Source organism: Ruegeria sp. BC2 (assembly GCF_056539245.1).
The window spans coordinates 447,234-503,954 of the sequence record NZ_JBQFUQ010000002.1; the positions used below are offsets into that span (position 1 = coordinate 447,234).

General features: G+C 62.6%; 55 protein-coding genes and 1 riboswitch (2 of these 56 running past the window's edge). Of the genes, 18 read left to right on the forward strand and 37 right to left on the reverse strand.

Annotated features, from left to right (window positions below; all coding sequences use genetic code 11):
* The 7 genes from ACR0CU_RS12525 to ACR0CU_RS12555 form a co-directional block, all read right to left on the reverse strand.
* Positions 1–668: the 5' portion of an ABC transporter ATP-binding protein gene (locus ACR0CU_RS12525; RefSeq protein ID WP_170342738.1), read on the reverse strand. 166 nt of this gene lie to the left of the window's left edge; only the first 668 of its 834 coding nucleotides appear in the window; its start codon is at positions 666–668; the stop codon falls past the left edge of the window.
* Between the two features lie 83 nt (positions 669–751).
* Complete coding sequence (locus ACR0CU_RS12530) at positions 752–2,035, reverse strand: ABC transporter substrate-binding protein (protein WP_170342736.1); 1,284 nt, start codon at positions 2,033–2,035, stop codon at positions 752–754.
* Between the two features lie 71 nt (positions 2,036–2,106).
* Positions 2,107–3,183, reverse strand: a complete 1,077-nt coding sequence (locus ACR0CU_RS12535) for a branched-chain amino acid ABC transporter permease (protein ID WP_005979938.1) — start codon at positions 3,181–3,183, stop codon at positions 2,107–2,109.
* A gap of 3 nt (positions 3,184–3,186) precedes the next feature.
* Entirely contained in the window at positions 3,187–3,444 is a 258-nt protein-coding gene (locus ACR0CU_RS12540; protein ID WP_170340767.1) for a hypothetical protein, read from the reverse strand.
* 3 nt (positions 3,445–3,447) lie between these two features.
* A complete protein-coding gene (locus tag ACR0CU_RS12545) occupies positions 3,448–4,434 on the reverse strand; it encodes a branched-chain amino acid ABC transporter permease (RefSeq protein ID WP_170340766.1) in 987 nt (328 codons plus the stop codon).
* A 29-nt stretch (positions 4,435–4,463) separates the two neighbouring features.
* Positions 4,464–5,285, reverse strand: coding sequence for an ABC transporter ATP-binding protein (locus tag ACR0CU_RS12550; RefSeq protein WP_170447281.1), 822 nt, complete (start codon positions 5,283–5,285; stop codon positions 4,464–4,466).
* A gap of 77 nt (positions 5,286–5,362) precedes the next feature.
* A complete protein-coding gene (locus ACR0CU_RS12555; RefSeq protein ID WP_170447825.1) occupies positions 5,363–7,306 on the reverse strand; it encodes an AMP-binding protein in 1,944 nt (647 codons plus the stop codon).
* A 499-nt stretch (positions 7,307–7,805) separates the two neighbouring features.
* Between ACR0CU_RS12555 and ACR0CU_RS12560 the strand changes: the two genes are divergently transcribed.
* Positions 7,806–9,149 carry a metal-dependent hydrolase family protein gene (locus tag ACR0CU_RS12560; RefSeq protein WP_170343546.1) on the forward strand — a complete coding sequence of 448 codons (1,344 nt, stop codon included), beginning with the start codon at positions 7,806–7,808 and terminating at the stop codon, positions 9,147–9,149.
* 108 nt (positions 9,150–9,257) lie between these two features.
* Here ACR0CU_RS12560 and mutT read toward each other — a convergent pair whose 3' ends face one another.
* Genes mutT through ACR0CU_RS12575 form a run of 3 tightly spaced genes read right to left on the reverse strand, consistent with a single transcriptional unit; the run spans position 9,258 to position 11,793 of the window.
* Positions 9,258–9,656 (reverse strand): 8-oxo-dGTP diphosphatase MutT, encoded by a 399-nt coding sequence (gene mutT, locus ACR0CU_RS12565; protein WP_170340762.1) that lies wholly within the window; start codon positions 9,654–9,656, stop codon positions 9,258–9,260.
* Positions 9,657–9,711: 55 nt separating this feature from the next.
* Positions 9,712–10,938 carry a bifunctional glutamate N-acetyltransferase/amino-acid acetyltransferase ArgJ gene (gene argJ, locus ACR0CU_RS12570; RefSeq protein WP_480643144.1) on the reverse strand — a complete coding sequence of 409 codons (1,227 nt, stop codon included), beginning with the start codon at positions 10,936–10,938 and terminating at the stop codon, positions 9,712–9,714.
* 6 nt (positions 10,939–10,944) lie between these two features.
* A complete protein-coding gene (locus ACR0CU_RS12575; protein ID WP_170447277.1) occupies positions 10,945–11,793 on the reverse strand; it encodes a peptidylprolyl isomerase in 849 nt (282 codons plus the stop codon).
* A 176-nt stretch (positions 11,794–11,969) separates the two neighbouring features.
* Here ACR0CU_RS12575 and secA point away from each other — a divergent pair, with 176 nt between their 5' ends.
* From secA to ACR0CU_RS12590, 3 genes are all read left to right on the forward strand, one after another.
* Positions 11,970–14,675: a preprotein translocase subunit SecA gene (gene secA / locus ACR0CU_RS12580; RefSeq protein ID WP_170447275.1), complete on the forward strand. Its 2,706-nt coding sequence runs from the start codon at positions 11,970–11,972 to the stop codon at positions 14,673–14,675.
* Between the two features lie 100 nt (positions 14,676–14,775).
* Positions 14,776–15,693, forward strand: a complete 918-nt coding sequence (locus ACR0CU_RS12585; protein WP_170447273.1) for a hypothetical protein — start codon at positions 14,776–14,778, stop codon at positions 15,691–15,693.
* 24 nt (positions 15,694–15,717) lie between these two features.
* Positions 15,718–17,274, forward strand: coding sequence for a phosphate ABC transporter substrate-binding/OmpA family protein (locus ACR0CU_RS12590; protein ID WP_170447271.1), 1,557 nt, complete (start codon positions 15,718–15,720; stop codon positions 17,272–17,274).
* A 3-nt stretch (positions 17,275–17,277) separates the two neighbouring features.
* Here ACR0CU_RS12590 and radC read toward each other — a convergent pair whose 3' ends face one another.
* From radC to dnaK, 13 genes are all read right to left on the reverse strand, one after another.
* A complete protein-coding gene (gene radC / locus ACR0CU_RS12595) occupies positions 17,278–18,033 on the reverse strand; it encodes a RadC family protein (RefSeq protein WP_170370367.1) in 756 nt (251 codons plus the stop codon).
* A gap of 36 nt (positions 18,034–18,069) precedes the next feature.
* A complete protein-coding gene (locus tag ACR0CU_RS12600; protein WP_170447269.1) occupies positions 18,070–18,804 on the reverse strand; it encodes an ABC transporter permease in 735 nt (244 codons plus the stop codon).
* The gene (locus ACR0CU_RS12605) at positions 18,801–19,529 is read right to left on the reverse strand and encodes an ABC transporter ATP-binding protein (protein ID WP_170361166.1); all 729 of its coding nucleotides are present in this window, start codon (positions 19,527–19,529) and stop codon (positions 18,801–18,803) included. The genes ACR0CU_RS12600 and ACR0CU_RS12605 overlap by 4 nt, the downstream gene beginning before the upstream one ends.
* Complete coding sequence (tenA, locus tag ACR0CU_RS12610) at positions 19,526–20,200, reverse strand: thiaminase II (RefSeq protein WP_170447267.1); 675 nt, start codon at positions 20,198–20,200, stop codon at positions 19,526–19,528. The genes ACR0CU_RS12605 and tenA overlap by 4 nt, the downstream gene beginning before the upstream one ends.
* Positions 20,197–21,132 carry an ABC transporter substrate-binding protein gene (locus ACR0CU_RS12615; protein WP_170447265.1) on the reverse strand — a complete coding sequence of 312 codons (936 nt, stop codon included), beginning with the start codon at positions 21,130–21,132 and terminating at the stop codon, positions 20,197–20,199. Before ACR0CU_RS12615 ends, tenA begins: the two co-directional genes overlap by 4 nt.
* A gap of 20 nt (positions 21,133–21,152) precedes the next feature.
* Positions 21,153–22,115: a ThiF family adenylyltransferase gene (locus ACR0CU_RS12620; protein ID WP_170447263.1), complete on the reverse strand. Its 963-nt coding sequence runs from the start codon at positions 22,113–22,115 to the stop codon at positions 21,153–21,155.
* Positions 22,112–22,708, reverse strand: coding sequence for a thiamine phosphate synthase (locus tag ACR0CU_RS12625; protein WP_170447261.1), 597 nt, complete (start codon positions 22,706–22,708; stop codon positions 22,112–22,114). The genes ACR0CU_RS12620 and ACR0CU_RS12625 overlap by 4 nt, the downstream gene beginning before the upstream one ends.
* Positions 22,705–23,475 (reverse strand): thiazole synthase, encoded by a 771-nt coding sequence (locus ACR0CU_RS12630; protein WP_170447259.1) that lies wholly within the window; start codon positions 23,473–23,475, stop codon positions 22,705–22,707. Before ACR0CU_RS12630 ends, ACR0CU_RS12625 begins: the two co-directional genes overlap by 4 nt.
* Positions 23,476–23,477: 2 nt before the next feature.
* The gene (thiS, locus tag ACR0CU_RS12635) at positions 23,478–23,672 is read right to left on the reverse strand and encodes a sulfur carrier protein ThiS (RefSeq protein WP_170364407.1); all 195 of its coding nucleotides are present in this window, start codon (positions 23,670–23,672) and stop codon (positions 23,478–23,480) included.
* Positions 23,656–24,633, reverse strand: coding sequence for an FAD-dependent oxidoreductase (locus ACR0CU_RS12640; RefSeq protein ID WP_170447823.1), 978 nt, complete (start codon positions 24,631–24,633; stop codon positions 23,656–23,658). Before ACR0CU_RS12640 ends, thiS begins: the two co-directional genes overlap by 17 nt.
* Positions 24,630–25,433, reverse strand: coding sequence for a bifunctional hydroxymethylpyrimidine kinase/phosphomethylpyrimidine kinase (gene thiD / locus ACR0CU_RS12645; protein ID WP_170447257.1), 804 nt, complete (start codon positions 25,431–25,433; stop codon positions 24,630–24,632). Before thiD ends, ACR0CU_RS12640 begins: the two co-directional genes overlap by 4 nt.
* A gap of 46 nt (positions 25,434–25,479) precedes the next feature.
* Positions 25,480–25,582, reverse strand: a riboswitch (TPP riboswitch).
* A 126-nt stretch (positions 25,583–25,708) separates the two neighbouring features.
* Positions 25,709–26,851 (reverse strand): molecular chaperone DnaJ, encoded by a 1,143-nt coding sequence (dnaJ, locus tag ACR0CU_RS12650; RefSeq protein WP_170361153.1) that lies wholly within the window; start codon positions 26,849–26,851, stop codon positions 25,709–25,711.
* Positions 26,852–26,925: 74 nt separating this feature from the next.
* Positions 26,926–28,833: a molecular chaperone DnaK gene (dnaK, locus tag ACR0CU_RS12655; RefSeq protein WP_170447255.1), complete on the reverse strand. Its 1,908-nt coding sequence runs from the start codon at positions 28,831–28,833 to the stop codon at positions 26,926–26,928.
* Positions 28,834–29,046: 213 nt separating this feature from the next.
* Between dnaK and ACR0CU_RS12660 the strand changes: the two genes are divergently transcribed.
* On the forward strand, positions 29,047–29,649 hold the full coding sequence (locus ACR0CU_RS12660) for an alpha-ketoglutarate-dependent dioxygenase AlkB family protein (RefSeq protein WP_170447253.1): 603 nt from the start codon (positions 29,047–29,049) through the stop codon (positions 29,647–29,649).
* Here the strand turns inward: ACR0CU_RS12660 and ACR0CU_RS12665 are convergent.
* Complete coding sequence (locus ACR0CU_RS12665) at positions 29,646–30,467, reverse strand: ABC transporter permease (RefSeq protein ID WP_093963926.1); 822 nt, start codon at positions 30,465–30,467, stop codon at positions 29,646–29,648. The genes ACR0CU_RS12660 and ACR0CU_RS12665 overlap by 4 nt on opposite strands.
* Before the next feature lie 122 nt (positions 30,468–30,589).
* Between ACR0CU_RS12665 and cysQ the strand changes: the two genes are divergently transcribed.
* The 7 genes from cysQ to ACR0CU_RS12700 all read left to right on the forward strand — a co-directional run bounded on the left by cysQ (position 30,590) and on the right by ACR0CU_RS12700 (position 38,610).
* The gene (gene cysQ / locus ACR0CU_RS12670) at positions 30,590–31,387 is read left to right on the forward strand and encodes a 3'(2'),5'-bisphosphate nucleotidase CysQ (protein ID WP_170361150.1); all 798 of its coding nucleotides are present in this window, start codon (positions 30,590–30,592) and stop codon (positions 31,385–31,387) included.
* Positions 31,387–32,187: a 3-deoxy-manno-octulosonate cytidylyltransferase family protein gene (locus tag ACR0CU_RS12675; RefSeq protein WP_170361148.1), complete on the forward strand. Its 801-nt coding sequence runs from the start codon at positions 31,387–31,389 to the stop codon at positions 32,185–32,187. Before cysQ ends, ACR0CU_RS12675 begins: the two co-directional genes overlap by 1 nt.
* Before the next feature lie 73 nt (positions 32,188–32,260).
* Complete coding sequence (gene galE, locus ACR0CU_RS12680) at positions 32,261–33,244, forward strand: UDP-glucose 4-epimerase GalE (RefSeq protein WP_170447251.1); 984 nt, start codon at positions 32,261–32,263, stop codon at positions 33,242–33,244.
* A 7-nt stretch (positions 33,245–33,251) separates the two neighbouring features.
* Positions 33,252–34,295 carry a glycosyltransferase family 2 protein gene (locus ACR0CU_RS12685; protein ID WP_170447821.1) on the forward strand — a complete coding sequence of 348 codons (1,044 nt, stop codon included), beginning with the start codon at positions 33,252–33,254 and terminating at the stop codon, positions 34,293–34,295.
* Between the two features lie 185 nt (positions 34,296–34,480).
* Positions 34,481–35,467 (forward strand): glycosyltransferase family 2 protein, encoded by a 987-nt coding sequence (locus tag ACR0CU_RS12690; RefSeq protein ID WP_093963921.1) that lies wholly within the window; start codon positions 34,481–34,483, stop codon positions 35,465–35,467.
* Entirely contained in the window at positions 35,464–37,167 is a 1,704-nt protein-coding gene (locus ACR0CU_RS12695; protein WP_170447249.1) for a DUF5927 domain-containing protein, read from the forward strand. Before ACR0CU_RS12690 ends, ACR0CU_RS12695 begins: the two co-directional genes overlap by 4 nt.
* A gap of 6 nt (positions 37,168–37,173) precedes the next feature.
* Complete coding sequence (locus tag ACR0CU_RS12700) at positions 37,174–38,610, forward strand: nodulation protein NodH (RefSeq protein ID WP_170447247.1); 1,437 nt, start codon at positions 37,174–37,176, stop codon at positions 38,608–38,610.
* On the opposite strand, the gene ACR0CU_RS12705 is transcribed toward ACR0CU_RS12700, so the two are convergent.
* The 8 genes from ACR0CU_RS12705 to hslO form a co-directional block, all read right to left on the reverse strand.
* Positions 38,594–39,112 carry a L,D-transpeptidase family protein gene (locus tag ACR0CU_RS12705; RefSeq protein WP_093963918.1) on the reverse strand — a complete coding sequence of 173 codons (519 nt, stop codon included), beginning with the start codon at positions 39,110–39,112 and terminating at the stop codon, positions 38,594–38,596. The two genes, ACR0CU_RS12700 and ACR0CU_RS12705, sit on opposite strands and share 17 nt — an antisense overlap.
* A 56-nt stretch (positions 39,113–39,168) precedes the next feature.
* Positions 39,169–39,954, reverse strand: a complete 786-nt coding sequence (locus ACR0CU_RS12710) for an ion transporter (protein ID WP_170370378.1) — start codon at positions 39,952–39,954, stop codon at positions 39,169–39,171.
* A gap of 20 nt (positions 39,955–39,974) precedes the next feature.
* Positions 39,975–41,204, reverse strand: a complete 1,230-nt coding sequence (locus ACR0CU_RS12715; RefSeq protein WP_170447245.1) for a class I SAM-dependent RNA methyltransferase — start codon at positions 41,202–41,204, stop codon at positions 39,975–39,977.
* 39 nt (positions 41,205–41,243) lie between these two features.
* Positions 41,244–43,076 (reverse strand): ABC transporter ATP-binding protein, encoded by a 1,833-nt coding sequence (locus tag ACR0CU_RS12720; protein ID WP_170447243.1) that lies wholly within the window; start codon positions 43,074–43,076, stop codon positions 41,244–41,246.
* Positions 43,073–44,923 (reverse strand): ABC transporter ATP-binding protein, encoded by a 1,851-nt coding sequence (locus tag ACR0CU_RS12725; protein ID WP_170447240.1) that lies wholly within the window; start codon positions 44,921–44,923, stop codon positions 43,073–43,075. The genes ACR0CU_RS12720 and ACR0CU_RS12725 overlap by 4 nt, the downstream gene beginning before the upstream one ends.
* 191 nt (positions 44,924–45,114) lie before the next feature.
* Positions 45,115–46,266, reverse strand: a complete 1,152-nt coding sequence (locus tag ACR0CU_RS12730; protein ID WP_170447819.1) for a CCA tRNA nucleotidyltransferase — start codon at positions 46,264–46,266, stop codon at positions 45,115–45,117.
* Positions 46,266–46,865, reverse strand: coding sequence for a CoA pyrophosphatase (locus ACR0CU_RS12735; RefSeq protein WP_170364380.1), 600 nt, complete (start codon positions 46,863–46,865; stop codon positions 46,266–46,268). Before ACR0CU_RS12735 ends, ACR0CU_RS12730 begins: the two co-directional genes overlap by 1 nt.
* On the reverse strand, positions 46,855–47,841 hold the full coding sequence (gene hslO / locus ACR0CU_RS12740) for an Hsp33 family molecular chaperone HslO (protein ID WP_093963913.1): 987 nt from the start codon (positions 47,839–47,841) through the stop codon (positions 46,855–46,857). Before hslO ends, ACR0CU_RS12735 begins: the two co-directional genes overlap by 11 nt.
* Before the next feature lie 76 nt (positions 47,842–47,917).
* Here hslO and ACR0CU_RS12745 point away from each other — a divergent pair, with 76 nt between their 5' ends.
* Positions 47,918–48,355, forward strand: a complete 438-nt coding sequence (locus tag ACR0CU_RS12745; protein ID WP_170447238.1) for an NUDIX hydrolase — start codon at positions 47,918–47,920, stop codon at positions 48,353–48,355.
* Here the strand turns inward: ACR0CU_RS12745 and ACR0CU_RS12750 are convergent.
* Positions 48,352–49,617 carry a PP2C family protein-serine/threonine phosphatase gene (locus tag ACR0CU_RS12750; RefSeq protein WP_170447236.1) on the reverse strand — a complete coding sequence of 422 codons (1,266 nt, stop codon included), beginning with the start codon at positions 49,615–49,617 and terminating at the stop codon, positions 48,352–48,354. The two genes, ACR0CU_RS12745 and ACR0CU_RS12750, sit on opposite strands and share 4 nt — an antisense overlap.
* Positions 49,618–49,774: 157 nt before the next feature.
* On the opposite strand from ACR0CU_RS12750, the gene ACR0CU_RS12755 reads away from it, so the two are divergent.
* Positions 49,775–50,101, forward strand: a complete 327-nt coding sequence (locus ACR0CU_RS12755) for an Hpt domain-containing protein (protein ID WP_170370385.1) — start codon at positions 49,775–49,777, stop codon at positions 50,099–50,101.
* A gap of 4 nt (positions 50,102–50,105) precedes the next feature.
* On the opposite strand, the gene ilvA is transcribed toward ACR0CU_RS12755, so the two are convergent.
* Positions 50,106–51,332 (reverse strand): threonine ammonia-lyase IlvA, encoded by a 1,227-nt coding sequence (gene ilvA, locus ACR0CU_RS12760; RefSeq protein WP_170447234.1) that lies wholly within the window; start codon positions 51,330–51,332, stop codon positions 50,106–50,108.
* A 59-nt stretch (positions 51,333–51,391) separates the two neighbouring features.
* Positions 51,392–52,159, reverse strand: coding sequence for a hypothetical protein (locus ACR0CU_RS12765; RefSeq protein WP_170447232.1), 768 nt, complete (start codon positions 52,157–52,159; stop codon positions 51,392–51,394).
* A gap of 134 nt (positions 52,160–52,293) precedes the next feature.
* On the opposite strand from ACR0CU_RS12765, the gene ACR0CU_RS12770 reads away from it, so the two are divergent.
* From ACR0CU_RS12770 to msrA, 4 genes are all read left to right on the forward strand, one after another.
* A complete protein-coding gene (locus tag ACR0CU_RS12770) occupies positions 52,294–53,520 on the forward strand; it encodes an argininosuccinate synthase (RefSeq protein ID WP_093963907.1) in 1,227 nt (408 codons plus the stop codon).
* Positions 53,521–53,552: 32 nt separating this feature from the next.
* Positions 53,553–53,951, forward strand: a complete 399-nt coding sequence (locus ACR0CU_RS12775; RefSeq protein WP_170447817.1) for a DUF1810 domain-containing protein — start codon at positions 53,553–53,555, stop codon at positions 53,949–53,951.
* An 80-nt stretch (positions 53,952–54,031) separates the two neighbouring features.
* Complete coding sequence (locus tag ACR0CU_RS12780; RefSeq protein WP_170342657.1) at positions 54,032–54,313, forward strand: SCP2 sterol-binding domain-containing protein; 282 nt, start codon at positions 54,032–54,034, stop codon at positions 54,311–54,313.
* A 95-nt stretch (positions 54,314–54,408) separates the two neighbouring features.
* The gene (gene msrA, locus ACR0CU_RS12785) at positions 54,409–55,074 is read left to right on the forward strand and encodes a peptide-methionine (S)-S-oxide reductase MsrA (RefSeq protein WP_170447230.1); all 666 of its coding nucleotides are present in this window, start codon (positions 54,409–54,411) and stop codon (positions 55,072–55,074) included.
* Here the strand turns inward: msrA and ACR0CU_RS12790 are convergent.
* Both ACR0CU_RS12790 and ACR0CU_RS12795 read right to left on the reverse strand, forming a co-directional pair.
* Entirely contained in the window at positions 55,071–55,943 is an 873-nt protein-coding gene (locus tag ACR0CU_RS12790) for a ribokinase (RefSeq protein ID WP_170447228.1), read from the reverse strand. The genes msrA and ACR0CU_RS12790 overlap by 4 nt on opposite strands.
* A gap of 4 nt (positions 55,944–55,947) precedes the next feature.
* A protein-coding gene (locus ACR0CU_RS12795) for an NADP-dependent malic enzyme (protein ID WP_170447226.1) crosses the window boundary here: on the reverse strand, positions 55,948–56,721 show its 3' end. It continues 1,482 nt past the right edge of the window; only the last 774 of its 2,256 coding nucleotides appear in the window; the start codon falls outside the window, past its right edge; the stop codon is at positions 55,948–55,950.

The window sequence follows — 56,721 nt, forward strand, 5'->3', positions numbered from 1 at the left end:
GCAAAGCGCAGCGCCACGTTGGTGTTCTGTTCGGCCAGCAGGAAAGACACGCCTTCCTGTTCGTTCAGGTCCTTCACGATGGTGAAGATCTCCTCGACCAGCTGCGGCGCAAGGCCCATCGAGGGCTCGTCCAGCAGGATCGTCTCGGGGCGGCTCATCAGCGCGCGGCCCATGGCGACCATCTGCTGTTCCCCGCCCGAGGTATAGCCTGCCTGGCTTCGGCGGCGCTCTTTCAAGCGGGGGAAATAGTTGTAGACCAGTTCAAGGTCCTGCTGGATGGCGGCCTTGCCGTCCTTGCGGGTATAGGCCCCGGTCAGCAGGTTTTCCTCGACGGTCAGATGTTCGAAACAGTGGCGGCCTTCCATCACCTGGATGACGCCCTTCTGCACCAGGTCGGCCGGATCGCTCTCGTGCACGTTCTGGCCGCGATACTTGATCGAGCCCTTGGTGACCTCGCCGCGTTCGGAATGCAGCAGGTTCGACACCGCCTTGAGCGTCGTCGTCTTGCCGGCCCCGTTGCCGCCCAGCAGCGCGGTGATCCCGCCCTTGGGCACGGTCAGGCTGACGCCCTTCAGCACGAGGATCACGTGGTTGTAGATCACCTCGATATTGTTGACCTCAAGCAGGGTTTCCGCCTGCACGTCAGTGGTTTGTGCCGCATCCAGCATCAGCGCGTGTCCTCATGCCTGCCCCGTTCGGGGCTTGTCCGGTTCGGGACGGCGGTTAGCCGCCGCCCCGGTGTTCGTGCCGCTTAGTTGCAGCCCTGTTCGATGTTGTTCTCAGCCGCGTATGCGCTCGAGTCTTCCTCGATCAGCGGGCCGATCACGTCCGTATCGGTAGCCTTGAACTCCGAAATCAGAGTCCAGGTCTTGCTGTCTGCATCCCACTGGGTCACGCCCACAAGGGCATCCCCGCCGTGGTTTTCACAGCTGACCGAGAAGGTCGGACCAAAGTTCGGCAGGCCCAGTTCGGCCATCTTCGCTTCGGTCATCTCAAGTGCTTCCATACCGTCGCGCATGTCGCCCGAGGTGATGTCAGCCTTGCCCGAGATTTCCTGTGCCTTCTTGGCGGCTTCGGCTGCCAGCATCGCAGCATAGAGGCCGCGGTTGTACAGGACCGTACCGACCTGATCACCGGCACCGGCGGCCTTGCCAGCGTCGATGACGTATTTCTGCAGGTCGTCATACAGCGGATAGTCCGAGCCGACGTTGTGGAAGGTCAGCGCCTTGTAGCCATTCGCGGCCGCACCGGCGGGCATCACGTCATGTTCAGCGCCCGACCACCAGATGCCGATGAAGTTCTCCATCGGGAACCGGATGTTCGCGGCTTCCTGGATGGCCACCTGGTTCATCACGCCCCAGCCCCACATCAGGACATAATCGGGACGATCGCGGCGGATCTGCAGCCACTGTGATTTCTGCTCCTGGCCGGGGTGGTCGACCGGCAGGGCCACCAGCTCGAAGCCGTGCTTCTTGGACAGCTCTTCCAGCGTGCGGATCGGCTCCTTGCCATAGGCCGAGTTGTGATAGACCAGCGCGATCTTCTTGCCGCTCAGATCACCGCCGTTTTCCTCGAGCAGATAGTTGATCGCACCCGAGGCACCGTCCCAGTAGTTGGCCGGGTAGTTGAACGTGTGGCTGAACACCTTGCCGTTCTTGGCCGAGGTGCGGCCATATCCCATGGTGTGCATCGGGATGTCGTCAGCGGTGGTTTTCGGGATCAGCTGATAGGTGATGCCGGTCGACAGCGGCTGATACACAAGCGCACCTTCGCCTTTGGTCGATTCATAGCATTCCACACCCTTCTCGGTGTTGTAGCCGGTTTCGCACTCGATGACTTTGGCCGGAACACCACCGATGCCGCCGTCCCGCTCGTTGAGCAGAGTGAAATAGTCCGCGTAGCCATCCGCGAAGGGGATGCCGCCCGCGGCGTAAGGCCCGGTGCGGTAGCTGAGCGACGGGAACACGAGGTCGGCCATTGCCGGACCTGCGGCCATCAGCGCACCCAGCGCCATTGTTGCCAGTTTCTTGTTCATCGGGTGTCTCCTCCCTTGGTTTGTCCGATGTTGGTTCGGGCTTTGCGCCCCTTTCTTGATTGGGCCGGTCCCTAGTGCGGGAAAGGCCAGAGTCTCAGTTTCTCCTTGGCGACGCGCCACAGCTGCGCCAGACCGTGCGGTTCGAGGATCAGGAACAGGATGATCAGCCCGCCCACGATCACCAGCTGCAGATGCGCGACGATATCGGTGGGCCAGCCCAGCATGTCCGCGCCCACGACCTTGAGCACCACCGGCAGCAGGACCAGGAAGGCCGCGCCGGCAAAGGATCCGAAGATCGAGCCCAGCCCGCCGATGATGACCATGAACAGCACCAGGAAGGATTTCTGGATGCCGAAGGCCTCGCCCACCTCGACCGCGCCCAGGTAGATGGCGAAGAACAGCGCGCCCGACACGCCCACGAAGAACGAGCTGACGGCAAAGGCGCTGAGCTTGGCGCGCAGCGGGTTCACACCGATGATTTCCGCTGCGATATCCATGTCGCGGATCGCCATCCAGGTGCGCCCGGTGGTGCCGCGGGTCAGGTTGCGGGCGATGATCGCGCAGGCGGTCAGGAAGATCAGGCAGAACAGATAGGTCGCCCAGGCCGGCGCGTTGGGGCCTGTGATGATGATGCCGAACACGTCACGTTCCGGCGCGTTGATCTGCCCCGAGGCCGAATAGTTGTAGAACCACGGCACCCGGTTGAACAGCCACACCAGGAAGAACTGTGCCGCCAGTGTCGCCACCGCCAGATAGAACCCCTTGATTCGCAGGCTGGGCAGGCCGAACAGCACGCCCACAATGGCGGTGATGCCGCCGGCCAGGATCACATGGATGAACATCGACACGTCGGGAAAGGCGGTCATCAGCTTGTAGCAGGCATAGGCGCCCACGGCCATGAACCCGCCGGTACCCAGGGAAACCTGCCCGCAATAGCCCACAAGAATGTTCAGCCCGATCGCCGCAATCGCATAGATCAGGAAGGGCAGTAGCAGCGCGTTGGCCCAATAGTCGTTGATGATGAACGGGATGATCCCGAACGCCACCGCCAGCACCACATAGTACCGATACCGGTCGAACTTGATCGGGAAAGTCTGGTTGTCGTCCCTGTAGGAGGTCTTGAAGTCTCCGGCCTCACGATAGAACATGTCTTACTTTCCCCATTGTTCCTGCGCCCGGTTGCGAGCTTCGGCGTCCAGTTGGTTGGACCGTTTGGCATATCCGCTCGCCTCCGAGGCGCGCACCAGTTTCATGTAGGCCAGAACACCCATCACCAGCCCGGCAAAGGCCAAAAGCGCGGCCACGGTCAGCTGATTGGCGGTCAGATCGTTCGAGGTCAGGGCGATGTACCCAAAGGCCCAGAACCCCGCCCACGCGATCACGTTGATGATGGCGATCAGCTTGGTCATGGCCTACACCCTCTCGATGATCTTCTCGCCGAACAGGCCCTGCGGCCGGAACACAAGGAAGATCAGCGCCAGAACATAGGCAAACCAGTTCTCGGTCGCGCCACCCACCAGCGGGCCCACGGCGAACTCGAACAGCTTCTCGCCCACGCCGATGATCAGCCCGCCGACGATGGCACCGGGGATCGAGGTAAACCCGCCCAGCATCAGCACCGGCAGCGCCTTGAGCGCGATCAGCGACAGCGAGAACTGCACGCCCGATTTGGTGCCCCACATGATGCCCGCGACCAGCGCCACGAACCCCGCCACCGACCAGACCATGATCCAGATGAAGTTCAGCGAGATGCCCACCGACAGCGCGGCCTGGTGGTCGTCGGCCACGGCCCGCATGGCGCGGCCCTGTTTGGTGTACTGGCTGAACGCGACCAATGCCGCCACCAGAAGCGCCGCGATGACCGTCGCCACGATGTCCAGGTTGTCGATGAAGAAGCCGTAGCCGAAGATGTTGTAGGTGGTCTCGTCGATCCACAGGTTGATGCCCTGCGGAAGACCCACGTCCAGCGTCTTGATCTCGGATCCCCACATCAGGTCGGCCACGCCTTCCAGGAAGTAGGCCAGACCGATGGTGGCCATGAACAGGATGATGGGCTCCTGCCCCACAAGGTGGCGCATGACAAAGCGCTGCACCGCCCAGGCAAGCAGGACCATCACGCCCATCGTCAGCAGAATGGCCAGCAGCGCCGGCACGTTCCAGCCGAAGTAGTGAATATGCGTGCCGAAGATCGCGTTGATCAGATGGGAGAACGGAACTTGCCCGTTCATGATCCCCACCAGCGTCATCGCCGCAAACAGGGCCATAACCCCCTGAGCATAATTGAAGATCCCCGACGCCTTGTAGATCAGCACAAAGCCCAGCGCGACCAGCGCATACAGCACCCCGGCCATGAGGCCGTTCAGAAAGACCTCCATCGCGAAAATCAACTGATCAGGCATCTGCGCCTCCCCTCAATTCTGTGCGGTGCTCAGTCATGGCTGACCCCCAGATAGGCGTCGATGACTTCCTGGTTGTTGCGCACCTCGTCGGGCGTGCCGTCCCCGATCTTCTTGCCGTAATCCATCACGACCACGCGGTCGCTCAGGTCCATCACCACGCCCATGTCATGCTCGATCAGGGCGATGGTCGTGCCGAACTCGTCGTTCACGTCCAGGATGAATCGGCTCATGTCCTCTTTTTCCTCGACGTTCATGCCGGCCATCGGCTCGTCCAGCAGCAGCAGCTTGGGTTCGGCGGCCAGCGCGCGGGCCAGTTCGACGCGTTTCTTCAGACCATAGGGCAGCCGCGCCACCGGCGTCTTGCGGATGTGCTGGATTTCCAGAAAGTCGATGATCTTTTCCACAGCCTCGCGGTTTTCAACCTCTTCCGCCTCGGCCTTGCCGCGCCATATCGCCTGCTGCAGGATGTTTGTCCTCATGAAGTTCAGGCGGCCGGTCATCACGTTGTCCAGAACGCTCATGCCTTCGAACAGGGCGATGTTCTGAAAGGTCCGCGCGATGCCGTGGCGGGCCACCTCATAGGGTTTCATCTGCGGGCGCTTTGCCCCGTGGAACCAGACCTCGCCCTCCTGCGGAATGTAGAAACCGGAAATCACGTTCAGCATCGAGGACTTGCCCGCGCCGTTCGGACCGATGATCGCGCGGATCTCGCCCTGGCGAATGTCGAACGAGATGTCCTTAATCGCCACCACGCCGCCGAACCGCAGGGTGATGTTCTTCATCTCCATCACCACGCCGCCGATCTTGCGGCCATCCTCGGTGACATATCCGTCGTCGGATGCATCCAGCATCGTCTACTCCTCAAACTGCGGGTGAACGGGACGGCGGGCGGGGCGATGGCCGCAGGCCGAGCGGCGCACGACCGGCCTCATTCCGCGGCCACCTTCTGATGCGACACCGGCACGACCGGCACGTCGACGATCTGCAGCGTGGCGCTGATCGACCCCTTGCGTCCGTCTTCATAGGTCACCTCGGTCGTGGTCGAGACCGTCTCGGACCCGTCATAGAGCGCGGCGATAATGTCGGCGTATTTGTCCTCGACGAACTTGCGGCGCACCTTTCGGGTGCGGGTGATCTCGCCATCGTCGGGGTCCAGTTCCTTGTGCAGCACCACGAACCGGTGCACTTGGCAGCCCGAAAGCATCTCGTCGGCGGCAACCGATTTGTTGACCTCTTCCACATGGCTGCGGATCGTCTCGAGCACCCGCGGATGGCCCGCCAGTTCCTGGTACGAGGCATAGGCGATGTTGTTGCGCTCGGCCCAGTTGCCCACCGCCGTCAGGTCGATGTTGATGAAGGCCACGCAGCGGTCACGTCCATTGCCGAACAGCACCGCCTCCAGGATGTCGGGATAAAACTTCAGCTTGTTCTCGACATATTTCGGCGCGAACATCGAACCGTCGGCCATCTTGCCCACGTCCTTGGCGCGGTCGATGATCCGCAGATGGCCGCTGCTTTCCTCGATGAACCCCGCGTCGCCCGTGGCCACCCAGCCCTCGGGGTCTTTGGTCGAGGCGGTGGATTCGGGGTTCTTGAAGTATTCAACGAACACGCCGGGCGAGCGATAGAAGATCTCGCCATTCTCGGCGATCTTGATCTCGACATCGGGGGCCGGAACGCCCACCGTGTCGGCGCGCACCTCGCCGTCGGGCTGGACGGTGATGAACACCGTCGCCTCGGTCTGACCATAAAGCTGCTTCAGGTTGATCCCCAGCGAGCGGTAGAAATCAAAAATCTCGGGCCCGATCGCCTCGCCCGCGGTGTATCCGACACGGAACCGGCCATAGCCCAGCGTATCTTTGAGCGGTCCGTAAACCAGGACATTTCCGATCGCGTATTTCAGGCGATCCATGAAACCGACCGGGTTGCCGTCCAGGATGCGCCCGCCGACCTTTTTGGCGTGATCCATGAAATAGCGGAACATCCGCTGCTTCATCGGGCTGGCATCCTCCATCCGGATCATCACGTTGGTCAGCTGGGTCTCAAACACGCGCGGCGGCGCGAAGAAGTAGGTCGGGCCGATCTCGCGCAGGTCGGTCATCATCGTGTCGGCGCTTTCGGGACAGTTCACGCAGAACCCGCACCAATAGGCCTGACCGACCGAAAAGATGAAATCGCCCACCCAAGCCATCGGCAGATAGGACAGGATATCCTCGTTCCGGGTCAGGTGGTCAAACTCGGCCGAGTTCTTTGCGCTCTCGATCACGTTGCGGTTCGACAGAACCACGCCCTTGGGCTTGCCCGTGGTGCCCGAGGTATAGAGCATCACGCAGGTGTCGTCATATGTGATCTCGGCGATGCGGCGGTCCAGTTCGGCATCGAACCGGTGATGCCCGGCGCGCCCCTCGGCCATGATGTCGCTCAGCGCGTTCATCTGGCTGTGGTCGTATTTCCGCATGCCGCGCTTGTCGGTGTAGAGGATGTGCTTGACCTGGTGCAGGTCCTGCTGGATCTCGATGACCTTGTCGACCTGCTCCTGATCGCCGCAGACCACGTATTTCGCGCCGCAGTGCTCCAGCACATAGGCCATCTCCTCGGCGACCGAGTCCTGATACAGCGGCACCGGCACCGCGCCCACCATCTGGGCCGCGACCATCGACCAGTAATGCGCCGGACGGTTGCGCCCGATCACGGCGATATGGTCGCCCTTTTCAACGCCGAGCTCCAGGAATCCCAGTGCCAGCGCACGGATCTCGGCGGCTGTTTCCGCCCAGGTCCAGCACTGCCAGATCCCGAATTCCTTTTCGCGGTAGGCCGGGGCATCCCCGAACTGCGTCGCATTGCGGTGTAGCAGCGCCGGAAGGGAGTGCATCCCTTCGGCGCCCGACTGCGTCTGAGCCAATTCTATCTCTCCTCCCCATCCGGCCCCGGTTTGGGCCGGAACGACGTCGCCGGGTCAGACCCGCGCGTCGCTGCCCCGATTAAGGACAAGGAGGACGATCAGCGTCAACTTTTTCGTGATGTTTTCCGGAATCTTACGAATTGTAACAGGGATGCCGGGGTGATGTTCCGATTTGTACGTCTTGTACAAACTGCGAAACAGCACGCTTCAAAAAAGAGCGGCGTGGGTTTGCATTCTGCTTCTACGCCGAAACGCTGAAGAGAATATGACAACGGTCGTATGTGCAGAGCGTAGTAAATGGCAGCTTCGAGCCCAAACCGGGTGTTCTTGCTACGTAGGATTACCTTCAGTTCAACGCTCTAAAAACTCTATACCCTGCGTCACCCTCTTCATCAGGTTTACCAGATGGTTTTACAGGCGATCCTGAGATAACCTTCAATAACTTCTTCGGCATCTTGAGGGTTAAGTTATGATCTCCAAACGCGTATTTTTGTCCAGCCTTGCATCGACCGCTGCGCTGGCGCTGGTGCCGGCGCGAGCCCGAGCTCAAGCTCCAGATGCAACGCTCTTCACGAACGTGCGTGTTTTTGACGGGATGTCTGATGAATTGACCGAACTCACGAACGTTCTTGTCGAAGGGGAAATGATCAAGGATGTCTCGCCCGTAGCTGATGCCGCGCCAGAGGTGCCGCGCTTCGATGGAGCTGGACGGACCTTGATGCCGGGGCTCCTCGACATGCATGTGCACCTCCAGTGGAACCAAGATCCTGCTGGCTTCCTGACAGCACGTCCAGATTACATTGCTGCATTGGCATTGAGCGAAAGTGAAGCCACCCTGATGCGTGGCTTTACCAGTGTCCGTGATACTGGTGGCGGCATTCTCGGTTTGGCGCGCGCCATAGACGAGGGCCTTCACCCCGGTCCGCGCATTCAGGCGTCAAACGCTGCGATTTCAATGACCGCCGGTCATGGCGACCTTCGGCCGCGATCCGTGCGTCCGAGAGCCTTCGGCGGGCCGCCGTTCACAGAAGCGGAGCGACTTGGGATCACACTTTTCGCAGACGGGGTACCTGAAGTTCTGGCGGCTGCACGCGAGCAGTTCCGGCAGGGTGCGCACTTCATCAAAGTCTTTTCAGGCGGCGCCGTGACTGGCCTCTACGACCCATTGGATATCAACGAGTATTCGCCGGCAGAACTCGAAGCGGCAGTAGAGGAGGCCAAACGTTGGAACACATACGCGACCTCGCACGCATACATGGACACATCGGTTCGGGCTGCCATTGAGGCAGGTTACCAATGTATTGAACACTGCAACCTCATGACGCCTGAGTCGATGGAGTTGGCCGTGGAAAAAGGGGTCTGGCTTTCAACCCAGGTTGGCTTTTTTGCAGCAGACATTCCAGCAGGGTTCACGCCAGCCCAGGCAGAGCGACAAAAGATGGCGTTTGATGGTCTCGACGCCATGCTTCGATTAGCGCGAGAATCTGGCGCTAAGATTGCACTCGGAACAGACTTCGTCGGATCGAGGCAAACGAAAGCAACGCAGTTGGAGGAATTGCAGCTCAGGACGCCATGGTTCAGCAACGCCGAGATTTTGCGGCAGGCAACAGGTCTGAATGGTCAGCTTTGGGACTTGACCGGCCCGCGTAATCCCTACCAGGCTGGTCCAGTCGGTGTCATTCAACCCGGAGCCTACGCCGATATTCTGCTCGTGGACGGAGACCCGATTGCTGACCTTACGGTCATGGCCTCTGCGGACAACTTCGATGTGATTATGAAGAACGGCAAAGCGCACAAAAACAATCTGGCCTGAGAAATTTTCTAAGGGTCAAGATAGGCACTGGGGTTGCATGCGAATGACCGAAGAGTCCGCATACAAGACATCCAGACCTATCAACTCGAACGTCCCTGGCTTTGCGCTCTACAACCAATCCCGCAAAATCGGGATCAGTGGCACATCTGCCGCCGGCATCGGATAGTTGCGCAGCTCGTTCGCGCGCACCCATTTCAGCGCCTGACCCTCTTTCGACTGCGGGATGCCCTGCCACTTGCGACAGGCAAACAACGGCATCAGCAGGTGGAAATCGTCATAGCTGTGGCTGGCAAAGGTCAGCGGCGCCAGACACGAGGCCCAGGTGTCGATGCCAAGTTCCTCGTGCAATTCGCGGATCAGGGCGGCCTCGGGGGTTTCGCCCGGCTCGATCTTGCCGCCGGGGAATTCCCACAGCCCGGCCATGGCCTTGCCTTCCGGGCGCTGCGCCAGCAACACCCGCCCATCCACGTCGATCAAGGCGACGGCAGAGACGAGCACCGTTTTCATGGTCGCAATCCCGGACGCAAAACCGGGCTCCACTTCTGCTGGAATTGCTCTGATGTCACGACCGGTAATCCGCGTTGATCTCGATGTATCGGTGGGTCAGATCGCAGGTCCAGACAGTGGCCTTGCCCTCGCCCAGCCCCAGATCGACCGCGATCACCAGTTCCTGGCCCATCATGTAGGCGGCGGCGTCTTCCTCGCGATAGGTCGGGCTGACCCAGCCTTTTTCGGCCACGAGGATATCGCCGAAGGAAATGCTGAGCGTGTCGCGATCGGCCGCCGCGCCGGATTTGCCGATAGCCATGACGACCCGGCCCCAGTTCGGATCCTCGCCCGCGATGGCGGTCTTGACCAGCGGTGAATTGGCGATGGCTATGCCGTGGACTTTGGCATCGGCGTCCGAGGCGGCGCCGGTCACGCGGATCTCGACGAATTTGGTGGCGCCTTCGCCGTCCTTCACCACCTGATGCGCCAGATCCAGCATCACCGATTCCAGCGCCCGCGCGAAATCGGCATTGCCGGTGGCATCCGCGCCCGACGCGCCGGTCGCGCACAGCAGCAGGCTGTCCGAGGTCGAGGTGTCGCTGTCCACGGTGATGCAGTTGAAGGTCCGGTCGGTCTGCTCGGACAGCATCCGTTGCAGCGCTGATTGGTCAACCTTCGCATCGGTGAAGATATAGACCAGCATCGTCGCCATGTCGGGTGCGATCATGCCCGACCCTTTGGCAATCCCCGCAATAGAGACTGTTTTGCCGTCAATCTCGACCTGCGCGCTGGCGCCTTTGGGGAAGGTGTCGGTGGTCATGATCGCCCGCGCGGCCTCTTCCAACGCGTCGGCGCGCAGGCCGGCGGTCAGTTCGTCCAGCCGGGCCACGATCCGGTCATGCGGCAGCGGCTCGCCGATCACCCCGGTGGACGAGGTGAACACGCGGTTCTGCGCCACCCCGGTCGCCTGCGCCACGGCTGCGGTGATCTGCTCGACCGAGGCCCGCCCGTACTGCCCGGTAAAGGCATTGGCATTGCCCGAGTTCACCAGGATCGCCGCCGGCCCGTCGCTGGGCCCGCCGATCTTGTCCTGGCAATCCAGCACCGGCGCCGCACGGGTGGCCGAGCGGGTGAACACACCGGCCACCGCGGTGCCCGGATCGAGCACCGCCAGCATCACGTCGGTGCGGCCGTGATACCGCACCCCGGCGGCGACGGTGGCAAATCGCACACCGTCGATGACCGGCAGATCAGGAAAGGCCGCAGGGGCCAGCGGAGACACCTTTGTGATCTTGGCCACTGGGGTTTACTCCTGAACCAGGTCCAGCTTGCGGACCACGTCCGGGGTCAGGCCCTCGACCTCGGGGCGCTCGACGTTGCCCGCCTGGGTCAGCTCGTCGATCTTGGCCTGAATGGCCTCCTGACGAACGGACTGGGCCAGTTCATCCCGCACCGCCGCAAACTCGGGCGCTTCGGATTTGCGTTTGTCGTTCAGGACCACGACATGCCAACCGAACTGGGTCTGCACCGGGTCCGAGACCTGACCTTTTTCCAGCCCGATCACGGCCTGTTCGAATTCGGGCACCATCTGGCCCTTGCCGAACCAGCCCAGCGCGCCGCCATTGGGACCGGACGGGCCGGTTGATTTCTCTTTGGCCAGCTCGGCAAAATCGGCCCCGTCATCCAGTTGCGCCTTGATCTCCTTGGCCTCGTCCTCGGTCGCAACAAGGATGTGGCTGGCGTTGAACTCGTCCTCGCCCTGGAAGTCCGCGAACTGCGCGTCATAGGCGGCCTGGATCGCGTCGTCGGTCACCTGGGCATCGGTGATCTGGTTCACCGTCTGCACCGCCTTCAGCGAGCGCTCTTCGTTGGTCAGCATCAGCGCGTTCAGGCGGGTCAGCTCGTCCTGCTCCTGGCTGAGCAATTGTTGCTGGATCAGCTGCTCGACGATGAACTGGTACAGGACCTCGTCTTCCAACTGCTGATATTGCGGCGGCAGGCCAGCCGCAGTGGCAATCACGTGACCCAAAGTGATCTCGTCGCCGTTGACGCGCGCCACAACCGTATCGGCAGAGGGTTCGGTTTCAGCGGCGACAGGCAGGGCCATCATGGCCGCAAGAGCCAGCGATGGCAGAAAAGTGAGACCTTTGGGCATGAATTCATCCTATATTCTGGCCGCGACAGGGCGTGGCGTTGACACTCTGGAACCTGCCGCTTACATCGCTTGCAGCCTTTGACAGGACCATCTTTTCCTCCCAGCTATCTATGGGTTGCGCGCAAGGTGGGCAAGCCTGTCGCAACCAAGACAAGAAAAGATCCGCTGGAGTGAACATGCTGGGACTCGGTACGCTTGCCAAAAAGGTGTTCGGAACACCGAACGACCGCAAGATCAAGGCAACCCGCCCGCTGGTCGAAAAGATCAACGCGCTGGAGCCGGAGTTCGAAAAACTCTCGGATGACGATCTGAAAGCCAAGACCGAAGAGCTGCGCAAGCGGGCCAACGAGGGCGAGGGCCTGGATGACCTGCTGCCCGAGGCTTTCGCCAACGTTCGTGAGGGCGCCAAGCGCGCGCTGGGTCTGCGGGCCTTTGACGTGCAGCTCATGGGCGGCATCTTCCTGCATCAGGGCAACATTGCCGAGATGAAGACCGGCGAAGGCAAGACCCTGGTCGCCACTTTCCCCGCCTATCTGAACGCACTGACCGGAAAGGGCGTGCATGTCGTCACGGTCAACGAGTATCTGGCAAAGCGTGACGCCGAATGGATGAGCAACGTGTTCGGCGCGTTGGGTATGACCACCGGCGTGATCTGGTCGGGCCAGCCCGATGCCGAGAAAAAAGCGGCCTATGACTGTGACATCACCTATGCCACCAACAACGAGCTGGGCTTCGACTATCTGCGCGACAACATGAAGGCGGATCTGAACGAGGTCTACCAGAAGCACCACAATTTCGCGATCGTGGACGAGGTCGACTCGATTCTGATCGACGAGGCGCGCACGCCGCTGATCATCTCGGGTCCATCTCAGGACCGGTCCGATCTGTACACGGCCATTGACGGTCTGATCCCGTCCCTGCAGGACGATCACTATACGATCGACGAGAAGTCCCGCAGCGTGACCTTCACCGATGAAGGCAACGAGTTCCTTGAAGAGCAGCTGCACGCCAGTGGCCTGCTGCCCGAGGGCCAGTCGCTGTACGACCCTGAAAGCACCACGGTGGTGCACCACGTCAACCAGGGCCTGCGTGCGCACAAGCTGTTCCAGCGGGACAAGGACTACATCGTACGCGACGGCAACGTGGTTCTGATCGACGAATTCACCGGGCGCATGATGCCGGGCCGCCGTCTGTCCGAAGGCCTGCACCAAGCGATCGAAGCCAAGGAAGGCGCGCCGATCCAGCCCGAAAACGTGACTTTGGCCAGCGTGACTTTCCAGAACTATTTCCGCCTCTATGACAAGCTGGCCGGCATGACCGGTACCGCCCTGACCGAGGCCGAGGAATTCGCCGAAATCTACGGCCTCGGCGTGGTTGAAGTGCCGACCAACAAGCCGATCGCCCGTGTCGATGAGGATGATCAGGTCTATCGCACCGCGGCCGAGAAATACGCGGCCATGATCGAAGAGATCAAGAAGGCCAACGCCAAGGGCCAGCCGGTTCTGGTGGGCACCACCTCGATCGAGAAGTCCGAGATGCTCAGCGAGATGCTGACCAAGGAAGGCATCAAGCACAACGTCCTGAACGCCCGCCAGCACGAGCAGGAGGCCCAGATCGTGGCCGAGGCCGGACGTCTGGGCGCGGTAACCATCGCCACCAACATGGCCGGCCGCGGCACCGACATCCAGCTGGGCGGCAACGTTGAAATGAGCGTCATGCAGGCGCTGGCCGAAAACCCCGACGCCGACCCGGCAGAACTGCGCGCCCGGGAAGAGGCGCGTCATGCCGAAGAAAAGCAAAAGGTGCTGGAGGCCGGCGGTCTGTTCGTTCTGGCCTCGGAACGCCACGAAAGCCGCCGCATCGACAACCAGCTGCGCGGCCGCTCGGGCCGTCAGGGCGACCCGGGCCGCACCGTGTTCTTCCTCAGCCTGGAAGACGACCTGATGCGCATCTTCGGCTCGGAACGGCTGGACAAGGTTCTGACCACCCTGGGCATGAAAGAAGGCGAAGCGATCGTCCACCCTTGGGTGAACAAGTCGCTGGAACGCGCGCAGGCCAAGGTCGAAGGCCGCAACTTCGACATGCGCAAGAACGTTCTCAAGTTCGACGACGTGATGAACGATCAGCGCAAGGTGATCTTCAACCAGCGACGCGAAATCATGTCGACCGACGATCTGTCCGAAATCGTTTCGGACATGCGCGAACAGGTCATCGACGATCTGATCGACCAGTACATGCCGCCCAAAACCTATGCCGATCAGTGGGACACCGACGGGCTGCACGCGGCCCTCAAGGAAAAGCTGAACATTGATGTTCCGGTGCAAGAGTGGGCAGCCGAGGATGGGGTCGACGACGACGTGGTTCGCGAGCGCCTGATCAAGGCCACCGACGAGATGATGGCCCAGAAGGCCGCCGCCTTCGGCCCCGAGAACATGCGCAACATCGAAAAGCAGGTGCTGCTGCAGACCATCGACAGCAAGTGGCGCGAGCACTTGCTGACCCTGGAACATCTGCGCTCGGTCGTGGGCTTCCGCGGCTACGCCCAGCGCGATCCGCTGAACGAATACAAGACCGAAAGCTTCCAGCTGTTCGAGAACATGCTCGACAGCCTGCGCGAAACGGTTACCCAGCAACTGGCCCGCGTCCGCCCGCTGACTGAAGAAGAGCAGCGCGAGATGCTGGCACAGATGCAGGCGCAGCAGGCCCAGATCAAGAAAGCCGCCGAACAGGCCGAAGCGGTGGCCGAGGCGCAGGCCTCGGGCGATGCGCGGCCCGGCTTTGTCGAGGACGACCCGTCAACCTGGGGTAATCCGTCGCGCAACGATCCCTGCCCCTGCGGGTCCGGCAAGAAGTTCAAGCACTGCCATGGTCGGCTTGCCTGATCCGGTCAGATTCCCGACATAATGAGTCCGCGTCGCGGCCACATATTGGCCGCGATTGTTAAGCACTCTCCGACTCGCTCCTTCAACTGGGGAGGGTGTCTTGTTTGTAATACGGAACTACGTGACCACAGGTGGCACGGTCGCATGCGCCTTGGCCATCGGCTACCTGATGCAGAACGGACCGGCCTCGCAGCCGGACGTGCAGGAAACACGTCAAGCGATGATCCAGCCGTCTGGAGAAGGCACCGTGATTGCCGGGTTGGAAGGTATCGTTCTGACTTCGGCGACGCCGAATGCGTCCACGGCCCCCGAACCCTCGGCCAAGGTTCCGCCCCGGGCTGAGCCTGCCGTTCCTCAGGCGCAGGTCAACTGCGATCTCCGGGCCCGCGCAATGGCGGCTCCCAACGCGACAGCACGTTTGACCCTGAAGGCCCCCTGCAACCCCGATGAAACCGTCGAGCTGCACCACAGCGGCATGACGTTCAGCGCCCGAACCGACAAGGACGGCCGACTGGACCTGTCCATTCCCGCCCTGTCGGAATATGCCATTTTCCTGATCTCGTTCAAAAACCAGCGCGGCACTGTCGCCACCACTCACATTCCTGATTTTTCAGACTATGACCGGGTTGCGCTGCAATGGATGGGGGACACCGAATTGCAACTGCACGCGTTGGAGTTCGGTGCATCCTATGGCGAGGCCGGGCATGTCTGGTCGAACGCCGGCAGCTCCGGCACCGGGCAGGTTGTCCACTTCGGCATGGCCGGCGAGCGCAATGTCGAGATCTATTCGATCCCCCGCAACCTGGCCGAGGCAAATGGCACCGTCGCCCTGAGCGTCGAAGCCGAAGTGACGCCCCGAAATTGTGGGCAGGACCTGGATCTGCAAGCGCTCAAGTTGCTGGACGATCAAGGGCTGCGGTCGCGAGAGCTGTCGATCACCCTGCCGGCCTGCGACAGCGGACAGGACTTTCTGGTGTTGAATAATCTGTTCCAAGACCTGACAATCGCCGCAAAGTAACGGCAGGCAGGTCTACAGGTCTTTATGAAGTATCTTCACGCGACGATGACGGTGTTGTCGTTGATGGCTGGCGCTTCAGGCGCCCTCGCTCAGGACATCACGCTGACCTCGCATGACGGCAAGGTCGAGATCACCGGGAACCTGTTGGGGTTTGATGGTGAGTTCTACCGTGTGGACACCCAGTTCGGCGAACTGACGGTGGATGGATCCGGCGTTACCTGCGACGGTCCGGCTTGCCCAAGCCTGATCGACTTTGTGGCCGAAGTGCACTTCTCTGGCGCATCGGTGATGGCCGAATCCCTACTTCCGGCGTTGATCGAAGGCTTTGCGCAACGAGAACACCTGAACGTGCTAAGCGAAGGCACAGACCCTGCGCAGCTTGTCTTTGCCCTGACGCAGCCGGATCGGACCGCACCTTTGGCGCGGTTTTTCCTGCGCGTTTCGGACACCGACCGCGGTCTTGCCGATCTGACCGCCGATCAGGCAGACATCGCTTTGGCGATGCGCGAAATCCGCCCGCAGGAGTCGGCGGCGGCGCAAGAAAACGGTCTGGGCGACCTGTCCCGACCGCGCCGGTCGCGGGTGGTGGCGCTTGGCGCACTGGTGCCAGTGGTCTCATTGGACAATCCGATCCGGCAGATCTCGGTTTCGGACCTGGCGCGGGTCCTAAATGGCGAGGTCGCCAACTGGGCACAGCTCGGTGGCCCGGATGCCCCCATCGCCGTTCATCTGCCGGATGTGACAACCGGTGTTGGTCAGGCCGTGCAAGACCAGGTGATGCAGCCAGCCGGTGTGCAGGCGCATGAGGACGTGATCCGCCACACCCGCAGCGCGGAACTGGCAGCAGCGGTTGCGCGCGATCCGTTCGCACTTGGTATCGTCAGCCACGCTGACCCGCAAAACGTGCGCAGTCTGCCGCTGGCCGGCGGATGCGGTCACGCATTGCGCGCCACGCGCGACGCCATCAAGACCGAGGACTATCCGCTGACCCTGCCGATGTTCCTGTATCTTCCGCAGCGGCGCCTGCCGAAGATCGCCCGCCAGTTTCTGGCCTATGTCCAAAGCCCCGAGGCACAGATGGTCATCCGCGAAGCCGGTTTCGTCGACCAGTCCCACGAACTGGTACGTCTTGGGCTTCAGGGCGACCGGTTGGCCAACGCCATCACCTCGGGTGGGTCCGAGGTGGGTCTGGAAGAACTGCAACGGATGATCGAAACTTTGCGCCCGCTGTCGCGCCTGTCAGTGTCTTTCCGGTTCGAGCCGGGATCGTCGCGGCCAGACGCGCAGTCGCGATCGAACATCCTGCAAATGGCGCAGGCGCTTGAATCGGGCCAGTATGACGGGCGCAAACTGGTCTTCGTCGGTTTCAGTGACGGGGACGGTGCCGCGGAAACCAATGCCCGCATCGCCTTGCGGCGCGCACAAACCGTGCGCAACGCGATCCTAGCCGCGATCGAGACCGCAGTCCCCGAAACCGTCGAGATCGCCGTCGAAGGTTTTGGTGAAGCCATGCCAATGGCCTGCGACGACACGGAATGGGGCCGCAAGGCCAACCGCCGGGTCGAAGTCTGGGTGCGCTAGCGGTCAGAGATAACCTTCCGAGCGGAAGCTCAGTTCGGTCGATTTTCCGATGATCAGGTGGTCGTGCAAGGTCAGCCCCAGTGCGGCGCAGGCATCGTTGATGCGGTTGGTCATGTCGATATCCGATTGCGACGGGGTTGGATCACCCGACGGATGATTGTGCACCAGAATCAGCGCCGAAGCGTTCAACTCCAGCGCGCGTTTGGCAACCTCACGCGGGTAGACTGGCACGTGATCGACGGTGCCCTTGGCCTGCTCCTCATCCGCGATCAGCACGTTCTTGCGGTCCAGGAAGAACACGCGGAACTGCTCGATCTCGCGATGCGCCATGGTAGTGTGGCAATAATCCAGCAACGCGTCCCAGCTGGAGATCACGTGCCGCTGCATCACCCGGGCGCGGGCCATGCGATGGGCGCAGGCCTCGAGGATCTTGAGGTCGGTGATGACCGTATCGCCCACGCCCTTGATCTGACGCAGGCGTTCCACCGGGGCGGTCAGCACCCGGTTGAAATCGCCGAACGCGTCCAGCAGCCGCCGCGCCAGCGGCTTCACGTCCTGCCGGGGGATCGAGCGGAACAGCACCAGTTCCAGCAGCTCGTAGTCCGGCATCGCCCCGGCGCCGCCCGACATGAACCGTTCACGCAGGCGCTTGCGGTGGTCCTTGATATACGAGGGCAGCCGACCCGTGGGCAGCGGCGTCACCGGCGCTTCGTCACTTTCGAACAGCGATGGGGCTTCGGCAAAAGCGTCCTTGGTCATGCGCCCATGATTGCCCCAGAATCGGTTTCCGAATGGTTAACGCGCCTCACCGGCCATGCGGGCCGTGGCGCGGCGCACGGCCAGATGCAGCAGGATCGAGAACACCCCCAGCGTCAGCATCGCAGCGAACATCAGGTCGGTCTTGGCGCGACCATTGGCCAGCAGCATCAGGTATCCCAGCCCCTGCGACGAGCCGACCCATTCGCCGATCACCGCCCCGATCGGGGCATAGACCGCCGCCAGCCGCATCCCCGAAGCCAGCGAGGGTAGCGCCGCCGGGATGCAGATATGCCACAACACGCTGCGCGGGCTGGCCTGCATGGTGCGGGCCAAGTCCAGATAGCCGGACGGCGTGCGCATCAGCCCGTCGAAAAACGACGAGGTGATGGGGAAATAGATGATCAGCACCGCCATCGCGACCTTGGACCACAGCCCATAGCCCAGCCACAGGGTCAGCAACGGTGCCAACGCAAAGACCGGCAGCGCCTGGGTGAACACCAGCATCGGCTGCACCAGCACTCGCGCAGCGCGGGAATTGGCTAGCTGCAGCGCGGTGACGACGCCCAGCACGGTGCCGCAGGCCAAACCGATCAGCACCTCGATGGCGGTGATCCAGGTGTGTTCGGCGATCAGCCAGCGGTTCTGCCACCAGGTCTCGGCCACCAATGCCGGGCCGGGCAGGATGAATTTCGGCAGGCCGGTCAGGGTGACGATCGCTTGCCAGAGGACCAGCGCAAACAGCGTCGCGGCAAGGGCCGAGAGCGTCTTCATGCCACCTCCTCGCGCAGCAGTTTCAGCAGCGCGCCCTGCGTCTCCAGCGTTTCCAGATCGTCCACCTTCCGCGGCACCGGCGCGTGAGGCGGTTGGCATGGGGTCAGGCCGTGTCGCGTCATCACCATGATCGACTGGCCCAGACGCGCGGCCTCGGCCGGGTCATGGGTAACCAGCAGGACGGTCCGCCCCTGCAAAGCCTCGGCAGCCAGATCCTGCATGTCGGCGCGGGTGCGCGCATCCAGCGCCGAGAACGGCTCGTCCAGCAGGATGATCGGCTTGTCTTCCATCAGGGTCCGGGCCAATGCCACCCGCTGACGCTGCCCGCCCGACAGTTCCGAGGGCTTCTTGGCCATGTGATCCTGCAGCCGCATCCGTTCGATCAACCGGGCGCGGCGGTCCTGATCGACCCGTTCGCCGCGCAGGCGCGCGCCCAGCGCCACGTTCTGCGCGACCGTGGCCCAGGGCAGCAGCAGATCGTCCTGCGCCATGTAGGCCACGCGCTCGGCCACCGGCAGCCCGTCGCTGGCGCGGATCTCGCCGGTGAACTCGGCCCCCGTCGCCAACCCGGCGATCAGGCGCAGAACCGTGGTTTTCCCTACCCCCGATCCGCCCAGCAGGCAGGTCCATTGCCCGGCCTTCAGCGACAGGGTCAGCGGCGCGAACAGAGGCGCGCCGTCGATACTAGCCTGTCCGCTGATGGTCAGATCGGGGGGCGGGGTCATGGGGTCAGACCCATCTGCCAGAAATTGACCTCGAGCTCGGTCGCGGTGCGGAAGGTCTGGCACAGGCGATCCCAACGCGGTGTGGTACGAAAATCCGCCCCAAGTCGCCTTGTTAGAGCCGAATCCAGCAGTTCACCCACAGCCTGACAGGCTTCCTGATATTCACTGCTGGAATAGGCGTCGATCCAGTCGCGATAGGTGTCCGAGGCGGCCTCGGCCGCCAGCCGGGTGCCGATTTCCCCGTATCCCATCACGCAGGGCGCCAGCGCCGCCAGCAGGTCCAGCAGATCACCGCTGTAACCGGCCTCGAGCACATAGCGGGTATAGGCCAGGTTCTCGGGGCGTTCGGGCGTGGCGAACAGCTCGTCCTGGCTGATGCCCTCGGCCTCGCAAATGCCGATATGCAACTTCATCTCTTCGCTGATCAGCCCGTTCACCGTACGCGACGCGGCCAGCATCTCGGCATGAGTTTCCGATTTCACCACCGCCAGCGCCCAAGCGCGCGAGAAATGGATCAGGAACACGTAATCCTGCCGCAGGTAATGCAGAAACGCCGCGCGCGGCAGGGTGCCGTCCTTCAGCCCCTCGACAAAGGCGTGGCGGGTATAGTCCCGCCACGGCCCCTGCGCCGCATCGCGCATCAGTGCGAAGGCTTTGCCATAGTCGCTCATTGCGCGGTCACGTCGATGGTGATGTCGCTGACCGGGTTGATGCTGTCGATCATGCCGGAGTCTTTCAGAAAGGCCTCGAACCGGGCATAGCGGCCGGCATCAAAGCCCGCCGGGCGCAGCGCGAAACGCGGCAGCGTGTCGACCCAGGCGCGGGCGTTCAGCTCGTCCTGCAGCTCGGGCGAGGTGGCGGCGAAGATCTCCCAGCTTTTTTCCGGGTTGTTCACGATATACTGCGTGGCCTTCTCGGTTGCGGCCAGAAAGCGGGCAATCATGTCCTTGTCCATCGTTTCGGGGTTGGCCACATAGATCAGCTCGTCATAGGGCGGCACGCCTTCTTCCTCGATGTAGAAGCAGCGGCCCGGAACGCCTTCGATGTCCATCTGGTTCAGCTCGAAATTGCGGAAGGCGCCGATCACGGCGTCCACCTGCCCCGTCATCAGCGATGGCGACAGCGAGAAGTTGACGTTGATCATCTCGATATCGTCCAGCGACACGCCATGCGCATTCAGCATAGCGGTCAGGATCGCCTCTTCGACGCCGGCGACCGAAAAGCCGATCTTCTTGCCCTTGAGGTCGGCCAGCGTTTTGATCGGGCCGTCCTCCAGCACCAACAGGCAGTTCAGCGGTGTGGCGACCAGCGTGCCGACCCGCTTCAGCGGCAGGCCTTCGTGGATCTGGAGATGCAGCTGCGGCTGGTAGGACACGGCCAGATCGGCCTGACCGGCGGCCACGAGGCGCGGTGGGGCCGACGGGTCGGCGGGCGGGACGATTTCGACCTCAAGCCCCTGTTCGGCGAAATAGCCTTTTTCCTGCGCCACGATGATCGGCCCGTGGTCGGGGTTCACGAACCAGTCCAGCAGGACGGTCATCTTGTCCTGCGCCCAGGCGGGCGCGGCGGCCAGCAGGGCAATGGCGGTGATCAGCTTCTTCATGGTTTGCGTTTCCTTTTGCTTCACGACGTTGCGGCGGCGACCAGAACGATCCGGCCGGGCCAATGGGGGCGGAGTTCCTCGGCCGCGCGCCAGGCGCGTAGCCCGGTGGCACAGCAGAGAGCCAGCGTTTTGTCTTTGTTAGGGTCTGTTTTCAGCGCGTCGACCGTCAGGCGGCGGACGTTGGGGTGGATCGGCTGAGGGGCTTCATCGACGCTACGCAGATCGACGATCAGGTCGTCCGGGGTCAGCTGCGCGGGCGCGACAAAGTGGAAATGGCTGTCGGGCTCCGGCGCGGTGTCAAAGCGGAATCCGCTGCTGGAGCAGGTACGGCCATCCACCTGCACCATCTGGCCCAATGGCGAGGGATCGAGGCCCAGGATCACGCCCAGCGCCATCTGCGCCTGCATCGCACCGATCATGCTCACGACCGGGCCCAGAACGCCTGCGGTGGCGCAACTGGCGCCACTGTCTGGCGCGTCGGGGAACACCGCCCGCAGCGACGGCGCGCCCCCGCAGAACCCGCCGACATAACCCGACAAGCCCAGAGCCGAGGCGCTGATCAGCGGTTTGCCTTGCGCCAGGCAGACATCCGACAGTGTATAGCTGGCCGCATAGCTGTCGGCGCAGTCCAGAACCAGATCGGCTTCGGCCACCAGATCAGCGGCATTGGCAGGTGTCAGAGAATGTTTCTGCGGCTCGACAGCGATCTCACTGTTCAGCGCCCGGCAGCGTTCGGCGGCGGCTTCGGCCTTGGGGCGGCCGCAATCGGATTCGGTGAACAGCGTCTGGCGGTGCAGATTCGACAGATCCACCGTATCGGGATCGACGATGGTCAGATGCCCCACCCCGGCCCCGGCCAGCAGCGGCAGTGCGGGCGCGGCCAGCCCCCCGGCGCCCACCACCAGAACCCGCGCGCGGGCAAGGCGGTTCTGCCCTTCGGCCCCGACCTCGGGCAGGATCATCTGGCGGGCGTAGCGGCTCATCGCGTGACCTCGATCCACTGCCGCACCCGCGCTTCGGGGTTGGGGTTAAGGGTAATGTCGGTGACGGCCGAGACGATGTCGGCGCCGGCCTGAAACACTCCCGGTGCGCGCTCGACGCTCATGCCACCAATGCCGACCAGAGGGATGTCGCCCACGCGCCGTTTCCACTCGGTCACGCGCGGCAGGCCCTGTTGGTGCCATTTCATCTTTTTCAGAATGGTCGGATAGACCGGCCCCAGTGCCACATAGTTCGGGTCCATCGACAGCACGCGCTCAAGCTCGTCATCGTCGTGGGTGGACACGCCCAGCTTCAGCCCAGCCTTGCGGATGGCGGGCAGGTCGGCGTCGTCCAGATCCTCCTGCCCCAGATGAATCCAGTCACATCCCGCGTCGATGGCGGCCTGCCAATAGTCGTTCACCACCAGCACCGCGCCATGGTCGCGGCACAGCGCCTGCGCGGTGGCGATTTCCGCGCGCACCACCGGGTCGGGCTGGTCCTTGATGCGCAGCTGCACCAGTTTCACGCCCAGAGGCAGCATCCGCCGCAGCCAGTCGGTATGATCGAAGATCGGATAGAAGCGGTCTAGCGTCATGACAGAAAGGCCTTTCCGATCACCGGGGTCGAGGGTTCGGCCATGTCGCGCGGCTCGATCGGGTCGGCCTGATGCGCCAGTTGCCCGGCCTGCACCGCCAGCGCCATGGCCTGCGCCATCGCCACCGGATCGCCCGCGCGGGCGACCGCGGTGTTCAGCAGAACCGCGTCATAGCCCAGCTCCATCGCGTGGGCGGCGTGGCTGGGCAGGCCGATGCCCGCATCCACCACCAGCGGCACGTCGGGAAACTCGGCCCGCATCGCGCGCAGGGCGTATTCGTTGTTCAGGCCCCGCCCCGACCCGATCGGCGCGCCCCAGGGCATCAGCACCTGGCACCCGGCGGCCAGCAGGCGTTCGGCCACGATCAGGTCTTCGGTGGTGTAGGGGAACACCTGAAACCCTTCGTCGGTCAGAATGCGCGCGGCCTCGACCAGTTGGAACACGTCGGGCTGCAGGCTGTCGGTGTGGCCGATCAGTTCCAGCTTGATCCACGGCGTGTCGAACACCTCGCGCGCCATGTGGGCGGTGGTGACGGCTTCTTTGACCGTGTGGCAGCCGGCGGTATTGGGCAGGATCAGCACGCCCAGATCGCGGATCATCGACCAGAAGGCCTGACCGGCCCCGCCCGCGCCCTCGCGCCGCAGCGAGACGGTGGCCACGCCTGCGCCGCTGGCCCGGAACGCCTGTTCCAGGATCGCCGGGCTGGGATATTGCGCGGTGCCCAGCATCAGCGGGTTAGGCAGTTCGGTGCCGTAAAACGTCTTCATCTTCATCCCCCCTGCATCGGTGCGACGACCTCGACCCGGTCGCCCTCGGCCAGTTTGTGCGCAATGCGCAGGCTGGAGGGCACGAATTCCTCGTTCACCGCTGTGGCGACGCGGCCGGAAAAGCCACATTCCGCCAGCAGCTCGCCAAGGGTTTCGGCGCGCACCTCGCGCGGCGCGCCGTTAAGCACGATCTTCATCGACCATCTCCGAATGTGTGTTGTTCAGCGCCAGATCGGCCACGCCCCGGGCCAGCGCCGGGGCCAGCAGGTAGCCGTGGCGATACAACCCGTTGGCATAGATCGTCCGCCCCAGCCGGCGGATCCGCGGCAGGTTGTCGGGAAAGGCCGGGCGCAGATCGACCCCGATTTCCAGCACCTCGGCCTCGCCGAAGGCCGGGTTCAGCGCATAGGCCGCGCTGAGCAGTTCCAGCATCGAGCGCGCGGTGATCCGGCTGCTGTCCTCGGATTCGATCATCGTGGCGCCCAGCATGTAGATGCCCTCGCCCCGCGGTACGACATAGAGCGGCATCCGGGGATGCAACAGCCGCACGGGCCGGGTCAGCGTCACGTCGGGGCAGCGGATCACCAGCATTTCCCCCTTCACGCCGCGCAGGTCGTGCAGGATGTCGCGTGCGTGCAAGCCCCGGCAATCGATGGCGTTGTCCAGCCGCGACGGGGCCAGCTTGCGGTGGAATTCGACCCCTTTGTCCTGCAGGCCGCGATAGAGGTCCTGCAATGCCCGGCGAGGGTCCAGATGGGCCTCGTCGGCGAAGAACAGGCCTTGGGAAAACCCGTGCAGATCAGGCTCTAATTTGGCGATTTTCGCTTGATCGACCTGCGTGAATCCCTCGGTCCGGCGGGCAAAGCGGCGCAGGTCGGGCAGGTCGCGCGTGTTGGCCACGACCAGCGTTCCCTGCCGCGCGACCGGGGTGCGGGCCGCCCACCAGTCGATCGCCTGCTGCCCCAGCCTCAGCACCGGTTCCTCGGCATTTTCATATTCGCACCACGGCGCCAGCATGCCGCCGGCCCACCAGGAACACCCATGCGCACCGGGCGGCCCGCCCGGATCGAACACCTGTACCTGCGCGCCCCGCGCCACCAGTTCCGAGGCCACGGCCAAGCCGGCGACGCCGGCACCTATGACCGACCAGACCGTCACGCCGGCCATACCCGGTGGAAGTGATGTACCGGCCCGTGGCCCGAGCCGACCTGCAGCTCGTCCGCGCGGGTGATCGCGCCTTGCAGGTAGTCATGCGCCTGCGCCACCGCATCGACCAGAGGCAGCCCCTTGGCCAGACCGGCCGCGACGGCCGAGGACAGGGTGCATCCGGTGCCGTGGGTGTTGCGCGTGTCCTGACGGGGCGCGGTAAATTCACCGATGACGCCGTTCTGATCGATCAGCAGATCATGGCAGGTATCGCCCTTGCCGTGTCCGCCTTTCATCAGGACGGCCCCAGCCCCCAGGGTGCACAGGTCATGGCCCTGCGCGACCATCTCCTCGGGCGTTTCGGCGACCAGCCGGTCCAGCAGAGAGGCGGCCTCGGGCAGGTTCGGGGTCAGGACGGTGGCGCGGGGCAGCAGCACCTCGCGCAACGTTTGCACCGCCTCGCGCGCCAGCAGGGCATCGCCCGATTTGGCGATCATCACCGGGTCCAGCACGATGGGCCCGGCAAAGCCGGACAGGGCGTCGGCGACAGTCTGGATGATCTCGGGCGTGGCCAACATGCCGATCTTGACCGCGCGCACGTCCAGATCGGACAGAACCGCGTCGATCTGCGCGGCGATCACGTCCAGCGGGATACCATGCACAGCGGTGACCGCCTGCGTGTTCTGGGCGGTGACCGCGGTGATGACACTGGCACCGAACACACCCAGCGCCGACATCGCTTTGAGATCGGCCTGAATACCGGCCCCTCCGCCGCTGTCGGATCCTGCGATGGTCAAAGCGATATGCGCCATGTCGCTCCCTTCTTGCATGTGGGGCAACGCGGGCATGGAAAACGTCTGAGTGTTTTAGACCGTTCCCTCCGCCGGTATTGCCCGGATCAGGTTCGATGGGTTGGCTCGCGCCTCTCAGCCCCGGCTCCGGGGCACCCCAACGGTTGGCGCGGACATTCTCAAGGCTGAGGCCGAGAATCAAGGGCCAATTCCGCGCAGTTTCCGGCCAAACTGGACTTAGAAAACAAAAAAGCCGGCGATGATACGCCGGCCTTTCGGTCTCTGGAACGCTGGGATCAGCTTTGCATTCTCTCCCAGAAGGATTTGACGGATGAGAAAAAGCTTTTCGATTCCGGGTGGTTGTCCTCTCCCAAATCGTCGAACTCCTGCAGCAGCTCTTTTTGCCGCGCGGTCAGGTTGACCGGAGTCTCGACTGCAAGCTCGATGAACATGTCACCGATACCGCCGCCCCGCAGCGCAGGCATACCTTTGCCGCGCAGGCGCATCTGCCGGCCCGACTGGCTGCCGGCCGGAATCTGCACCCGGCCGCGGCCACCGTCGATGGTGGGCACTTCGATCGAGCCGCCCAGCGCCGCCTTCGCCATGCTGACAGGCACGCGGCAATACAGGTTCGGGCCATCCCGCTCGAACAGCTTGTGCGGAGTCACCTCGACAAAGATGTACAAATCACCCGGAGGACCGCCGCGCATCCCGGCCTCGCCCTCGCCCGCCAAACGGATGCGGGTGCCGGTTTCGACGCCTGCCGGAATGTTGACCGACAGCGCGCGTTCCTTCTCGACCCGGCCCGAGCCATGGCAGGATTTGCAGGGGTTTTTGATGATTTGCCCCAGGCCCGCACAGGTCGGGCAGCTGCGCTCGACAGTGAAAAAGCCCTGTTGTGCGCGCACCTTGCCCATGCCGGAACAGGTCGGGCAGGTGGTTGGTTCAACTCCGCCCTCGGCGCCGGTGCCCTCGCAGGACGAACAGGCCACCGCGGTCGGCACGTTGATGGTTTTCTGCAGCCCGGAATAGGCCTCTTCCAGCGAAACCCTCAGGTTGTAGCGCAGGTCCGAGCCGCGAGCGGCACGGCGACCGCCGCCGCCACGCTGTCCACCCATGAAATCGCCGAACAGGTCATCGAACACATCGGAAAACGCGCTGGAGAAATCGCCCGATCCAAAGCCGCCACCACGCTGGCCGCCGCCCATGCCATTTTCGAACGCAGCATGGCCGAACCGGTCATACGCGGCCTTTTTGTCAGCGTCGCGCAGAACGTCATAGGCCTCGTTGGCCTCTTTGAACAGGGCCTCGGCATCCGGGTTGTCTTTGTTGCGATCGGGGTGCAGCTCTTTCGCCTTCCGGCGAAAAGCCTTTTTGATCTCATCCGCCGAAGCACCCTTGGACACGCCGAGCACTTCGTAATAGTCGCGTTTTGACATCGGTATTTCCTTCTGCCTCAACGTAAACGGGCCGGCCCGGCATCCGGACCGGCCCGAATTGGCCCGGTTACCCGTTAGTTGCGCTTGTCATCGTCCAGGTCTTCGAACTCGGCATCGACGATGTCGTCATCTCCGGGACCCGCATCCGCGGCTGCCGGTTCGTCGCTGGCCTCTTCGGACTGCGCCTTGTAGATCGCCTCGCCCAGTTTCATGGCCGCTTCGGTCACGTTCTGGATGCCGGCCTTGATCTTGTCGGCATTGTCCGACTCGACCTCGTCCTTGAGGGCCGCCAACGCCAGTTCGATGGCCTCGATGGTCGACGGATCGACCTTTTCGCCATGCTCCTCGATCGATTTCTCGGTCGCGTGGATCAGGCTTTCGGCCTGGTTCTTGGCTTCGACCAGTTCCTTGCGTTTGCGGTCGGCTTCGGCGTTTTCCTCGGCGTCCTTGACCATCTTCTCGATGTCTTCTTCCGACAGTCCGCCCGAGGCCTGGATCGTGATCTTCTGTTCCTTGCCGGTGCCTTTGTCCTTGGCCGAAACCGAGACAATGCCGTTGGCGTCGATGTCGAAGGTCACCTCGATCTGAGGCATGCCGCGCGGGGCCGGTGGAATGTCTTCAAGGTTGAACTGGCCCAGGATCTTGTTGTCCGCAGCCATTTCACGCTCACCCTGGAACACCCGGATGGTCACGGCGTTCTGGTTGTCCTCGGCGGTCGAGAAGACCTGGGACTTCTTGGTCGGGATCGTGGTGTTGCGGTCGATCAGGCGGGTGAACACGCCGCCCAGGGTTTCGATGCCCAGCGACAGCGGGGTCACGTCCAGCAGGACCACGTCCTTGACGTCGCCTTGCAGAACACCTGCCTGAATGGCGGCGCCCATGGCCACGACTTCGTCCGGGTTCACGCCTTTGTGCGGCTCCTTGCCGAAGAACTTGGTCACCTCTTCGATGACTTTCGGCATCCGGGTCATACCTCCGACCAGAACCACCTCATCCACGTCGCTGGCCGAGATGCCGGCGTCTTTCAAAGCGGCCTGGCAGGGCTTCAGCGACTTCTTGATCAGGTCGCCGACCAGCGATTCCAGCTTGGCACGGGTCAGCTTCATGACCATGTGCAGCGGCTGGCCGTTCGCGCCCATCGAGATAAACGGCTGGTTGATCTCGGTCTGGGTGGTCGAGCTGAGCTCGATCTTGGCCTTCTCTGCGGCTTCTTTCAGACGCTGCAGCGCCATCTTGTCCTGGCTCAGGTCGACACCGTGTTCCTTTTTGAACTCGTCGGCCAGGTAGTTGACGATGCGCATGTCAAAGTCTTCACCACCCAGGAACGTATCGCCGTTGGTCGATTTGACCTCGAACAGGCCGTCGTCGATTTCCAGGATGGTCACGTCGAAGGTACCACCGCCAAGGTCATAGACCGCGATGGTCTGGCTGTCCTGCTTGTCCAGGCCATAGGCCAGCGCGGCGGCAGTCGGTTCGTTGATGATCCGCAGCACTTCCAGACCGGCGATCTTGCCGGCGTCCTTGGTGGCCTGACGCTGGGCATCGTTGAAATAGGCCGGAACGGTGATCACGGCCTGCGTGACTTCTTCACCCAGGTAGCTTTCGGCGGTTTCTTTCATCTTGCCGAGGATGAAGGCCGAGATCTGGCTTGGGGAGTATTTCTGCCCGCGGGCCTCGACCCAAGCGTCGCCGTTGCCGCCATCGACGATGGCGTAGGGCACCATTTTCTTGTCCTTCTGGACTTCTGCGTCATCCACACGACGCCCGATCAAGCGCTTGACGCCAAAAATCGTGTTGTCGGGGTTGGTGACCGCCTGGCGTTTCGCCGGCTGCCCGACCAGTCGCTCGTCTTCGGTGAAGGCGACGATCGAGGGCGTGGTCCGCGCCCCTTCCGCGTTTTCGATGACCTTCGGTTGCGCGCCGTCCATGATCGCTACGCACGAGTTGGTGGTCCCAAGGTCAATCCCGATTACTTTTCCCATTTTTCGATCCCTTTCTTTTCAAGGCGATGTCCCGAGGCCGGAACCCGTTACGGCATCCCTGCCCCGATCTGCTCGGCGCGACAGGTCTACACCATCGCGCGTCCCGGCGTATATAAGGGCGAGGCCTGAGGCCTGCAAGCGTTGTGAAATGCAGGTTTTCGGGAATTTTGGGCCTTTTTCGGCAAGGATTTCAAAAGGAATGAGGTTTCTGTCATGACGCGCCTGAATTTACGGGGGTTCGACATCCGAAAAGGCCATCTGGACGGCGCCGCTCAGCGGCAGATCATCGAGCTTCTGCGGCCGATTCTGAAAGCCGCTCCGCTGTTTCATCCCAGCACCGCTTCGGGGCGCAAGATGTCGGTGCGCATGACGTCTGCCGGAACGTTGGGCTGGGTGTCGGACGGGGCCGGATACCGGTACCAGGACGCGCACCCCAAGGGCATGGCGTGGCCGGCCATTCCGGACCCGATCCTGTCGATCTGGCGCGACCTTGCCGGAACCTCTCGAGACCCCGATTGCTGTCTGATCAACTATTACGGCGAAAGCGCAAAGATGGGGATGCACCAGGACAAGGACGAGGCCGATTTCTCGTGGCCGGTCCTGTCGGTTTCGCTGGGCGATGACGCCTTGTTCCGGATCGGCAACACGACCCGCGGCGGTAAGACCGAATCCGTCTGGCTGAGCTCCGGCGACGTGGTCGTCATGGGCGGTCCCGCCCGGTTGGCCTATCACGGCATCGACCGGATCCGGTTCGGCTCTTCGCGCCTGCTGCCCAAAGGGGGCCGGATCAACCTGACGCTGCGCGTGGCAACCTAACGGCGCGCATCCCAGCTTTTTGAGATGTGCTTGCGGGTAAAGAACTCTCCCAGCAACCCGATCATCATCAGCGCGATACCGACCCACAGCGCATATTCCCAGCTGGAGTTGCGCGGAAAGTAGTTGCGAAACACGAAACCGCGGCACTGATCGATCACGTGAAACAACGGGTTCCAGGCGAACATGGCCAGCATCCATCCGCCCAGCGCATTGCCTACGAACATCTTGCCCGAGAAGATCATGTTCATCCGGCGATAGACATTGCTCAGTATGGTGGAGGTCTGCGGCATCCACGGCTTGAGCGCCATGAAGACCAGACCGACCGCGCAGCCGGTGTACCACGCAAGGATCAGCATGGCGAACGCACCGCCCGGGTCCTGCATCTCGATCGGATTGACCGCAACGCTGTAGACGAACAGGATCACCAGGATTGAAACGACCTGCGTGTACAAGGTTCCGAAGGCCGCGGCCAAAAGCAGAACCATCATGTTCATCGGCGAATGCAGCATCATGGGATTGTTGGTGCCCCCAAGCCCCGCGATCGCACCGACGGACTTGATGTGCGTCATGAAAAGAAAGATGCCGGAAAGGATGTACAGGATGAACTCACCCCGGATCTTGGCCACCCGTCCGCCCAGAAACGACATGATGAAATAGAACACGGTCGCCATCAAAACGACCTGGACGATGTTCATCATGATGGCGATTACGGCGTTGGAATGCTGCGAACGGATGTTGCGGACCACGGCGTGAAACACCAGTTCCGCAAGGTTGAATGCCCCACCCACAAGGCTGCTGCTTCGCTTGTAATAGAACACTTGAACGCTCTTTCCCGGTTTTGTTCCGCCAGCGTGGCACGAATTCCTTGCCGTTCCGTATCCGGCACAGCATAAGTTCGTCAGGTTTTCGGATCAACAAACCATGAAAACGGAGCATTTTTGTGACCTATGACGACCTCATCCCCGTGATCAGACGCCTGGCCCTGGAAGCGGGCGACAAGATCATGGAGATCTACGATGCCGATGATTTTGACGTGAAGGTCAAGTCCGATTCCAGCCCCGTGACCGAAGCCGACGAAGCTGCCGATGCCCTGATCTCGGCCGGGCTGCGCGCCGCCTTCCCCGACATCCTGCTGGTGACCGAGGAACAGGCCGCATCGCACAGCAAGCAGGGCGACACCTTTCTGATCGTCGATCCGCTGGACGGCACCAAGGAATTCATCAACCGACGTGGCGATTTCACCGTGAACATCGCGCTGGTCGAAAACGGCGTGCCCACCCGCGGCGTGGTCTATGCCCCGGCCCGCGGGCGCATGTTCTATACCCTGGCCGATGGCCGCTCGGCCGAGGAAACTGGCGCCCTGGACAAGGACAAACCGGGCGAAGTGACCCCGATTTCAGTCTCTGATCCTGACAATTCGGCGCTTTTGGTGGTGGCTTCGAAATCGCATCGCGACCAGGCTACGGATGACTACATCAACAAATACCAGGTCAAAGACAGCAAGTCGGCGGGCTCCTCGCTGAAATTCTGCCTTGTGGCCACGGGCGAGGCCGACCTCTACCCGCGTGTCGGCCGCACGATGGAGTGGGACACTGCCGCAGGCCACGCGGTTCTGGCCGGTGCCGGGGGCCATGTGGTGCGTTTCGACGACCACACGCCGCTGACCTACGGCAAGGAGGGCTATGCCAACCCGTTCTTCATCGCCTATGCCCCCGGCGTCGAACTCAAGGAGGCCTGATGTCGGTTCTGATCGCGATCCCCGCCCGCTATGCCTCGACCCGCTATCCGGGCAAACCGCTGGTGCCGCTGACCGGCGCAACGGGAAAGCCCATGACCCTGATCGAAAGGTCCTGGCGCGCGGCCATGTCGGTCTCAGACGTCGACCGGGTGGTGGTGGCCACCGATGACGACCGCATCCGCGCCGCGGCCGAGGGCTTTGGCGCCGAGGTGGTGATGACCTCGGAAAGCTGCGCCAACGGCACCGAACGCTGCGCCGAGGCGCATGACAGGCTGGGCGGCGGCTACGAGATCGTGGTCAACCTGCAGGGCGACGCCCCCCTGACCCCGCATTGGTTCATCGAGGATCTGGTCAATGGCCTGCGCGCCGCGCCCGAGGCCGGCGTGGCCACGCCGGTGCTGCGGTGCGACGGCGAGGCGCTGAACGGGCTGCTGAACGACCGCAGGCATGGCCGGGTCGGCGGCACCACCGCCGTCTTCGCGACCGATCACAGCGCGCTCTATTTCTCGAAGGAAGTGATCCCCTTCACCGCCGAAACCTATGCCGGGTCGGATCCGACGCCGGTGTTCCACCATGTGGGCGTCTATGCCTACCGCCCCGACGCGCTGGCCGCCTATCCGGGCTGGCCGGTCGGACCGCTGGAACGACTCGAGGGGCTGGAACAGCTGCGATTCATGGAAAACGGGCGCAAGGTTCTGTGTGTAGAGGTCGAGGCCAAAGGCCGTCAGTTCTGGGAGTTGAACAATCCGCAGGACGTAGCCAGGATCGAAAGCATGATGGCCGCGATGGGGTTGGAATAGGCGCAAATTCCCCGTTCCGCGCGGGCGGCCGGGCAGCTAATCCATGACGGGCAGACATTCGGCAGGACCACGGATGACAAACATACTCGTGACCGGCGGCGCCGGATATATCGGATCCCATGCCTGCAAGGCGCTGGCGAAAGCGGGCTATGTGCCCGTGACCTATGACAACCTTGTCACCGGCTGGCAGGATGCGGTGAAATTCGGCCCGTTCGAACAGGGCGATCTTCTGGACCGCGCGCGGCTAGACCAGGTCTTTGCCAAGTACCAACCGGCGGCGGTGATGCATTTCGCCGCGCTCAGCCAGGTCGGCGAAGCCATGAGCGAGCCGGGCCGGTACTGGCGCAACAACGTCACCGGATCGCTGAACCTGATTGAGGCGGCTGTGGCCGCCGGCTGCCTGGACTTCGTGTTCTCGTCCACCTGTGCAACCTATGGCGACCACGACAACGTGGTGCTGGACGAAACCACGCCGCAACACCCGCTGAACGCCTATGGCGCCTCCAAACGCGCGATCGAGGACATCTTGCGCGATTTCGAACAGGCGCACGGGCTGAACCACGTGATCTTTCGCTATTTCAACGTGGCCGGTGCCGACCCTGACGGCGACGTGGGCGAGTTCCACCGCCCCGAGACCCATCTGGTTCCGCTGTTGTTGGACGCGATCGACGGGAAGCGCGACGCTCTGACCGTCTATGGCACCGATTACGACACGCCCGACGGCACCTGCATCCGCGACTATGTCCATGTCTGCGACCTGGTGGATGCGCACGTGCTGGGCCTGCGCTGGCTGGAACAGGGCAAGGGCAGCCGAGTGTTCAACCTGGGCACCGGCACCGGGTTTTCGGTGAAAGAGGTGATCGCGCAATCGCACAGCGTGACCAATCGCGAGGTGCCCTTCATCACCGGTCCGCGCCGGCCGGGCGACTGCACCAAGCTGGTGTCAGGCTCGACCCGGGCCGAGGCCGAACTGGGCTGGCGGCCCAAACGGTCGCGGCTGGAAGTGATGATCGCCGATGCCTGGCGCTGGCATCAGAATGGCCATTACGAAAAGTGATCATGCCATGGGCGCCGCGCACCACCATGACGAAAACGCCCTGGGCTGGGTTCGCAGATACCGTCTGCGCCTGAAGCGCAAGCGTTTGCTGTGGCGGTCCTTCCGCAGCCGCCACGCGTTGACGCCGGTGTCGGACAAGACCCGGCTGATCGCGCCCACCGACATTCTGGCCTTTACCACCCTGCGCAACGAGATCGAGCGCCTGCCCTGGTTCCTGCGCCACTATCGCCGGCTGGGGGTCGATCATTTCTTGATGGTCGACAACGGCAGCGATGACGGTTCGACCACCTATCTGCTGAACCAGCCGGACGTGTCGCTGTGGCAAACGCAGGCCAGCTATCGCGAGGCTCGGTTCGGGCTGGACTGGCTGACTTGGTTGCAGATGCGGCATGGCCATGGTCATTGGACGCTGATGGTGGATGCGGACGAACTGCTGATCTATGCCCATCACGACGGCCGCGACCTGCACGATCTGACGGGATGGCTGGACCAAATCGGACAGCCGGCCTTTGGCGCGCTGATGCTTGATCTATACCCGAAAGGCCCGTTGGGCGCGGCGCCCTATGATCCCGAGACCGACCCGACCGAAACTTTGAACTGGTTCGATTCCGGCCCTTACAGGGCCCGCCGGCAAGAGCCGCTGGGAAACCTGTGGGTGCAAGGCGGCGTTCGCGAACGCGCCTTCTTTGCCGATTGCCCGGACCGGTCTCCGACCCTGAACAAGATTCCGTTGGTGAAGTGGGACCGTCGCTATGCCTTCGTGAACTCCTGTCACTCGGCCCTGCCCCGACACCTGAATTTTGCCTATGGCGGGCCTTCCGGGCAAACCCCCTCGGGCGTCCTGTTGCACACGAAATTCCTGCCGCAAGTCGTCGAGAAGTCGCGCATCGAAAAACAAAGGCGCCAGCATTTTCATGATCCCGACCAATTCGGGCCATACTATGATGGCATCATTGCCGGGCCCGACCTTTGGACTCCACAATCAGAACGGTATTCAGGCTGGGCGCATCTGCAGAGCCTTGGACTGCTGTCAGCGGGCGGGTGGACGTGAACGGGGAATCCTGTGCCTCAAAAACCCATGCTTGGCTAACGGCTTTTAAATACATTGCTTCGCAAGGTGCGAAAATGTCATAAAACGTTAGTGTCCGGCTCCCGTCTGACCAAATGCGGACCCCGGGCATGCTCGCGTATTACAAGAAGGTTGGGCAGCGCGTGAGCCTTTTGGATTCTTACCGGATGAGACTGCGGCGCAAGCGCCGTCTTGTGCGCTGCATCCGCCGAAGACGCGATCTGCGCACCGTCCGCAACAACACCCGGCAGATCCGGTCCGGTGATGTTCTGCTGATGAGCGTCGTGCGCAACGAAAAGATCCGCCTGCCCTATTTTCTGGACTATTACCGCAAGCTGGGCGTCCGGCATTTCCTGTTCGTCGACAATGACAGCACGGATGGCACGCTGGACTATCTCAAGGCGCAGCCCGATGTCTCGGTCTGGTATACGAATGCCAGCTATCGCCGTTCTACATTCGGGATCGACTGGTCCAACTACTTGCTGCGGAAATACGCCCATGGACACTGGGTCCTGACCGTAGATCCGGACGAGTTCCTGATCTATCCGTTCTGCGACACACGTCCCATCGACGCGCTGACCGACTGGCTGGACGGCACCGGGGTGCGCAGTTTCGGGACGATGCTGCTGGACATGTATCCCGAGGGGCCGATACAGGACGCCACCTATCACGAGGGGCAGGACCCGTTCGAGATTGCCGCATGGTTCGACTCGGGCAACTACATGATCACCAAGAACCCGGCCTACGGAAACCTGTGGATCCAGGGCGGGCCACGGGCAAGGGTTTTCTTTCAGGACAAGCCCGCGAAAGCGCCCGCGCTTAACAAGATCCCTCTGGTCAAGTGGGATCGGCGCTATGTCTATGTCAGCTCGACCCATGCGCTGCTGCCGCGCGGCCTGAACCAGGTCTACGACGAGTGGGGCGGCGAGAAAACCAGCGGCGCATTGCTGCATGCCAAGCTGATCAACACGCTGGGTGACAAAGCCCGCGAAGAACTGCAGCGCGGTGAACACTACCGCGCGTCCGGCGAATACAGGGCCTATGTCGACCAGTTGGAGAGCAAACCGGTTTTCTGGTGCAAATGGTCCGAGAAATACATCAATTGGCGCCAACTTGAGATTCTGGGTCTGATGTCCAAAGGGAACTGGGCATGAGCGGGACCCTGGGCATCGTGATGCTGGTCCACACTGCGCTGGACCGGGCTGAGCAGGTTGCCCGGCACTGGACCGCGGCAGGTTGTCCGGTGGTCATCCACGTCGACCGCAAGGTCGACCCGGCCGTGTTCAAAGACTTTGTCGCAGCCTGCGGGGATGATCCGCTGATCCTGTTCTGCGACCGCCAGGTCTGCGAGTGGGGCGGCTGGGGCATCGTTGCCGCTTCGCAATCGGCCGCGACGCTGATGCTGGAGCGCTTTCCCGACACACGCCATGTCTTTCTGTCATCCGGCTCTTGCCTGCCATTGCGCCCGGTTCAGGACCTGATCGATTACCTGAGCGACCGGCCCCGCGTGGATTTCATTGAAAGCGCCACCACCGCCGATGTCAGCTGGACCGTGGGCGGGCTGGACCTCGAACGTTTTACCCTGCGGTTTCCCTTCTCGTGGCGCAAACACCGCAAGCTGTTTGACCGCTTCGTCAAGCTTCAGCGCGCGGTCGGATATCGACGGACAATCCCCAACGGGCTGATCCCGCATATGGGCAGCCAGTGGTGGTGCCTGACCCGGCAGACCCTGACCGCGATCCTCCAGGATCCCAAGCGAGAGGTCTATGATCGATATTTCCGGCATGTCTGGATCCCCGACGAAAGCTATTTCCAGACGCTGGCGCGGCTCTATTCCACCCAGATCGAAAGCCGATCGCTGACCCTGTCGAAGTTCGACTATCAGGGCCGCCCGCACATCTTCTATGACGATCACCTGCAGTTGCTGCGCCGATCCGATTGCTTCGTCGCCCGCAAGATCTGGCCGCGCGCCGAACGGCTGTATCAGGCGTTTCTGAACGATCAGTCCCTCGACGGAAAACCCGCCGAGCCAAATCCCGGCAAGATCGACCGCGTTTTCTCCAAAGCGGTCGAGCGTCGTACCCGCGGCCGCGACGGCCTGTACATGCAAAGCCGTTTTCCCCGCCATGGCAGCGAAAACGGCCTGACCGCGTTTCCTTACTCCGTGTTTCAGGGTTTTTCCGAGTTGTTTGAGGGCTTTGAAAGCTGGCTGGGCAATGCGTCAGGCGCCCGCGTCCATGGGCATCTTTTCAACCCCAAGCGTGCCGAATTCGCCGAAGGAGAGACTATCCTGAACGGGTCCCTCAGCGACAACGCCATTTTGCGCGACTACAATCCGACGGCGTTTCTGTCGAACCTGATCTGGAACACCCGGGGCGAACGCCAGTGCTTTCAATTCGGACCCGCTGACACCCAGAAGATCAATTGGTTTCTGGCGAGAGACAAGAACGCACAGGTCTGCGTGGTCACCGGGGCCTGGGCTGTTCCGCTGTTTCGGTCGAACATGAATTTCGCCGACATCCGCTCCGAAGCGGCCCGCCTGCAAAAGATCGAGACCGAACAGCTTGAGGTGCTCGATTCCGTGTGGACCAAAGCGCGCGTGCATGTTTGGTCAATGGCCGAATTCGTCGAATCTCCGATGGAACATCTGCAAACCGTTCTTGAGGAGATGGGCGCGACGCAGCCCAGCCATCTGATCGAGGCGCCGACGATGGTTGATCTGTCCGGGTTTGGAAAGTTCCTGCAAAACCTCAAGAACCAGGGAATGCACCCTCACCTGATGGGCGACTTTCCTGCCGACGATGTATTCGGTAATCAGACCCGCCCGTATCGCAAGCCCTACTTGGTGCAATGACCCCGCATGCCGACCGACTTTGACTATTTCATCATTCTTGCCGAAATGCGCACCGGGTCGAACCTGCTGGAGGCAAATTTGAGTGCGTTGGACGGCGTGCAGTGTCATGGCGAGGCGTTCAATCCGCACTTCATCGGATACCCGAAAGCAACCGAAGTTCTGGGATTTTCACTGGAAGACAGGGATGCTGCGCCGGACCGCCTGATCGAAGCGATGCGTTCCGCGCCGGAGGGTCTGCACGGGTTCCGGTTTTTTCACTCGCACGACCCGCGGGCCCTGGCGATGGCGCTGAACGATCCGCGCTGCGCAAAGATCATTCTCAACCGCAACCCGTTGGACAGCTACATCTCGCTCAAGATTGCGCGGGAGACCCAACAGTGGATGCTGACCAACGTGAAACGCAGGCGCGCCACCAAGGTTGCGTTTGATGGGGACGAGTTTCGGGACTACGTGGATGAGCAGCAGGCGTTTCAGCTGAGTTTAGTCAATCAGCTGCAAAAAACTGGCCAGACCGCATTTTACATCGGTTACGAGGATCTGACCCAACTGGATGTTCTGAACGGACTGGCGGCATGGCTGGGGGTTGAGGCGCGTCTGGATCAACTGGCCCCGGATCTCAAACCTCAGAACCCGGAACCGGCTTTGTCAAAGGTGACCAATCCCGAAGCCATGGATGCGGCCCTTGCGGCGCTGGACCGGTTCAACCTGCACCGAACGCCGAACTTCGAACCACGACGGGGGCCTGCCGTTTCGCGTCATATCGCGGCCGCGGAAACGCCGCTGATGTATCTGCCGATCCGTGGTGGACCGGAACAGATCGTGGTTCAATGGATGTCCGAACTGGATGGCGGCGAGCTGATCACCGACCGAAACCAGAAACAGGTGCGCCGCTGGATGAAGGCGCATCCGGGTCACCGGAAATTCACGGTCCTGCGACACCCGTTGGTGCGGGCACATTCGGTGTTTTGCGAACGGATCCTGGGCACCGGGCCCGGCGCATATGCCGGAATCCGCAACCGGCTGCGCAACGGGTTCAAGTTGCGGATCCCGGGCCAGGTGCGCGATGGGAACTATTCGCTCGAGCAGCACTATCAGGCGTTTTCGGGGTTTCTTGAGTTTCTGCAGCTGAATCTTTCTGGCCAGACCCCGATCCGGGTCGACGGGCTGTGGTGCACGCAGGCCCGCATGCTGGAGGGGATTGCGGGCTTTGCCCTGCCCGATCTCATACTGCGCGAAGAAGAGATGGCCACCGCGCTACCGAATCTGGCCCGCGGCCTGGGGCACAATGCCCCGCCGAAGCCCGGCGTGCCCGCGCCGGACCAGCCCTATTCGTTGGATCAGATCTACGATGACAAGCTCGAAGCGCTGGCCGAGGAAACCTATCAGCGCGATTATCTACAGTTCGGATTCGGGAAATGGCGGCCTATCAGGGACGCACGGTGATCAACGTACCTTCGTTCACCATCGCATAGATCTCTTCGATCTCTTCGTTCTTGACGGCGATGCAGCCAGCGGTCCAATCCGGCGTCTTCTTCGCGCGCTTGAACTCCTTGCGCAGGTTCGGTTGGCCGTGAATGAAAATGTCTCCACCCGGGTCAAAGCCCATCGCCTTTGCCTTGGCGATATCCTGGCTGTTGGGATAGGAAATCCCCAGCGACAGGTGATATCGGCTGCGAGGGTTGCGGCGGTCGATCAGGTAGGTGCCCTCGGGTGTGCGACCGTCTCCGCGCTTGACCTTTGTGCCGCTTGGAGCGAACCCAAGCTCGACATCATACTCGCGCAAGATCTGCTCGTGATGCAGCAGGTACATCTTGCGCGCGCCCTTGTTCACCACGATGGACGTCACCTCGGGTCCGTTGTAGGTCAAAAACCGGGGGCCCGCACTTCCACAAGCCGAAAGGCTCAGTGTTGCCAGTGCACCCAATCCAAATGCTCGACGATCCATGATTTCACTGCCTGCTCGTTTTTTCGCATAATGCCAAAATCCGGCAGAAACGGAAATCACTTTTTGCTGTTCATATGCTCGGTCAGGCGGCGTTCGATCGACTCCAGCCGGTCCAGCACCTCGTCCCGATAGGCATCCGTCTTGACTTCATCCTCGGCGTGGTGGGCATCCTGCATCGAATTCACGATCAGACCGACCAGCAGGTTCACGACCGCAAAGGTCGTGACCATGATGAAGGGCACAAAGAACAGCCAGGCGTAGGGATAGACCTCCATCACCGGGCGGACAATGCCCATCGACCAGCTTTCCAGCGTCATGATCTGGAACAGGGTATAGGCCGACAGACCCAGATCACCGAACCACTCCGGAAAGCTGTCCGAGAACAGTTTGGTCGAGATCACCGCGCCGATATAGAACAGGATCGCCATCAACAGGAACACGCTTGCCATGCCCGGCAAGGCCGAGATGAAGCCCTCGACCACCCGGCGCAGACGTGGCGCAACCGAGATCACCCGCAGCACCCGCAGAATCCGCAGCGCACGCAACACCGAAAGACCCGCACCGCCGGGCACCAAGGCGATGCCGACGATCACGAAATCGAAGATGTTCCAACCATTGAGAAAGAAACGGCGCCCGTTGGCCACCAGTTTCATTGCGATCTCGGCCACGAAGATGGTCAGGCAGATGGTGTCGAGCAGCACGATCGCCGGCCCGAATTTGGCCATCAGGCCGTCCGAGGTTTCCATGCCCAGCAGAACCGCGTTCACCAAGATGACGCCGGTGATGAATTGCGAAAACCGCGGGTTTTCGACAAAGGCCTGCAGGCGCTGCCGGATCGTCATGCGAAGGGTCTCCTGTCGGATCATGGATTCTCTGCCAGTTTGAAGCTGCCCACCAGTTCGCTGTGGGATGACCATCGAAATTGGTCAACCACTTGGACCCATTCAAGGGCATAGCCCGCCTGAACCAGAATTTTTGCATCCCGCGCGAAGGTCACAGGGTTGCAGGACACATAGGCAATGACCGGACGGCGGGCCTCAGCCAGCTCGGCCACCTGGGCCTCGGCGCCGGCGCGCGGCGGGTCCAGAACCACGGCGTCAAAACGGCGCAGCTCGTCCGGCATCAAGGGGCGGCGGAACAGGTCGCGCGCTTCGGTCGTGACCTGTTTCAATCCCGTGGACTTGCGCCAGCCCTGATCCAGCGCACGGGTCATGTCGGCCGCGCCTTCAACGGCATGAACCTCGGCCCGTTGCGCCAGCGGCAACGAGAACGTGCCGCAGCCCGCGAACAGATCAACCACTCGTTTGGCCGGGCCAACAATCTCCAAAACCGCCTGTGTTAGAGCCTGTTCTCCGTCTTTCGTGGCCTGAAGGAAGGCCCCCGGCGGCGGGACCACCGTCGCCAGACCGAACCGCTGTGCGGGTGGGTTGCGCATGGCGATCACCTCGCCATCCCAGGCCAGCCGCGCCAGCCCGTGCTTCTCAGTCGCCTGCGCAAGCGCCAGTTCCAGCGGGCCATCCAGCGGCTTGCCGCCCTGCACCGCCACGTCCAGTCCGGCTTCGGACAGGGTCAGGGTGACCGACAACACGCCCTTGCGGCTGCCGCCCAGTTCGGCCAGCGTCTTGGCCACGGGGATGGCGGCAGTCAGAGCCGGGTCCAGCAGCTGGCAATCCGGAATCTCGGTGATCACGTCCGAGGCGCGCCCGTGGAACCCCGCCAGCGCGCCGTTCTTGGTGCGGCGCACAGCGACGGTGGCGCGGCGACGCGACTGCGGTGGCGACGTCAGGATCGGGCGCATCTCGGCCTGCAGCCCCTGAGCGGCCAAGGCGGTACGCACCACCTCGACCTTCCAGTCGGCCACGAAGGTGTCCGAGGCGTGCTGCAACTGACAACCGCCACAGCTTTTGTAGTGGCGGCAGGGCGGCTTGACCCGATCGTCCGACGGCGTCAGCACCTTGATATCGGTCAGCACCGAGCCGTCCAGCGCGCCGCTGACCCGCTCGCCGGGCAGCGTTCGGGGGGCATAGACCGGGCCCTCGGCGATGCCGTCGCCCTGATGCCCGAGGCGGAGAATGGTGTATTCCTGCGTCATGGCCTGCCTGATAGCCGGGCTGATGCGCCAACAAAACCCTTATTCGGCGGCCTCGGTCTGGATGAACCCGCCCGACTGGCGGTGCCAGAACCGCGCATACAACCCGCCCTGCGCCAGCAGAGTGTCATGCGGCCCGCTTTCCACGATGCGCCCGTGATCCAGAACGATAATCCGGTCCATCTCGCTGAGGGTGGACAGGCGGTGGGCGATGGCCAGAACGGTCTTGCCCTCCATCACCCGGTGCAGCGCGGTCTGGATCGCGGCCTCGACTTCGGAATCGAGCGCCGAGGTGGCTTCGTCCAGCACGAGGATCGGCGCGTCCTTCAGGATCGCGCGGGCCAACGCGATGCGCTGACGCTGACCGCCGCTCAGCTTGACGCCACGCTCGCCCAGATGCGCGTCATAGCCCTTGCGCCCCTGCCCGTCCTGCAGATCGAGGATGAAATCATGCGCCTCGGCCTTTTTGGCCGCGGCGATCATCTGGTCTTCGGAGGCATCGGGCCGGCCGTACAGGATATTGTCGCGGGCCGAGCGGTTGAACATCGCGGTTTCCTGCGTGACCATGCCGATCTGGCGGCGCAGGCTGTCCTGCGTGACGCGGGAGATGTCCTGCCCGTCGATCAGAATTTGCCCATTTTCCCGGTCATAGAGCCTGAGAAGCAGCGAAACCAGAGTGGACTTCCCCGCCCCCGAGGCGCCGACGATTCCCAGTTTTTCCCCCGGCTGCACCGTCAATGTCAGGTCCGAGACCCCGCCCACGTCGCGACCATAGGCAAAGCTGACATCGCGAAACTCGATCCGGCCTTCAGGCACCGTCAGCTCGGTGGCGTCCGGCGCATCCTCGACCCGGTCGGGTCGCGCCAGGGTTTTCATGCCGTTCTCGATCTCGCCCACATGGGCGTAGATCCCCATCAGGGTGAAGCTGACCCAGCCCGTCATCTGCGCGATGCGGATCGAAATGGCGCCCGCCGCCACAATATCCCCGGTGGTCGCCGACCCCGCCTGCCACAGCCACAGCGTCGCGCCCAACAGCAGGACCGGCAGAAGCCCCGCCAGTGTCATCAGGATGAACCGGAAACTGGCCGACAGTTTGCCAAAGGCCAGCGACTTGTCACGCAGCACAACCATCGAGTCGCGCGCGGCCTGATCCTCGAACTCGGAATGGGCAAACAGCTTGACGGTCTTGATGTTGGTGATCGTGTCCACCACCTGCCCCGACACCATCGCCCGCGCCCCGGCGCGCGCGGCCGAGCGCGTGCGGATGCGCGGCAGATACCAGCGCACCAGCAGGAAATACACCGCCAGCCAGGCCACGAAGGGCAGCATGACGAGGGGATGAATAGACCCTAACAAAAGCAAAGAGCCCACAAGCGAGGCCAAGGCAAAGACAATGGCGCTGATGGTTTCGGACACGACCGAGGTCAGCGCATTGGCCGTCTGCATCTGTTTCTGGGCAATCCGTCCGGCAAAATCGTCGTCGAAATAGGTGACCGACTGGCCCAGCGTCCAGCGGTTCAGCTTGGCCAGCACCAGCGGCGGGATGTTGGGCATGACGATATAGTTGTTCGACACCGAGGACAGCCCGAACAACAGCGGCCGGATCAGCATGAAGAACGCCACGGCACCCAGGATCATCCACAGGTTTCGCGGGGTCAGAAAGTTCTCGGGGCCGCTTGCGGTCGCCATGTCGATCACCCAGCCCAGAATCCAGGCGGTTCCGGCCTCCATTGCACCTGCCAGCGCCGAAAACAGCGCGGCGGCGAACAACATGGGCCAGGCCCCTGTCAGGCACCAGCGAATGAACGCCCCCAGCCTTTGCGGCGGGGGCGTCTGGGTGGGTTCAAATGGTTTGATCAGGTCTGCGACCGTCATTCTGCTGCCTCGTCCGCGGCCTCGGGGTTCATGAAGCCGCCAGATTGGCGCGCCCAGAACTGGGCGTAAAGACCGCCCTGCTCCAGAAGATCGGCATGGGTGCCTTCCTCGACGATCCGGCCTCCGTCCATCACCAGGATCCGGTCCATCTGGGCGATGGTGCTGAGCCGGTGCGCGATGGCGATCACGGTCTTGCCCTGCATCATGCCGTACAGCGTCTCCTGGATTGCGGCTTCGACCTCGGAATCTAGGGCGGATGTGGCCTCGTCCAACAACAAGATCGGCGCGTCCTTCAGGATCACCCGCGCCAGCGTCACCCGCTGCCGTTGCCCGCCGCTCAGCTTGACGCCGCGCTCGCCCACATGGGCGTCATAGCCGGTGCGGCCCTGCGGGTCCTGCAGGTCGAGGATGAAGTCATGCGCCTCGGCCTGTTTGGCGGCGGCGATCATCTGCTCTTTGGTGGCATCGGGACGGCCATACAGGATGTTGTCGCGCACCGAGCGGTGCAGCAGCGCGCTGTCCTGCTGAACCATGCCGATATTGCGGCGCAGGCTGTCCTGGGTGACAGTGCGGATGTCCTGCCCGTCGATCAGGATCGCACCGCTTTCCACGTCGTAGAACCGCAAAAGCAGCTTGACCAAGGTCGACTTCCCGGCCCCGGACCGCCCGATCAGCCCGACCTTTTCGCCCGGCTGGATGGTCAGATTGACATGATCCAGCCCGCCGGTCTCGCGGCCGTAGTGGTGCGACAGGTCGCGGATCTCGATCCGGCCGTCGGTCAGCTGCAGCGGCTTGGCGCCCGGCGCATCCAGCAGGTCGACGGGCTGGGCGATGGTCTCCATCCCCTCGGCCACGACGCCCAGCTGGCGAAAGAAGCTGGTCAGTGCCCACATGATCCAGCCGGTCATGGCATTCAGCCGCAGCGTCAACGCGGTGGCCGCCGCCACCACCCCGACCGAGGCGCTGCCCTGCATCCACAGGTAAATGGCCCAGCCGACCACACCGATGATCAGCACGCCGTTCAGCGCGACCAGAACGGCATCCATGATGGTGAAGATGCGCATTTCGGTCTGGAAGGTGCGCCGGGTCTCTTCGATCGCTTCACGCGCATAATCCAGCTCCTGCTGGGCATGGGCGAACATCTTTACCGAGTGAATGTTGGTATAGCTGTCGACCACCCGGCCCGTCACCGTGGACCGCGCATCGGACGCGGCCTGCGATGCCGGTCCCACCCGCTGCACCGTCCAACGCACCAGCAGCGCATAGAGCGCGAACCAGATCAGCAGCGGCAGCAGCAGGCGCGGATCGGCGGCCATCAGCAGGATCGCCGCGCCGATCAGATAGGCCAGAGAGAACGAAATCGCATCGAACACCTGGAACACCACCTCGCCCGCGGCGGGCGGGGTCTGCATGATGCGGTTGGCGATGCGCCCGGCAAAATCATTCTCGAACCAGCCGACCGACTGGCGCAAAACGTGCTTGTGCGCCCGCCAGCGAATGAGCGTTCCGAAATTGGGCAGGATCGCGTTGTTCAGCAACAGCACGTCCAGCACATGCAGGATCGGGCGCAGGAACAGGATGAACAGCGCGACCAGAACCAGCTCGGTCCCGTGGGCCTGCCAGACCTCGGACGGTGATCCGCCCAGCAGGTCGACGACCCGGCCCATATAATAGATCAGCCCGATCTCGACCGCGGCCACGATGATTGACATCAGCGCGGCCCAGAAGAAGACGCGCCGAAAAGGGCGGGAATAATCCAGCATGAAGGGCCACAGCCGCGTCGGCGGCTTGTCCACCTCTTCATAGGCAACAAAAGGGTCTACGAGGTTTTCGAAATAGCGAAACATGGAGGTGCTCCGATTGAGCAGGAAAATTGAAAATGCGAAAGCAGATGGCGCCAAAACACCACCCGTACGGGTCAGGTGTTCTGGCTTTAGCCGAACCAGATCCCGTAATACATTCGCAGTCCTCCATCCATGTGACAGGCGCACCCTATCCGGAAACCCAAGGCCTTGTCATCCCCTTTTGAGACTTCCCGTCAAACTTGCAGCAGCGCGTCCCGGTCCAGCGTGAAATCCGAGGCGATCCAGCGGCTCTCCAGTTCGGCCAGTTTCGCGCCCAGCGCAGGGCCGGAGTAACGCCCGAGCAGATCGGCGGCCCTGACCGGGAAGGTCGCCGACGCCCCTTTTTCAACGGCCGCGCCCGTCTCAGCCGTCCAGGGCTGTTCCAGAAAGGCGCAGCGCAGCAGGGCCGCGTCCTGTCCGTCTGGCTGTCCCAGCCGATACCCCAATTCGGCCGCCCCGGCACCGCCCTGCGCCCCGTCCCGGATCCGGGTCAGGCGGGCAAGTTGCGCCTTGCTGAGGCGCAGGGTCCCGGCAACCTCGGGCGCAGCGATGGCTGCCAGACGGCGCAGCGCGTCGGGGGCAAGCCCGGCCTGTGATTCAAGATGGATCAGGATCGGCAGCGCCCGATCGTCGGCGCCGGGCAGCAGATGCGCCAGAACGCCGATGCTGCGCATGGCCGCCACTGATGGGGCCGGATCGGGCGCGGCCAGCAGTTTCAGCATCTCGGCTCCGACCCGCTCGCGCGACAGCCGGTCGAGCCCGTCCAGATCGGCCGCAATCGCCGCCAGAGCATCCGGGTCCATCCCGGCCTGCGCATCGCCATACCAGGCGTGAAACCGGAAATACCGCAACGAGCGCAGATAGTCCTCGCGGATGCGATCTTGGGCCGCACCGATGAACCGCACGCGCCGCGCCTGCAGGTCGGGCAGGCCGCCCAGCGGATCCAGAATGGTGCCGTCGGGGCGGGCATAGAGCGCGTTCATCGTAAAATCGCGACGGGCCGCGTCCTCTTCCACCTGGTCCGAAAAGGCCACGACCGCACGCCGCCCGTCGGTTTCGACGTCGCGGCGAAAGGTGGTGATTTCATGAGGTATGCCGTCGCTGACCACGGTCACGGTGCCATGATCAATCCCCGTCGGAACCGCCTTCAACCCGTCCCGTTCAGCCAGGTCCATCACCTGTTGCGGGCGGGCATCGGTGGCGATGTCGAGATCCGAGACCGGGGCCCCCAGCAGCGCATTGCGGACGCAACCCCCAACGAACAGCGCCAGCGCGCCGCCCTCGGTCAGCGCCGCACACACGTTCTGCGTGGCCGGGTTCGTGATCCAGTCTTCGGTGATCCGCATCATTCGTTCATCCGTGCCGCCAACCCGCGCAACATGCGGGCCGTGGCGCCCCAGATGTAGTAGGGGCCAAAGGGCACCGCGAAGTAATACCGCCGTGTTCCGCGCCAGATGCGCGATTCAACCACATAATTCGCAGGGTTCAGCACATGCGCAAGAGGAACCGAAAATACTTCGTCAACCTCGCCCGGTTCGGCCACCGGGTCAAAGCCGCGCTCCAGAACCGCCACCACCGGTGTCACGGCGAATGACGTGACGGTTTCATGCACCGGCAAGGTACCCAGAATGCGTGGCAGGTCCGGCGGCAGGCCGATCTCCTCCTGCGCCTCGCGCAGGGCGGTGGCGGTCACATCCGCATCGGTGTCGTCCTGTTTGCCACCCGGAAAGGCGATCTGCCCCGGATGGTGTTTCAGGGCCGAAGACCGCTTGGTCAGGATCAGGCGCGGATCGTCGCGGGCCAGGTCCACGGCGATCAGAACACCCGCGGGGCGCAGCTTGCGCCCCGCAGGCAGAACCGTCCCGGGATTGAGGTCGAAGTCGCTGGACCCGTCACCGGGACGGGCCAGCGCCGCGCTCAGACGCGGGATCAGGTCAGCCGGCATCCGGATCTTCTGCCTCGAACCCGACGGATTTCGGATCCAGCACGTAATGCGCGCCGCAGAACTGGCAGTCGGCGGTCACGGTGCCTTCATCCGTGGTCATCTTCTCGATGTCCTGGGCCGAGTAGATCGACAGGCTTTGACGCACGCGGTCCTCGGAGCAGGTGCAGCCGAACTGCACCGACTGGGCCTCGTACACGCGGGGCTGTTCCTCGTGGAACAGGCGCACCAGCAGATCGGTCGGCGCCACGGATGGTCCGATCATTTCCAGATCCTCGACCGTGTCCAGAAGTATGTTGACCCGACCCCAGTTCTCTTCTTCCTGACCATCGACCAGATCGGCGGCTGTCAGAACTTCGCCCGTACCCTCGCCGCTGGCGACAAACGGAGACGCCTTTGGCATGTGCTGCAGCATGATGCCGCCGGCGCGCCAGCGTTCGCCCACACCCGGCTCGGTCGACCGGCCAAAGCTGAGCGAGAAGCGGGTCGGCAGCTGTTCGGACTGCGCGAAATACGCCTCGGCACAGGCGCTGAGCGATCCTCCGGCCAGCGGCGTGATCCCCTGATAGGGTTGCGTCCCCTTGCCCTGGTCGATCAGGATCGCAAAGTATCCCTCGCCCACCTGATCAAAGGGCGCACCTTCGGTCAGACGGTCGCGGTCAAAGCTGGCATAGGCCCTGATCTGCGCGGGCTGACCCTCTTCGCGCGGGGCGTAATAGTCAGTGGCGATCATCCGCACGGGCCCCTTGGACTGAACCTGCAGCGACAGCTTCCAGCGCAGCGCGACGGTCTGGCCGATCAGCGCGGTCAGCAAGGCCATCTCGGCCACCAGCGCCTCGACCTGCGCGGGGTAGTTGTGCTGCTTCAGGATGCCGTCCAGCACCCCGTCCAGCCGGGCCACGCGGCCACGCATATCCGATACATCAAGTTGAAAGGGCAGGACGGTATCGTCCCACGCGATTTTCGTTCCAAGAGACATGGGGTTTCCTTAAGCGCCGCAAGTTGGCATATCGCCACCATATAGGTCGTACATTCGGGGTTGAAAGGGTCCTTACATGATCAGACGGTTCGGCGAAACCCCGGAACCGGGACGGAAATACACGCGCCGGGTCGGCGTCTATGCGCTGCTGCCGCGCGGGGCCAGCCTGCTGCTGACCTGCCAGACCGAACCCGGACCCGACTTGCAGCTGCCTGGTGGCGGGATCGACCCCGGCGAGTCGCCAATAGTCGCCCTGCATCGCGAAGTGTTCGAAGAAACCGGTTGGTCGATCGCGGACCCGCGGCGGGTTGGTGCGTTCCGGCGATTCACCTACATGCCCGAATATAATTTGTGGGCCGAGAAGGTCTGTCTGATCTACCGGGCCCGCCCGGTGCAGCGCAAAGGACCACCGACCGAACCCTTTCACGAGGCGGTTTGGATGAACACCGGCGATGCGGTTCACATGTTGGGCAATGCAGGCGACCGGCACTTCGCGCGGCTGCACCGGCTTTAGTTTCCGTTGTACTCGAAAAACACGGCTGAAACGTCATCCTCCATCCCCGTTCCCGGCGGCATACCCTGCGTCAATCGCCAGAACATGTCGTCCAGAAACTCGAGCCCGCTGTTTGCTCCTAGGCATTCCAGCGCCATCCGTTGTAGCCCGTCCTCATCCAAAAGATCACCGTTTTTGACACGGCATTCGGTGAAGCCGTCCGAGTACAACAGCAGCTTGTCACCGCGCTGCAGATAGGTTTCGGTCTGCTGGAACGCCACATCGGGCAGCAATCCGATGGGCAGGCCGCCATCCCCAAGGAACTCTGCCCGGCCGGTCCGGCGCAACAGCAGTGGATGGGGGTGCCCAGCCTGAACCATCCTCAGGTGGCCGTTGCGCAGATCCACGATGGCGTAGACCATGGTGAAATATTCCTCGATCCCCGTGTCGGCCATCAGGCGGGCATTCAGGATGGCGGCCACCTGCTCGGGTGGCAGCAAGGCGTAGAACTTGTTGAACCGCTTCTCCATTGCGACGTTTTGATCGAAATGCTGGCTGGTCAGATACCCGCCCAACCGCGCTGTCATCATTGCTGACGTGATACCGTGGCCGGAGACGTCGATGCTGTAGAACCCGATCCGGTTCGCGCCCGGCGAAAACATCCCCACCAGGTCACCCCCGATGTGGCCGCAGGGTTTGAGCAGCAGGCTGACCCGGGACCTGCCAAATTCCCGATAGAGTTCCGGCACCAGCGATTCCTGTATCTTGCGCGCCTGGATCAGATCCTTGTCGATGGCGTCATGCGCAAGGCGTAGTTCGGCCAAAGCGGTTTCGATCAACCGGTTCTTGTCCGAAAGCTCGCGCTGCATATCAAGAATGCGGGCCCCTGCCGAAATGCGGGCCCGCAACTCGTCTGCTTCAAGCGGTTTGATCAGGAAATCATCCGCACCGGCATCCAGGCCGCGCGCGACTTCCTGCTTCTCACTTTTTGAGGTCAGAAGGATGAAATAGGTGTACTGGTCGTTCTCCAGCGCGCGAAACGCGCGGCAGAATTCCAGCCCGCCCATGCCCGGCATCACCCAGTCACTGAGCACCAGATCGGGCAGGCCCTTTTTGCAGATCTCGATCGCTTCTTCACCGCTGTCGGCCTCGACAACCGTGAATCCCCATTTCTTCAGCGACGCCACCAGAATACGGCGTTGCAGGCGGCTGTCATCGACCACCAGCACCGTCCGGATGGCTCCAAAATCCAGGTCAGCCTTGGCCTCAATTTGGCTGGACACTCGCACGCGAAACCTCTGCGCATTTTCCAACGGGGGTGGAGCAAAGCTACGGCGCTCGGCTTAACAACCGATGAAAGCTGTTCACCGCAGCGGCTTAACCCGGATTTTACCCCTGGCCGGTATTCAGAGACGATACCGGTCAAGGTGGAGGACGGTGATGATACACTGGCCAAGGGTGCGCCAGCTGCGTGACGAAGTCGGGGCCGAGGAATTCGACGAGGTCGTCCGGATCTTTCTGGATGAAGTCGGTGAGGTCATGGGCCGCTTGACGTCGGACACTGACCGATCCGCGCTTGAGCAGAACCTGCATTTCCTCAAAGGCAGTGCATTGAGCCTTGGTTTTGAGAGTCTGTCCAAACTCTGTCAGGATGGCGAACGGCGCGCTGCTGCGGGCCATGGGGCGGAAGTCGATCTGGACGCGGTCATCGCGGCTTTTGACCGCTCGCGCGCGGAATTCATGTCCGGCCTAAAGGACAACCTGTAATCGGTCAGATCACGAACTGCGCCAGCGTCTCGTCCTCGGTGATGTCGGTATAGACGAACCCGGCATCGTCCAGATGCGCAAACAGGCGCAGGAAATTGTCCGGCTTGCTGGTCTCGATGCCGATCAGAACCGAACCGAAATTGCGCGCCGATTTCTTCATGTATTCAAACCGGGCAATGTCATCTTCGGGGCCGAGGATGTTCAGAAATTCTTTCAGCGCACCGGGCCGCTGCGGCAGGCGCAGGATGAAGTATTTCTTGACGCCCGAATAGCGCTGCGCGCGCTCTTTGACCTCGGGAAGACGCTCGAAATCGAAATTCCCGCCCGAGGTGACACAGACGACCGTCTTGCCGCGCACAAAGCTTTGGATGTCGCCCACCGCCTCGATCGCCAGAGCGCCGGCGGGTTCCAGCACGATGCCTTCCACGTTCAACATCTCGATCATGGTGGTGCAAATGCGGTCCTCGGACAGAACGATCACGTCCGACAGGTGCCGGTCACGCAACAGCTGGAACGGCTTGTCCCCGATCCGCCCGACCGCCGCGCCGTCGACGAAATTGTCCACCTTGTCCAGCGACATCGGATGTCCCGCCGCCAACGCCGCGCGCAGACAGGCCCCGCCCGCCGGTTCCACGAACAGGCAATGCGTGCGGTCGCCGAACCACGTCGCCACACCCGAGGACATGCCGCCCCCGCCCACCGGCAGCACCACGTGATCAGGCAGGCGGCCCAGCTGCTCCTCGATTTCTACGGCCAATGAGGCCTGCCCCTCGATCACGTCGTCATCGTCGAAGGGCGACAGGAAATACCCGCCCTGCTGCGCGCACCAGTCCTGAGCCGCGGCAAGCGTGTGGTCGAAATAGTCGCCCGTCAGGTGGATCTCGACGTTGTCGCCTCCAAAGATTCGGGTCTTCTGGATCTTTTGCTGAGGTGTCGTCACCGGCATGAAGATCACGCCTTTGACCCTCATGTGCTTGCACATAAAGGCCACGCCCTGCGCGTGGTTGCCAGCGCTGGCGCAGACGAACAGGTCCTGCCCCTGCTGCTTGCGCATGGCGTTGAACGCGCCGCGGATCTTGTAGGACCGCACCGGGCTGAGGTCTTCGCGTTTCAGCCAGATGTCGGCGTCATATTTCTCGGACAGATGGGCATTGCGCTGCAACGGTGTTGCAGGAAACACGGTGCGCATCGCCTGTTCGGCGGCGCGGGCGCGGGTCATGAAATCTCTCATGCCGCATTCCCTGCCCCATCATGCCGACAAGGGCAAGGAATACATCAGTGTACGGGCGATCAGCCCAGTTCGCGCTTTTCGATGAACACGCCGTACATCGTGGTCAGGATGCTGACGTTGATCATCGGCAGGATCAAGATTCCGAAAAACAGGGCGATCAATACACCCAGTACCGGAATGATCGACAAAACTCCGACCGCCAGCTGAACCAGGAACTGAAACAGGAACGAGACCACGATAAGAACGACGATTGTTCCAGCGGTACCCCGAGTGTTGTTCCATGCCTCGCTCAACGTGATCGGCTTGCCGATTGCCGCAGCCGGCAGGATGATGGACAGCCGATAGAAGCAAATAGCCAGGAAAACCAGGTAGCCGATCGTCAGGATGATCGAAACAGCGATCAGTCCTTCGCCCAGCATGCCTGTCAGGATCCCCATCGGCAGGAATGCAATTGCCATCAGGATCCCCAGCATCAACCCGCGTCCGAAATAGGCCAGAATGCGATCGAACCGAAAGGTAGGCAGCACGCCGGAAGGATACTCTTCCAGAAGAATGTATCTGTGCCAGGCCACCGCGATCCAGCCCATGATGAGGACCATCACGACGAACAGGAGAAACGCGAACAGAACAATGGCCCCCGGGTTCACTCCCGGCGGCAGCCCGTTCGGATTGTCATCGAATGCCTCAAGTGGAATTCCGGACACCATGAACAGGCCGATGATCGCAACCGTTCCGATTATGGCCGGACCAATAACGATTTGCGCCACCTGCTTGAGATTGCCAAAAACCATCCGAAGCGAGTGGGCAAAAATATTCCATCCGAGCATTCCGAATTTTCCTTAATCAATCCATGGTTGATACCGTTTGACTGCAATTCCGCCGCCCGGTCAATCCACAGCTTCTTGCCCCCACGTCGAAAACCCGCTAGGGGCCAATCGTCTTACGCATAAGGGGAAGTCAGATGTCCGCGCCCAAGAAAGTTGTTCTGGCCTATTCCGGTGGCCTTGATACCTCGATCATTCTGAAATGGCTGCAGACCGAGTATGGCTGCGAGGTGGTGACCTTCACCGCTGATCTGGGTCAGGGCGAAGAGCTGGAGCCCGCCCGCCAGAAGGCCGAGCTGCTGGGGATCAAGCCCGAGAACATCTATATCGAGGACATCCGCGAGGAGTTCGTGCGCGATTTCGTCTTCCCCATGTTCCGCGCCAATGCGCAGTACGAAGGGCTGTACCTGCTGGGTACCTCGATCGCGCGTCCGCTGATTTCGAAGCGCCTGATCGAGATCGCCAAGGAAACCGGCGCCGACGCGGTGGCGCATGGCGCCACCGGCAAAGGCAATGACCAGGTGCGGTTCGAACTGGCGGCCTATGCGCTGAACCCAGACATCAAGGTGATCGCGCCCTGGCGCGAATGGGACCTGACCAGCCGCACCAAGCTGCTGGAATTTGCCGAGGCGCACCAGATCCCGATCGCCAAGGACAAGCGCGGCGAGGCGCCCTTCTCGGTCGATGCGAACCTGCTGCACACCTCGTCCGAGGGCAAGGTTCTGGAAGACCCCGCCGTTCAGGCGCCCGACTATGTCTATCAGCGCACCGTCCACCCCGAGGACGCCCCGAACGAGCCCGAATATATCGAGATCGGCTTTGAAAAAGGCGACCCGGTCAGCATCAATGGCGAGGCGATGAGCCCAGCGACCATCCTGACCAAGCTGAACGAATACGGCGGCAAGCACGGCATCGGCCGTCTGGATCTGGTCGAAGGCCGGTTCGTGGGCATGAAGTCGCGCGGCATCTACGAAACACCGGGCGGCACCATCCTTCTGGAAGCGCATCGCGGCATCGAATCCATCACCATGGACCGCGGCGCGATGCACCTGAAAGACCAGTTGATGCCGCAATATGCCGAGCTGATCTACAACGGCTTCTGGTACAGCCCCGAGCGCGAAATGCTGCAGGCCGCCATCGACAAATCTCAGGAACACGTCACCGGCACCGTCCGCGTGAAGCTGTACAAGGGTCTGGCCTCGACCGTCGGCCGCTGGTCGGATCACTCGCTGTATTCCGAGGCGCATGTGACTTTTGAGGAGGACGCCGGTGCCTATGACCAGAAAGACGCCGCAGGCTTCATCCAGTTAAACGCACTGCGGCTCAAGCTGCTGGCGGCGCGCGACAAGCGGTTGTCCAAGTGACCGAGGATGACGGCCTAGACGATGAACTGGAAATGTTCATCGAAGCGCAGGACACGGTCTGGTCCGATGTCCTGCGCGAACTGGAACAGGGACAGAAGACCAGCCACTGGATGTGGTTCGTCTTTCCGCAACTGGCCGAGTTGGGCCAGTCGCACATGGCGCAGCTCTACGGGATCGAGGATCTGGACGAGGCTGCCGCCTATCTGGCCCACCCCGAACTGCGCCGCCGCCTGACCGAGGTGGCCCGGCTGATGCTGACCCACGCAAGCAAGGACCCGGCCGAGATTCTGGGCAAGGTGGATGCCAAGAAGCTGCGGTCGTCCATGACCCTGTTCGCCGCCGTGCCCGATGCTCCGCCCGAATTTCAGGCGGTTCTGGATGCGTTCTATGACGGGCAGCCCTGCCCGCGCACGCAGCAGGCCCTGGGCTGAGCGGTTTCCCGTTAGGTCACGCTTGCCCCGGCCCCTGCCCTCTGTCACTCCGAACGCAAGTGCGAAACAGGGAGGCAGGGATGCTGCAGGAGATCGCCGAGGGAATTCAGAAGGGACTGGTCGACAAGCGCTTTGACGGCTCGTTGAAATTCGATTGCGGCGCCGATGGCGTGATCGTTCTGGCCGACAACACGGCCACAACCCAGGACCGCGAAACCGATTGCACCATCCGCATCTCGCGCGACAATCTGGGCAAACTGCTGACCGGCAAGCTGAACCCGATGACCGGGGTGATGATGGGCAAGCTCAAGATCTCGGGCGACATGGGCGTCGCGATGAAGCTGGGGCAGCTGCTGGGCTAGGCGATAAACTCGTCTCACCACCGCGTGACAAACGGTTTCAGCCGATTGTCAGCCGGCCCGTTGCGCGGCAGCCTGAGGCGGAAAGGAGATCCGCCATGACCCGTTGCCTCGATCAGATCAAGCTGACCCTTCTGTTTGCGCTGATTGCGCTGGCGCTGATCCTGCGCGCTCAGCCGGCCCCGGCGGCCGGAACCGAGACGTTGACCGTGGCGGGCGGCTGTTTCTGGTGCGTCGAGGCCGATTTCGAATCCGTGCCCGGCGTTATCGAGGCGGTTTCGGGTTACACCGGCGGCACGACTCCGAACCCCACCTACAGCCAGGTCACGAGCGGTGGCACCGGCCATTACGAGGCGGTGCAGATCACCTTCGATCCGGCCCGCGTTTCCCGTGAAACCCTGCTGAACCTATTTTTCCGCTCGGTCGATCCCACCGATGCCGGTGGACAGTTCTGTGACCGGGGCGACAGCTATCGCACCGCGATTTTCGTCTCTGACACAGGCGAAAAAGCTTTGGCCGAACGCAGCAAGGCCGAAGCACAGCGTGCGCTGGGTCAGGCCATCGTGACTCCGGTCCTGTCGCTTGGGGCGTTTTATCCGGCCGAGGCCTATCATCAGGATTACTACAAGGGCAAAAAGCTGGTGTTCACCCGGTTCGGGCCGAAACGCCAGCTGAATGCCTACAAGGCCTATCGCAAGGCCTGCGGCCGCGATGCGCGGGTCCGGCAATTGTGGGGCAACGCCGCGCCGTTTGCCGGATCTTAATCCAGCGCGGCCTCGCGCACCTCTTTCAGATCGGGAATGACGTCTGCCGTGCCCGGCCGCATCACCATCAGCGCGGCCGCCCGATTGGCTTGGGTGATGGCCTGCGCCATCGGCATCCCCCGGTCCATTCCCGCCAGAACATATCCGGTAAAGGTGTCCCCGGCCCCGGTCGTGTCTACGGCCTTGACCTTGTGGGCGGGAAACTCTGCCGCCGCCTGGCCGCGTTGATGATAGCGGGCGCCTTTTGACCCCAGCGTGACGATGACATGCTCGACCGGCAGATCGGCCGGGGCCAGCCCCGTGGCCTGTTGCAGCTGGGCGGCCTCGACCTCGTTCAGGATCAGGAAGTCCAGATAGGGCAGCACCGCCTGCACCGCCGGAGCGCTGAAGGGGGCTGCTGCATAGCACACCGTCAGACCCCGCTCGCGGCCCAGCTTCGCGGCCTCGACCTGTGCGGTGGTCTCGTTCTGGAACACCAGAAGATCGCCTGTGTTAGAGTCTGCAAGCGCGGCGGAAACCTGATCGGCCCCGATCGTGATATTGGCGCCGGGGTACAGGATGATCAGGTTTTCGCCCTGCGCATCCACGGCTATGATCGCATGGCCCGTGGGCTGATCGACCTGCGCGATGTGCCGCGTGTCGACCCCGTATTCGGTCAACCGGTCGCGCGCCCACGATCCGTCGGACCCCACGGCGCCGATATGGCGCACATGCGCCCCGGCCCGCGCGGCTGCAACAGACATGTTCGCGCCCTTGCCGCCCAGAAACCGCTGCAAACCGCTGGCCGCCAGGGTTTCACCCGGCGCCGGCAGGTGCGGCAGCGCATAGACCATGTCGGCATTGATCGAGCCCAGGTTCCAGATTGCCATCGGATCACGCCATGTCGCACGAGGCCAGGATGGCCATGTTCAGGATGTCATTCGCGGTCGAGCCGGTCGAACAGATCTGGATCGGCTTGTCGATGCCGGTCAGGATCGGGCCGATCACCGTGGCTCCGGCCATCTCCTGCATCAGCTTGGTGGAAATCGAGGCCGAGTGCCGCGCGGGCACGATCAGGATGTTGGCCGGCCCGGTCAGGCGGCAGAAGGGATAGGCCTCTTGCTGGTGGGCGTTCAGCGCCACGTCGACGGTCATTTCGCCTTCGTATTCGAAATCGACGCCTCGCGCCTCCAGCACTTGCGGGGCTTTGTACAGCTTTTCGGTCCGCTCGGAGACCGGATAGCCGAAGGTCGAGAAGCTGACGAAGGCCACCCGAGGCTCCAGCCCCATGTGGCGGGCAACCGTGGCGGCGCGTTCGGCAATCGTCGCCAGATCGTTCTCGTCGGGCCATTCATGCACCAGCGTGTCGCCGATCAGCACGATCCGGCCCTTGTGCAGCAGCGCGGTGATCCCGGCGGCACCATGGGCGGCGTCGGCGTCGAACACATGGCTGATGCGGTCCAGCACATGCGCCGATTTGCGGGTGGCCCCGGTCACCAGACCGTCGCCATGCCCATGCGCCAGCATCAGGGCCGAGAACACATGCCGGTCGCGCGCGGCCAGGCGGTGGATGTCCTTGCGGTCAAAGCCTTTGCGCTGCAACCGCTGGTACAGAAAGTCCTTGTAGGCATCGAGATGCGTGGTGTTGGCGGCGTTGACCACCTCCAA

Coding starts and splice junctions, on each gene's coding strand:
- ACR0CU_RS12530 (WP_170342736.1), bottom strand. CDS start 2,035: ATGAACAAGAAACTGGCAACAATGGCGCTGGGTGCGCTGATGGCCGCA.
- ACR0CU_RS12535 (WP_005979938.1), bottom strand. CDS start 3,183: ATGTTCTATCGTGAGGCCGGAGACTTCAAGACCTCCTACAGGGACGAC.
- ACR0CU_RS12540 (WP_170340767.1), bottom strand. CDS start 3,444: ATGACCAAGCTGATCGCCATCATCAACGTGATCGCGTGGGCGGGGTTC.
- ACR0CU_RS12545 (WP_170340766.1), bottom strand. CDS start 4,434: ATGCCTGATCAGTTGATTTTCGCGATGGAGGTCTTTCTGAACGGCCTC.
- ACR0CU_RS12550 (WP_170447281.1), bottom strand. CDS start 5,285: ATGCTGGATGCATCCGACGACGGATATGTCACCGAGGATGGCCGCAAG.
- ACR0CU_RS12555 (WP_170447825.1), bottom strand. CDS start 7,306: ATGCACTCCCTTCCGGCGCTGCTACACCGCAATGCGACGCAGTTCGGG.
- ACR0CU_RS12560 (WP_170343546.1), top strand. CDS start 7,806: ATGATCTCCAAACGCGTATTTTTGTCCAGCCTTGCATCGACCGCTGCG.
- mutT (WP_170340762.1), bottom strand. CDS start 9,656: ATGAAAACGGTGCTCGTCTCTGCCGTCGCCTTGATCGACGTGGATGGG.
- ACR0CU_RS12575 (WP_170447277.1), bottom strand. CDS start 11,793: ATGCCCAAAGGTCTCACTTTTCTGCCATCGCTGGCTCTTGCGGCCATG.
- secA (WP_170447275.1), top strand. CDS start 11,970: ATGCTGGGACTCGGTACGCTTGCCAAAAAGGTGTTCGGAACACCGAAC.
- ACR0CU_RS12590 (WP_170447271.1), top strand. CDS start 15,718: ATGAAGTATCTTCACGCGACGATGACGGTGTTGTCGTTGATGGCTGGC.
- radC (WP_170370367.1), bottom strand. CDS start 18,033: ATGACCAAGGACGCTTTTGCCGAAGCCCCATCGCTGTTCGAAAGTGAC.
- ACR0CU_RS12600 (WP_170447269.1), bottom strand. CDS start 18,804: ATGAAGACGCTCTCGGCCCTTGCCGCGACGCTGTTTGCGCTGGTCCTC.
- ACR0CU_RS12605 (WP_170361166.1), bottom strand. CDS start 19,529: ATGACCCCGCCCCCCGATCTGACCATCAGCGGACAGGCTAGTATCGAC.
- tenA (WP_170447267.1), bottom strand. CDS start 20,200: ATGAGCGACTATGGCAAAGCCTTCGCACTGATGCGCGATGCGGCGCAG.
- ACR0CU_RS12615 (WP_170447265.1), bottom strand. CDS start 21,132: ATGAAGAAGCTGATCACCGCCATTGCCCTGCTGGCCGCCGCGCCCGCC.
- ACR0CU_RS12620 (WP_170447263.1), bottom strand. CDS start 22,115: ATGAGCCGCTACGCCCGCCAGATGATCCTGCCCGAGGTCGGGGCCGAA.
- ACR0CU_RS12625 (WP_170447261.1), bottom strand. CDS start 22,708: ATGACGCTAGACCGCTTCTATCCGATCTTCGATCATACCGACTGGCTG.
- ACR0CU_RS12630 (WP_170447259.1), bottom strand. CDS start 23,475: ATGAAGACGTTTTACGGCACCGAACTGCCTAACCCGCTGATGCTGGGC.
- thiS (WP_170364407.1), bottom strand. CDS start 23,672: ATGAAGATCGTGCTTAACGGCGCGCCGCGCGAGGTGCGCGCCGAAACC.
- thiD (WP_170447257.1), bottom strand. CDS start 25,433: ATGGCGCATATCGCTTTGACCATCGCAGGATCCGACAGCGGCGGAGGG.
- dnaJ (WP_170361153.1), bottom strand. CDS start 26,851: ATGTCAAAACGCGACTATTACGAAGTGCTCGGCGTGTCCAAGGGTGCT.
- dnaK (WP_170447255.1), bottom strand. CDS start 28,833: ATGGGAAAAGTAATCGGGATTGACCTTGGGACCACCAACTCGTGCGTA.
- ACR0CU_RS12660 (WP_170447253.1), top strand. CDS start 29,047: ATGACGCGCCTGAATTTACGGGGGTTCGACATCCGAAAAGGCCATCTG.
- ACR0CU_RS12675 (WP_170361148.1), top strand. CDS start 31,387: ATGTCGGTTCTGATCGCGATCCCCGCCCGCTATGCCTCGACCCGCTAT.
- galE (WP_170447251.1), top strand. CDS start 32,261: ATGACAAACATACTCGTGACCGGCGGCGCCGGATATATCGGATCCCAT.
- ACR0CU_RS12685 (WP_170447821.1), top strand. CDS start 33,252: ATGGGCGCCGCGCACCACCATGACGAAAACGCCCTGGGCTGGGTTCGC.
- ACR0CU_RS12690 (WP_093963921.1), top strand. CDS start 34,481: ATGAGACTGCGGCGCAAGCGCCGTCTTGTGCGCTGCATCCGCCGAAGA.
- ACR0CU_RS12695 (WP_170447249.1), top strand. CDS start 35,464: ATGAGCGGGACCCTGGGCATCGTGATGCTGGTCCACACTGCGCTGGAC.
- ACR0CU_RS12700 (WP_170447247.1), top strand. CDS start 37,174: ATGCCGACCGACTTTGACTATTTCATCATTCTTGCCGAAATGCGCACC.
- ACR0CU_RS12705 (WP_093963918.1), bottom strand. CDS start 39,112: ATGGATCGTCGAGCATTTGGATTGGGTGCACTGGCAACACTGAGCCTT.
- ACR0CU_RS12710 (WP_170370378.1), bottom strand. CDS start 39,954: ATGACGATCCGGCAGCGCCTGCAGGCCTTTGTCGAAAACCCGCGGTTT.
- ACR0CU_RS12715 (WP_170447245.1), bottom strand. CDS start 41,204: ATGACGCAGGAATACACCATTCTCCGCCTCGGGCATCAGGGCGACGGC.
- ACR0CU_RS12720 (WP_170447243.1), bottom strand. CDS start 43,076: ATGACGGTCGCAGACCTGATCAAACCATTTGAACCCACCCAGACGCCC.
- ACR0CU_RS12725 (WP_170447240.1), bottom strand. CDS start 44,923: ATGTTTCGCTATTTCGAAAACCTCGTAGACCCTTTTGTTGCCTATGAA.
- ACR0CU_RS12730 (WP_170447819.1), bottom strand. CDS start 46,266: ATGCGGATCACCGAAGACTGGATCACGAACCCGGCCACGCAGAACGTG.
- ACR0CU_RS12735 (WP_170364380.1), bottom strand. CDS start 46,865: ATGCCGGCTGACCTGATCCCGCGTCTGAGCGCGGCGCTGGCCCGTCCC.
- hslO (WP_093963913.1), bottom strand. CDS start 47,841: ATGTCTCTTGGAACGAAAATCGCGTGGGACGATACCGTCCTGCCCTTT.
- ACR0CU_RS12745 (WP_170447238.1), top strand. CDS start 47,918: ATGATCAGACGGTTCGGCGAAACCCCGGAACCGGGACGGAAATACACG.
- ACR0CU_RS12755 (WP_170370385.1), top strand. CDS start 49,775: ATGATACACTGGCCAAGGGTGCGCCAGCTGCGTGACGAAGTCGGGGCC.
- ilvA (WP_170447234.1), bottom strand. CDS start 51,332: ATGAGAGATTTCATGACCCGCGCCCGCGCCGCCGAACAGGCGATGCGC.
- ACR0CU_RS12765 (WP_170447232.1), bottom strand. CDS start 52,159: ATGCTCGGATGGAATATTTTTGCCCACTCGCTTCGGATGGTTTTTGGC.
- ACR0CU_RS12770 (WP_093963907.1), top strand. CDS start 52,294: ATGTCCGCGCCCAAGAAAGTTGTTCTGGCCTATTCCGGTGGCCTTGAT.
- ACR0CU_RS12775 (WP_170447817.1), top strand. CDS start 53,553: ATGTTCATCGAAGCGCAGGACACGGTCTGGTCCGATGTCCTGCGCGAA.
- ACR0CU_RS12780 (WP_170342657.1), top strand. CDS start 54,032: ATGCTGCAGGAGATCGCCGAGGGAATTCAGAAGGGACTGGTCGACAAG.
- msrA (WP_170447230.1), top strand. CDS start 54,409: ATGACCCGTTGCCTCGATCAGATCAAGCTGACCCTTCTGTTTGCGCTG.
- ACR0CU_RS12790 (WP_170447228.1), bottom strand. CDS start 55,943: ATGGCAATCTGGAACCTGGGCTCGATCAATGCCGACATGGTCTATGCG.